57 protein-coding genes and 1 tRNA gene (2 of these 58 running past the window's edge) are annotated in these 55301 nt (G+C 68.7%); 42 read left to right on the plus strand and 16 right to left on the minus strand.

Annotated features, from left to right (window positions below; genetic code table 11):
* Positions 1-587, plus strand: the 3' portion of a protein-coding gene (locus ILP86_RS03895) for a UDP-N-acetylmuramate dehydrogenase (protein WP_061018533.1). The gene continues 547 nt to the left of window position 1, outside the view; 587 of the gene's 1134 nt are visible here — the last part of the coding sequence; its start codon lies off the left edge, out of view; the stop codon is at positions 585-587.
* Between the two features lie 47 nt (positions 588-634).
* Positions 635-1036: a VOC family protein gene (locus ILP86_RS03900; protein WP_193761398.1), complete on the plus strand. Its 402-nt coding sequence runs from the start codon at positions 635-637 to the stop codon at positions 1034-1036.
* On the opposite strand, the gene ILP86_RS03905 is transcribed toward ILP86_RS03900, so the two are convergent.
* The 3 genes from ILP86_RS03905 to ald form a co-directional block, all read right to left on the minus strand.
* On the minus strand, positions 994-1431 hold the full coding sequence (locus ILP86_RS03905) for a hypothetical protein (RefSeq protein WP_151485311.1): 438 nt from the start codon (positions 1429-1431) through the stop codon (positions 994-996). The genes ILP86_RS03900 and ILP86_RS03905 overlap by 43 nt on opposite strands.
* 173 nt (positions 1432-1604) lie before the next feature.
* Positions 1605-2804 (minus strand): pyridoxal phosphate-dependent aminotransferase, encoded by a 1200-nt coding sequence (locus ILP86_RS03910; protein ID WP_061018092.1) that lies wholly within the window; start codon positions 2802-2804, stop codon positions 1605-1607.
* Positions 2805-2885: 81 nt separating this feature from the next.
* Positions 2886-3980: an alanine dehydrogenase gene (gene ald / locus ILP86_RS03915; protein ID WP_193761399.1), complete on the minus strand. Its 1095-nt coding sequence runs from the start codon at positions 3978-3980 to the stop codon at positions 2886-2888.
* 104 nt (positions 3981-4084) lie between these two features.
* Here ald and ILP86_RS03920 point away from each other — a divergent pair, with 104 nt between their 5' ends.
* Complete coding sequence (locus ILP86_RS03920) at positions 4085-4603, plus strand: Lrp/AsnC family transcriptional regulator (protein ID WP_193761400.1); 519 nt, start codon at positions 4085-4087, stop codon at positions 4601-4603.
* Positions 4604-4621: 18 nt separating this feature from the next.
* Here ILP86_RS03920 and ILP86_RS03925 read toward each other — a convergent pair whose 3' ends face one another.
* The 3 genes from ILP86_RS03925 to aceA form a co-directional block, all read right to left on the minus strand.
* A complete protein-coding gene (locus ILP86_RS03925; protein WP_141368715.1) occupies positions 4622-5053 on the minus strand; it encodes a hypothetical protein in 432 nt (143 codons plus the stop codon).
* A 94-nt stretch (positions 5054-5147) separates the two neighbouring features.
* On the minus strand, positions 5148-6812 hold the full coding sequence (gene aceB, locus ILP86_RS03930) for a malate synthase A (protein WP_193761401.1): 1665 nt from the start codon (positions 6810-6812) through the stop codon (positions 5148-5150).
* Positions 6813-6946: 134 nt separating this feature from the next.
* The gene (aceA, locus tag ILP86_RS03935) at positions 6947-8272 is read right to left on the minus strand and encodes an isocitrate lyase (RefSeq protein ID WP_046747843.1); all 1326 of its coding nucleotides are present in this window, start codon (positions 8270-8272) and stop codon (positions 6947-6949) included.
* A 133-nt stretch (positions 8273-8405) separates the two neighbouring features.
* On the opposite strand from aceA, the gene ILP86_RS03940 reads away from it, so the two are divergent.
* The 7 genes from ILP86_RS03940 (at position 8406) to ILP86_RS03970 (ending at position 16261) form a co-directional block, all read left to right on the plus strand.
* A complete protein-coding gene (locus ILP86_RS03940; protein WP_046747844.1) occupies positions 8406-9857 on the plus strand; it encodes a helix-turn-helix domain-containing protein in 1452 nt (483 codons plus the stop codon).
* A 24-nt stretch (positions 9858-9881) separates the two neighbouring features.
* Positions 9882-11006, plus strand: a complete 1125-nt coding sequence (locus ILP86_RS03945; protein WP_193761402.1) for a DUF6226 family protein — start codon at positions 9882-9884, stop codon at positions 11004-11006.
* A gap of 145 nt (positions 11007-11151) precedes the next feature.
* Complete coding sequence (locus tag ILP86_RS03950) at positions 11152-12255, plus strand: ABC transporter substrate-binding protein (RefSeq protein ID WP_193761403.1); 1104 nt, start codon at positions 11152-11154, stop codon at positions 12253-12255.
* The gene (locus ILP86_RS03955; protein ID WP_017201539.1) at positions 12255-13052 is read left to right on the plus strand and encodes an ABC transporter ATP-binding protein; all 798 of its coding nucleotides are present in this window, start codon (positions 12255-12257) and stop codon (positions 13050-13052) included. Before ILP86_RS03950 ends, ILP86_RS03955 begins: the two co-directional genes overlap by 1 nt.
* Complete coding sequence (locus tag ILP86_RS03960) at positions 13045-13893, plus strand: ABC transporter permease (RefSeq protein WP_193761404.1); 849 nt, start codon at positions 13045-13047, stop codon at positions 13891-13893. The genes ILP86_RS03955 and ILP86_RS03960 overlap by 8 nt, the downstream gene beginning before the upstream one ends.
* Positions 13894-14004: 111 nt before the next feature.
* Positions 14005-15384, plus strand: a complete 1380-nt coding sequence (locus tag ILP86_RS03965; protein ID WP_058633055.1) for an NtaA/DmoA family FMN-dependent monooxygenase — start codon at positions 14005-14007, stop codon at positions 15382-15384.
* Positions 15377-16261 (plus strand): PfkB family carbohydrate kinase, encoded by an 885-nt coding sequence (locus tag ILP86_RS03970; protein ID WP_046747849.1) that lies wholly within the window; start codon positions 15377-15379, stop codon positions 16259-16261. The genes ILP86_RS03965 and ILP86_RS03970 overlap by 8 nt, the downstream gene beginning before the upstream one ends.
* 2 nt (positions 16262-16263) lie before the next feature.
* On the opposite strand, the gene ILP86_RS03975 is transcribed toward ILP86_RS03970, so the two are convergent.
* The gene (locus ILP86_RS03975) at positions 16264-16869 is read right to left on the minus strand and encodes a PadR family transcriptional regulator (protein ID WP_193761405.1); all 606 of its coding nucleotides are present in this window, start codon (positions 16867-16869) and stop codon (positions 16264-16266) included.
* Positions 16870-16972: 103 nt separating this feature from the next.
* Between ILP86_RS03975 and ILP86_RS03980 the strand changes: the two genes are divergently transcribed.
* Positions 16973-17482 (plus strand): flavin reductase family protein, encoded by a 510-nt coding sequence (locus ILP86_RS03980; RefSeq protein ID WP_058633058.1) that lies wholly within the window; start codon positions 16973-16975, stop codon positions 17480-17482.
* Positions 17479-17886 (plus strand): riboflavin kinase, encoded by a 408-nt coding sequence (locus ILP86_RS03985; RefSeq protein ID WP_113681307.1) that lies wholly within the window; start codon positions 17479-17481, stop codon positions 17884-17886. The genes ILP86_RS03980 and ILP86_RS03985 overlap by 4 nt, the downstream gene beginning before the upstream one ends.
* A gap of 84 nt (positions 17887-17970) precedes the next feature.
* Here ILP86_RS03985 and ILP86_RS03990 read toward each other — a convergent pair whose 3' ends face one another.
* Positions 17971-18624, minus strand: coding sequence for an amino acid deaminase (locus tag ILP86_RS03990; protein WP_227750905.1), 654 nt, complete (start codon positions 18622-18624; stop codon positions 17971-17973).
* Positions 18625-18742: 118 nt separating this feature from the next.
* Here ILP86_RS03990 and ILP86_RS03995 point away from each other — a divergent pair, with 118 nt between their 5' ends.
* The 6 genes from ILP86_RS03995 to ILP86_RS04020 are packed head-to-tail and all read left to right on the plus strand — an operon-like array spanning position 18743 to position 23715.
* Positions 18743-19381, plus strand: a complete 639-nt coding sequence (locus ILP86_RS03995) for an HAD family hydrolase (RefSeq protein ID WP_193761406.1) — start codon at positions 18743-18745, stop codon at positions 19379-19381.
* A 44-nt stretch (positions 19382-19425) separates the two neighbouring features.
* Positions 19426-20415 (plus strand): phosphate/phosphite/phosphonate ABC transporter substrate-binding protein, encoded by a 990-nt coding sequence (phnD, locus tag ILP86_RS04000; protein WP_058632141.1) that lies wholly within the window; start codon positions 19426-19428, stop codon positions 20413-20415.
* A 22-nt stretch (positions 20416-20437) separates the two neighbouring features.
* Complete coding sequence (gene phnC / locus ILP86_RS04005; RefSeq protein WP_058632142.1) at positions 20438-21241, plus strand: phosphonate ABC transporter ATP-binding protein; 804 nt, start codon at positions 20438-20440, stop codon at positions 21239-21241.
* Positions 21238-22050 (plus strand): phosphonate ABC transporter, permease protein PhnE, encoded by an 813-nt coding sequence (phnE, locus tag ILP86_RS04010; protein WP_193761407.1) that lies wholly within the window; start codon positions 21238-21240, stop codon positions 22048-22050. Before phnC ends, phnE (ILP86_RS04010) begins: the two co-directional genes overlap by 4 nt.
* Complete coding sequence (phnE, locus tag ILP86_RS04015; RefSeq protein WP_058632122.1) at positions 22047-22862, plus strand: phosphonate ABC transporter, permease protein PhnE; 816 nt, start codon at positions 22047-22049, stop codon at positions 22860-22862. The genes phnE (ILP86_RS04010) and phnE (ILP86_RS04015) overlap by 4 nt, the downstream gene beginning before the upstream one ends.
* Positions 22849-23715, plus strand: coding sequence for a MurR/RpiR family transcriptional regulator (locus tag ILP86_RS04020; RefSeq protein ID WP_058632123.1), 867 nt, complete (start codon positions 22849-22851; stop codon positions 23713-23715). Before phnE (ILP86_RS04015) ends, ILP86_RS04020 begins: the two co-directional genes overlap by 14 nt.
* A 7-nt stretch (positions 23716-23722) precedes the next feature.
* On the opposite strand, the gene ILP86_RS04025 is transcribed toward ILP86_RS04020, so the two are convergent.
* Positions 23723-25231 carry a PucR family transcriptional regulator gene (locus tag ILP86_RS04025; protein ID WP_193761408.1) on the minus strand — a complete coding sequence of 503 codons (1509 nt, stop codon included), beginning with the start codon at positions 25229-25231 and terminating at the stop codon, positions 23723-23725.
* A 98-nt stretch (positions 25232-25329) separates the two neighbouring features.
* Here ILP86_RS04025 and gabT point away from each other — a divergent pair, with 98 nt between their 5' ends.
* The 7 genes from gabT to ILP86_RS04060 all read left to right on the plus strand — a co-directional run bounded on the left by gabT (position 25330) and on the right by ILP86_RS04060 (position 34122).
* Positions 25330-26697 carry a 4-aminobutyrate--2-oxoglutarate transaminase gene (gabT, locus tag ILP86_RS04030; protein WP_193761409.1) on the plus strand — a complete coding sequence of 456 codons (1368 nt, stop codon included), beginning with the start codon at positions 25330-25332 and terminating at the stop codon, positions 26695-26697.
* 107 nt (positions 26698-26804) lie between these two features.
* Positions 26805-28187, plus strand: a complete 1383-nt coding sequence (locus ILP86_RS04035) for an NAD(P)/FAD-dependent oxidoreductase (protein WP_061015303.1) — start codon at positions 26805-26807, stop codon at positions 28185-28187.
* Complete coding sequence (locus ILP86_RS04040) at positions 28187-29071, plus strand: universal stress protein (protein ID WP_193761410.1); 885 nt, start codon at positions 28187-28189, stop codon at positions 29069-29071. Before ILP86_RS04035 ends, ILP86_RS04040 begins: the two co-directional genes overlap by 1 nt.
* Positions 29071-30618: an APC family permease gene (locus ILP86_RS04045; protein ID WP_046747856.1), complete on the plus strand. Its 1548-nt coding sequence runs from the start codon at positions 29071-29073 to the stop codon at positions 30616-30618. The genes ILP86_RS04040 and ILP86_RS04045 overlap by 1 nt, the downstream gene beginning before the upstream one ends.
* 22 nt (positions 30619-30640) lie before the next feature.
* Entirely contained in the window at positions 30641-32107 is a 1467-nt protein-coding gene (locus ILP86_RS04050; RefSeq protein ID WP_058632127.1) for an NAD-dependent succinate-semialdehyde dehydrogenase, read from the plus strand.
* Positions 32108-32207: 100 nt separating this feature from the next.
* Entirely contained in the window at positions 32208-33572 is a 1365-nt protein-coding gene (locus tag ILP86_RS04055) for an NAD-dependent succinate-semialdehyde dehydrogenase (RefSeq protein WP_058632128.1), read from the plus strand.
* 112 nt (positions 33573-33684) lie between these two features.
* Positions 33685-34122, plus strand: coding sequence for a pyridoxamine 5'-phosphate oxidase family protein (locus ILP86_RS04060; protein WP_058632129.1), 438 nt, complete (start codon positions 33685-33687; stop codon positions 34120-34122).
* 52 nt (positions 34123-34174) lie between these two features.
* Here the strand turns inward: ILP86_RS04060 and ILP86_RS04065 are convergent, their stop codons facing one another.
* On the minus strand, positions 34175-34345 hold the full coding sequence (locus tag ILP86_RS04065; RefSeq protein WP_164734110.1) for a hypothetical protein: 171 nt from the start codon (positions 34343-34345) through the stop codon (positions 34175-34177).
* A gap of 177 nt (positions 34346-34522) precedes the next feature.
* Between ILP86_RS04065 and poxB the strand changes: the two genes are divergently transcribed.
* On the plus strand, positions 34523-36247 hold the full coding sequence (poxB, locus tag ILP86_RS04070; protein WP_046747860.1) for a ubiquinone-dependent pyruvate dehydrogenase: 1725 nt from the start codon (positions 34523-34525) through the stop codon (positions 36245-36247).
* A 26-nt stretch (positions 36248-36273) separates the two neighbouring features.
* Here the strand turns inward: poxB and ILP86_RS04075 are convergent, their stop codons facing one another.
* Together ILP86_RS04075 and ILP86_RS04080 are read right to left on the minus strand one after the other, a co-directional pair.
* Complete coding sequence (locus ILP86_RS04075; protein WP_193761411.1) at positions 36274-39072, minus strand: hypothetical protein; 2799 nt, start codon at positions 39070-39072, stop codon at positions 36274-36276.
* Positions 39073-39093: 21 nt separating this feature from the next.
* The gene (locus ILP86_RS04080; protein ID WP_113681340.1) at positions 39094-40938 is read right to left on the minus strand and encodes an HSP90 family protein; all 1845 of its coding nucleotides are present in this window, start codon (positions 40936-40938) and stop codon (positions 39094-39096) included.
* A 174-nt stretch (positions 40939-41112) separates the two neighbouring features.
* Between ILP86_RS04080 and ILP86_RS04085 the strand changes: the two genes are divergently transcribed.
* The 9 genes from ILP86_RS04085 (at position 41113) to ILP86_RS04125 (ending at position 46925) form a co-directional block, all read left to right on the plus strand.
* A tRNA-Trp gene (locus ILP86_RS04085) sits at positions 41113-41185 on the plus strand.
* 40 nt (positions 41186-41225) lie between these two features.
* A complete protein-coding gene (gene secE, locus ILP86_RS04090) occupies positions 41226-41498 on the plus strand; it encodes a preprotein translocase subunit SecE (protein WP_017201518.1) in 273 nt (90 codons plus the stop codon).
* Between the two features lie 42 nt (positions 41499-41540).
* Positions 41541-42578: a transcription termination/antitermination protein NusG gene (gene nusG / locus ILP86_RS04095; protein ID WP_113681341.1), complete on the plus strand. Its 1038-nt coding sequence runs from the start codon at positions 41541-41543 to the stop codon at positions 42576-42578.
* Between the two features lie 247 nt (positions 42579-42825).
* Positions 42826-43257, plus strand: coding sequence for a 50S ribosomal protein L11 (rplK, locus tag ILP86_RS04100; protein ID WP_046747864.1), 432 nt, complete (start codon positions 42826-42828; stop codon positions 43255-43257).
* 11 nt (positions 43258-43268) lie between these two features.
* Positions 43269-43958, plus strand: a complete 690-nt coding sequence (rplA, locus tag ILP86_RS04105; RefSeq protein WP_046747865.1) for a 50S ribosomal protein L1 — start codon at positions 43269-43271, stop codon at positions 43956-43958.
* A 172-nt stretch (positions 43959-44130) separates the two neighbouring features.
* The gene (locus ILP86_RS04110; protein ID WP_061015299.1) at positions 44131-44952 is read left to right on the plus strand and encodes an amino acid ABC transporter substrate-binding protein; all 822 of its coding nucleotides are present in this window, start codon (positions 44131-44133) and stop codon (positions 44950-44952) included.
* A 3-nt stretch (positions 44953-44955) separates the two neighbouring features.
* A complete protein-coding gene (locus ILP86_RS04115) occupies positions 44956-45621 on the plus strand; it encodes an amino acid ABC transporter permease (protein ID WP_193761412.1) in 666 nt (221 codons plus the stop codon).
* On the plus strand, positions 45608-46411 hold the full coding sequence (locus ILP86_RS04120) for an amino acid ABC transporter ATP-binding protein (RefSeq protein WP_058632134.1): 804 nt from the start codon (positions 45608-45610) through the stop codon (positions 46409-46411). The genes ILP86_RS04115 and ILP86_RS04120 overlap by 14 nt, the downstream gene beginning before the upstream one ends.
* 157 nt (positions 46412-46568) lie before the next feature.
* The gene (locus ILP86_RS04125) at positions 46569-46925 is read left to right on the plus strand and encodes an iron chaperone (protein WP_061015297.1); all 357 of its coding nucleotides are present in this window, start codon (positions 46569-46571) and stop codon (positions 46923-46925) included.
* A 4-nt stretch (positions 46926-46929) separates the two neighbouring features.
* Here ILP86_RS04125 and lysE read toward each other — a convergent pair whose 3' ends face one another.
* Entirely contained in the window at positions 46930-47592 is a 663-nt protein-coding gene (gene lysE / locus ILP86_RS04130; protein ID WP_193761413.1) for an L-lysine exporter, read from the minus strand.
* 70 nt (positions 47593-47662) lie between these two features.
* Between lysE and ILP86_RS04135 the strand changes: the two genes are divergently transcribed.
* Entirely contained in the window at positions 47663-48607 is a 945-nt protein-coding gene (locus ILP86_RS04135) for a LysR family transcriptional regulator ArgP (protein ID WP_179515836.1), read from the plus strand.
* On the opposite strand, the gene ILP86_RS04140 is transcribed toward ILP86_RS04135, so the two are convergent.
* Complete coding sequence (locus ILP86_RS04140) at positions 48546-49061, minus strand: MarR family winged helix-turn-helix transcriptional regulator (protein ID WP_193761414.1); 516 nt, start codon at positions 49059-49061, stop codon at positions 48546-48548. The two genes, ILP86_RS04135 and ILP86_RS04140, sit on opposite strands and share 62 nt — an antisense overlap.
* Positions 49048-50763 (minus strand): MDR family MFS transporter, encoded by a 1716-nt coding sequence (locus ILP86_RS04145; RefSeq protein ID WP_058632137.1) that lies wholly within the window; start codon positions 50761-50763, stop codon positions 49048-49050. Before ILP86_RS04145 ends, ILP86_RS04140 begins: the two co-directional genes overlap by 14 nt.
* A 279-nt stretch (positions 50764-51042) precedes the next feature.
* Between ILP86_RS04145 and ILP86_RS04150 the strand changes: the two genes are divergently transcribed.
* From ILP86_RS04150 to ILP86_RS04170, 5 genes are read left to right on the plus strand one after another with little or no spacing between them, the layout of a single operon-like run.
* Positions 51043-51663 (plus strand): SipW-dependent-type signal peptide-containing protein, encoded by a 621-nt coding sequence (locus ILP86_RS04150; protein ID WP_193761415.1) that lies wholly within the window; start codon positions 51043-51045, stop codon positions 51661-51663.
* Positions 51664-51670: 7 nt separating this feature from the next.
* Positions 51671-52288 carry a SipW-dependent-type signal peptide-containing protein gene (locus ILP86_RS04155; RefSeq protein ID WP_193761416.1) on the plus strand — a complete coding sequence of 206 codons (618 nt, stop codon included), beginning with the start codon at positions 51671-51673 and terminating at the stop codon, positions 52286-52288.
* A 27-nt stretch (positions 52289-52315) separates the two neighbouring features.
* Positions 52316-52930, plus strand: coding sequence for a signal peptidase I (locus tag ILP86_RS04160; protein WP_061015380.1), 615 nt, complete (start codon positions 52316-52318; stop codon positions 52928-52930).
* Positions 52927-53571: an LPXTG cell wall anchor domain-containing protein gene (locus ILP86_RS04165; RefSeq protein WP_193761417.1), complete on the plus strand. Its 645-nt coding sequence runs from the start codon at positions 52927-52929 to the stop codon at positions 53569-53571. Before ILP86_RS04160 ends, ILP86_RS04165 begins: the two co-directional genes overlap by 4 nt.
* Positions 53558-54055 (plus strand): hypothetical protein, encoded by a 498-nt coding sequence (locus ILP86_RS04170; protein WP_061015378.1) that lies wholly within the window; start codon positions 53558-53560, stop codon positions 54053-54055. Before ILP86_RS04165 ends, ILP86_RS04170 begins: the two co-directional genes overlap by 14 nt.
* Before the next feature lie 94 nt (positions 54056-54149).
* Here the strand turns inward: ILP86_RS04170 and ILP86_RS04175 are convergent, their stop codons facing one another.
* The gene (locus tag ILP86_RS04175) at positions 54150-54830 is read right to left on the minus strand and encodes a YqaJ viral recombinase family protein (protein WP_046747878.1); all 681 of its coding nucleotides are present in this window, start codon (positions 54828-54830) and stop codon (positions 54150-54152) included.
* Positions 54831-55173: 343 nt separating this feature from the next.
* Between ILP86_RS04175 and ILP86_RS04180 the strand changes: the two genes are divergently transcribed.
* Positions 55174-55301 carry the beginning of a hypothetical protein gene (locus tag ILP86_RS04180; RefSeq protein ID WP_193761418.1) on the plus strand. Its footprint extends 850 nt past the window's final position, so only the first 128 of its 978 coding nucleotides appear in the window; its start codon is at positions 55174-55176; its stop codon lies beyond the right edge, outside the window.

Consider the following 55301-nt stretch of genomic DNA (forward strand, 5'->3'; position numbering starts at 1 on the left):
TGATCCTCTCGGTGACCGTCGACCTGCTGGTCGCCGGTGAGCGCGTGGTGCGCGGCGAGCAGCTGCGTCGGGCGCTCGGCCTCACGGACGACACCCCGGTTCCGCTGGGCTGGGTGCGGGAGCGCATCCTGGCGACTCGGGCATCGAAGGGCATGCTGCTCGATGCGGACGACCCGGACACCCACGGTGTCGGCTCGTTCTTCCAGAACGCGATCGTGACGGCGACCGTGGCCGCAGCGCTGCCGCCGGAATGCCCGCGCTGGCCGGTCGCCCCCGACCTCGATGCCGTGACGGTCATCCCGCTCGCGTCCTACGACGGGCAGGTGCCGCTGTCGAAGCCGGCCGCCGTCTCCGACGTCAAGGTGAGCGCGGCGTGGCTCATCGAGCAGGCAGGCATCCGCAAGGGGTTCAAGCTGCCGCACTCCCGCGCATCCGTGTCGACGAAGCACGCGCTCGCTCTGACCAACCGAGGTGGCGCGACCGCTGGTGAGGTCGCCGAGCTCGCGCGGTTCATCCAGAGCAGGGTGCACGCCGAGTTCGGTCTCGTGCTGCAGCCGGAGCCCGTTCTCGTCGGCGTCGAGCTCTAGAGCGTCGAGGGGTAGGGCACGTCGTCGGTCGCGGCTACACTCGCGGCATGAGCGGACTGATCCCGTACCTGTTGTTCCCCGGCAACGCCGCAGAGGCGCTCGGTCACTATCGATCGGTGTTCGGCGGTGAGCTCCAGCTGCTCAACTATGCCACGGCAGGACGCCACGACGGTCCGGGCGACGCGGTCGCGCACGGACAGCTGAGCGGGCCGGTCGAGGTCGCCGGGGCGGATGCGGGTGCGGATGACGACGCGGTGCAGATGAGCGGCATGTTCCTCTCGCTCCTCGGCACAGCGGATGCCCTGACCCTCACCGACTGGTACGACAAGCTGGCGGCAGACGGACGAGTCATCGACGCGCTGCAGAAGCGTCCGTGGGGAGACTTCGACGGCACGCTCGTCGACCGCTACGGCGTCCGCTGGCTGATCGGCTTCCACCCCGAGGACTGAGGTGTGTCCCTGCCGAAGTAGGGACGAGACGACGGCAGGAAGATCAACACGACCGCCGTGGTGGTGAGGACGAGGGCCGCGAGGCCGACCGGGAACTCCCAGGTCGTGCCCGTTGCCGCAGGGACGTAGAGCGCGAGCGGGAGCGGGAACAGCACGGTCGCGTATCGGGCCCACGACTTTCCTCTTGTGACGAGCACGGTGATGGTCGCGTAGACGACCACCGGTACGAAGGGGAGCACACTGAGCAACGCTCGCCACTCTCCTCCCCAGTACCAGAGGAAGGGGGCGACCAGGAGCGAGGCGAAGAAGATCAGCACGGTCACCGTGATCAGGATGGCGAAGGCCACCCGCAGACTCACAGGCATCCCCTCACCCTCCACTTCGTCCCTCTCCATCCCCACACCTCCAGTATCCCCCCTCACCCCTCACCCCTCACCCCTCACCCCTCACCCCTCACCCGCGTCGAGACCCATCGTCGACGCCGAGACCCACGCCCGCAAGCGACTGCAGGAGTGGGTCTCGGCGAGTGCAATGGGTCTCGACGGGGGTGCCGGGGGTATGACGCGACTCAGGCGAACAGACGCTGCAGGCGCTGGACGCCCTCGAGCAGCTGCTCGTCGCCCAGTGCGTACGACATGCGGATGTAACCGGAGGGGCCGAAGGCCTCACCGGGCACGACGGCCACCTCGGCCTGGTCGAGGATGAGGTCGGCGAGCTCGAGCGAGGTGGTCGGCGTCACACCGCCCCAGGTGCGACCGAGCAGACCCTGCACGTCGGGGTACACGTAGAACGCGCCCAGCGGGTTCGGCACCACGAGGCCGTCGATCTTCGACAGCTCGGAGACGATGACCTGGCGGCGGCGGTCGAAGGCCTGTCGCATCTGCTCGGCCTCGTCCTGCGGACCGGTGAGGGCGGCGATCGCAGCCTTCTGGGCGACGTTGTTCACGTTGCTGGTGAGGTGCGACTGCAGGTTGCCCGCGACCTTGATGGCATCGGCCGGACCGACCATCCAGCCCACGCGCCAGCCGGTCATGGCGTAGGTCTTCGCGACGCCGTTGACCAGGATCGTCTGGCCGGCGACCTCGGGGACGGCTTCGACGATCGAGGTGGCCTTGACTCCCTCGTAGGTGAGGTTCTGGTAGATCTCGTCGCTGATGATCCAGATGCCGTGCTCGAGCGCCCACTCGCCGATGGCTCTGGTCTCCTCGGCGGTGTAGACGGAGCCGGTGGGGTTCGACGGTGAGACGAACACGAGTGCGGTGGTGCGGGCGGTACGAGCGGCCTCGAGCTGCTCGACCGTGACCTTGTACTCCTGGTCGGCGCCGGCGAAGACCTCGACGGGGGTGCCGTCGGCGAGGCGGATCGCCTCGGGGTACGTGGTCCAGTACGGCGCGGGCAGCAGCACCTCGTCGCCCGGGTTCACCACGGCCTGGAAGGCCTGGTAGACCGACTGCTTGCCGCCGTTGGTGACGATGACCTGGCTCGGCGACACCTCGAGGCCCGAGTCGCGGAGGGTCTTCGCCGCGATCGCCTCGCGCAACGCCGGGAGGCCGGGAGCGGGCGTGTACCGGTAGCTGGCCGGGTCGGCCAGAGCTTCGGCCGCCGCATCGACGATGAACTGCGGCGTCGCGAAGTCGGGCTCGCCGGCAGCGTATGAGATGACGTCCTTGCCTTCGGCCTTGAGGGCCTTGGCCTTGGCGTCGACCTTGAGGGTCGCGGACTCGGCGATGGCGGACAGCTTGCGAGAGAGAGGAGCGCGTTCGGTCACGATTACGAGCGTACTCGGGTCGGTGCGGCAGGAGAGGTGTGGGATGCCGCCAAGATCCGGAGTTCTTTCGGGTTCGGAAGGTCAGTCGGTCGTGAGTCCGTGGGCCTGCGCGACGGCCGGGAGCGTGATGCGTCCGCCCTGCACGTTCAGCCCCTTCGCGAGCGCCGCGTCCTCAGCCGCCGCACGCTCCCAGCCCTTGCCTGCGATCGCCGAGACGTAGGGGAGGGTCGCGTTGGTCAGCGCACGGGTCGCCGTCTCCGGCACCGCGCCCGGCATGTTCGCGACGCAGTAGTAGATCGAGTCGTGCACGGCGAACGTGGGGTCGTCGTGGGTGGTCGGGCGCGACCCCTCGAAGCATCCGCCCTGGTCGATCGCGATGTCGACGAGCACCGAGCCCGGCTTCATCGCGGCGACCATGTCGTCGGTCACCAGCTTGGGAGCGGCGGCACCCGGGATCAGCACGGACCCGATCACGAGGTCGGCGCTCTTCAACTCCTCGGCGATGTCGTAGCGGCTCGATGCGCGGGTCTCGAGAGCGCCGCCGTAGCGGTGCTCGAGCTCACGCAGGCGCGGCAGGGAGACGTCGATCACGGTGACCTTCGAGCCGAGTCCGAGTGCGTTCGCCGCGGCGTGCTCGCCCGCGACGCCGCCACCGATGACGACGGTCTTGGCACGCGGCGTGCCGGCGATGCCACCGAGGAGCATCCCTCGTCCGCCCTGAGACCGCAGCAGCGAATACGAGCCCATGGTGACCGACAGGCGTCCGGCGATCTCGCTCATCGGCACGAGCAGGGGCAGGCTGCGGTCGGGAAGCTGCACGGTCTCATACGCCACGGCTGTGGTTCCCGCGTCGACGAGGGCGGTCGTCAGAGCGCGGTCGGCGGCGAGGTGAAGGTAGGTGAAGAGGGTGAGGTCATCGCGCAGGAAGCCGTACTCCTGAGTGATCGGCTCCTTCACCTTGATGACCAGATCGGCCTCGCCCCACGCGTCGGCTGCGGTCGCCACGATGTCGGCGCCGGCCGCGCGGTAGTCGTCGTCGGTGATGCGCGAGCCGAGCCCTGCGCCGGACTGCACGAGCACCTGGTGGCCCTCGCGCACCAGGCGGTCGGCGCCGGCGGGGGTGAGGGAGACGCGGTTCTCGTTGTTCTTGACCTCGGTGGGGACGCCGATCTTCATTGATCCTCCAGGGTTCGATGCGGTGCGGCACTCAGGATCGCAGAAACATCGACGGAACAACAGAATCCGTGAAGATGATTCGCTCTGCACGCGGATCCTGAATAATGCTTCGTATGGAGACGACATCGGAGGCCCCGGAGCCGAATACCGTTCGGGCGCCGGCGCTCGATGCGGTCGACGCGAAGATCGTGCAGCTGCTCACGGCGGACGGCCGCATGACCAACGCCGAACTCGCCGGACGACTCGGCGTCGCCCCTTCGACGGCGCACACCCGCCTGCGCGCCCTGGTGGACCGCGGTGTGATCACGGGGTTCCACGCGAGTGTGGACGAGCGGATGCTGGGTGCCGGGCTGCAGGCTGTGATCGGCGTGACCCTGCGGCCGAGCGGACGGAGGGAGAGCATCGTCGAGTTCGCGGACCGCGTGCGCGTGCTGCCGCCGGTGATCCAGCTCTTCTTCCTCGGTGGCGACGACGACTTCCTGCTGCACATCGCGGTCGCCGACTCGTCGGAGATGCGTGAGTTCGTGCTCGAGCATCTCTCGGCGCAGAGCAGTGTCGCCTCCACGCGCACGAGCATCGTGTTCGACTATCACCGCAACTCGGTGGCCGCGTCCTTCCGCTGAGGCGCCGGAGCGTTCTCGTCAGGCGCCGTAGGAGGCGGGCAGGGCGCAGTAGTCCGCGAACCGCCGCTTCGGATGTGCCGGGTCGGAGACGTCGACGATCGAACCCGCCACGGTGTGGGGCGGTTCGTCGCCCGCCAACTGCCACAGGGCGTAGTTCCACATTCCCCTGGTGCGCTCGCCGATCAGGGCGGCTGGGCCGGAGACGAGCAGGATGTCGTCGCTCTTCGGTCCCTCCCGGAACGCGGTGACCACGCTGCGGAGCTCGGTCTCGTCGCCCTCTGCGGAGTGTTCGCGCACGACCTGCTGTCCCGACGCCGTCAGAGCGGTGGCGAGTTCGTCGCCTGCCTGTCGTGAGCGCTCGGCGTCCGCGCCGGCCACCGCGAGCAGCCGCCGCCCGCGCGGGTAGAAGTGCAGGAACTCGGTGGCGATGTCCGCCCAGACGTCGGTCATGCCTCCAGGCTACGCCCGCGTGGCCGCCTCGGCTCCGGACGCGGGAGAGTCCCGGGCCGCAGCTGCCTGCCGCCCGGGACTCGTCCACTCGTGCTCAGTCCTCGTCGATCAGGTATCGGCTGTAGGCGCCCAGCGTGAGGAAGGTCGGGAACTCCTCCTGCAGGGCGACCTCGCGGAAGATCTCCGCTGCGTCGTCGTAGCGGTCGCCGTGGCTGCGGGTCGCCTGTGCGAGCACCTGGTCGATCAGCCCCTCGATGTACTCCGCCGTGATGGGGGTGCCGTCCTGCGTGGTGCGGTCCTGGTGGATCCACTGCCACACCTGTGAGCGGCTGATCTCCGCGGTCGCGGCATCCTCCATGAGGTTGTCGATCGCCACAGCGCCGAGCCCGCGCAGCCAGGCCTCCAGGTAGCGGATGGCGACCGACACGTTGTCCCGCACACCCTGGGCGGTGATCGGGCGGCCGATGTGCAGGTCGAGCAGGTCGCGCGCCTCCACGTGCACGTCGTCGCGCTGGCGGTCGACCTGGTTCGGGCGGTCGCCCAGCACGGCGTCGAACTCAGCCTGCGCCGTGGGGATCAGGTCGGGGTGCGCCACCCACGTGCCGTCGAAGCCGTCTCCGGCCTCGCGCTTCTTGTCGGCAGACACCTTCTCGACCGCACGCGCCGTCACCTCGGGGTCGCGGCGGTTCGGGATGAACGCACTCATGCCGCCGATCGCGAAGGCTCCGCGCTTGTGGCACGTCTGCACGAGCAGGTCGGTGTAGGCCCGCATGAACGGCACCGTCATCGTGACCTCGCTGCGGTCGGGGAGCACGAAGCGCGCCCCACGGCCACGGTAGTTCTTGATGATCGAGAAGATGTAGTCCCAGCGCCCGGCGTTCAGGCCCGCGCAGTGGTCGCGCAGCTCGTACAGGATCTCGTCCATCTCGAACGCGGCGGGCAGCGTCTCGATCAGCACGGTGGCGCGGATGGTGCCGTGCGGGATGCCGATGTACTCCTCGCTGAACGAGAAGACGTCGTCCCACAGCTTCGCCTCTTCGCTCGACTCCAGCTTCGCGATGTAGAAGTACGGGCCTCGCCCGGCCTCGATCAGCGCCTGTGCGTTGTGCAGGAAGTAGAGACCGAAGTCGACCAGCGACCCGGATGCCGAGGTGCGACGGCCGGCCCGGTCGATGAAGGCGACGTGCTTCTCGGGCAGGTGCCAGCCGCGGGGGCGCATCACGATCGTGGGCGTGCGCTCCGCGGTGACGCGGTACTCCTTGCCGGGTCCGGATTCGGAGGCGGGGGCGGTGAAGGAGAGTTCTCCTCGGATCGCGTCCTTGAGGGAGAGCTGACCCTCGATGACGTTCTTCCAGGTGGGGCTCGTGGCGTCCTCCTGGTCGGCGAGCCAGACGCGGGCGCCGGAGTTGAGCGCGTTGATGGTCATCTTCGGGTCGGTGGGTCCGGTGATCTCCACGCGGCGGTCCTCGAGGCCGGGCCCGGCACCGGCGACCCGCCAGTCCCGGTCCTCGCGGATGTGGGCCGTGTCGTCGCGGAACTTCGGGTCGTGCCCGTTGCCGATCTCGAAGCGTCGGCGCATCCGGTCGGCGAGCCGGTCGTGACGGCGGGACGCGAACCGATGGTGCAGCTCGGTGAGGAAGGCGATCGCCTCAGGCGTGAGGATCTCCTCGTAGCGGTCGCGGATGGGGCCGGTGACCTCGATCGCCGGACCCTGCTGGGTCGTCTGGATCGGTGCCGTGGTGGTCGTGGGAGCGGTCATGATGAGTCCTTGTACGTCGGTGTCCTCATCCGCCGAGACCCACGGTGGTCGCCGAGACCCAACGCTGCAGACGATCGCGGCGGTGGGTCTCGACGGCGGGGATGGGTGTCGGCGAGACGGGAACGAAGTGGGGATCAGTGGAACTGCGCGGCTTCGGTGGAGCCGGCGAGGGCGAGCGTCGCGCTGTCGGGGTTGAGCGCGGTGGAGATGACGTCGAAGTAGCCGGTGCCCGCCTCGCGCTGGTGCTTGGTGGCGGTGTAGCCGTCCGCCTCTGCGGCGAACTCGGCCTCCTGCAGCTCGACGTAGGCGCTCATGGCGCGATCCGCGTAGCCGCGGGCGAGGTCGAACATCGAGTAGTTCAGGGCGTGGAATCCGGCCAGCGTGATGAACTGGAACTTGTAGCCCAGGTCAGCCAGCTCCTGCTGGAACGTCGCGATCTCGGCGTCCGACAGGTGCTTCTTCCAGTTGAAGCTCGGCGAGCAGTTGTAAGCCAGGAGCTTGCCGGGGAACTGTGCATGGATCGCCGCGGCGAACGAGCGGGCGAGCTCGATGTCGGGCTCTCCCGTCTCGACCCACAACAGGTCGGCGTAGGGGGCGAAGGCGAGGCCGCGGCTGATGACAGACTCCAGACCGGGGCGGATCCGGTAGAACCCCTCGGTGGTGCGCTCGCCGGTGGTGAACTGCTGGTCGCGCTCGTCGACGTCGCTGGTGAGCAGGTCGGCGGCGAGGGCATCGGTGCGGGCGATGATGACGGTCGGGACGCCGGCGACGTCAGCGGCGAGACGGGCCGCGTTCAGGGTGCGGATGTGCTGCTGGGTGGGCACGAGCACCTTGCCACCGAGGTGGCCGCACTTCTTCTCGCTCGCCAGCTGATCCTCCCAGTGGATGCCGGCGGCACCGGACTGGATGAGCGACTGCGCGAGTTCGTAAGCGTTCAGCGGTCCGCCGAAGCCGGCCTCGGCGTCGGCGACGATCGGGGCCAGCCAATCCTGCGTGGTCTCACCCTCGGCGTGCTCCAGCTGATCCTGGCGGATGAGCGCGTTGTTGATGCGGCGCACGACCGCCGGCACCGAGTTCGCGGGGTACAGCGACTGGTCGGGGTAGGTCTGACCGGCGAGGTTGCCGTCGGCGGCGACCTGCCATCCGGAGAGATAGATGGCTTTGAGGCCGGCCCGCACCTGCTGCACGGCCTGACCTCCGGTGTAGGCGCCGAGCGCCCGGACGTAGTCCTCGGTGTGCAAGAGGTTCCAGAGGTTGTCGGCCCCGCGGTGAGCGAGCGTGGCCTCTTCGCGAACCGATCCACGGATGCGGATCACATCCTCGGCCGTGTAGGTGCGCTCGACACCGTCCCACCGGGGATCGGTATCCCAGATCTCCTGGAGCTCGGCTGCCGTCTGAACCTGGTCGCCGGCTCGCAGACCGGCGGGGCGGGGCGTCGGGGTGTTGGCGGTGTTCGTCATGGTGTCTCCTCGGTGGATCCGGCTGCGGTGCCGGAGTGGCGTGGTTCCACTGTGAGTGAAGTTCACGAGCTTGGCCGACCGATTCCGGGGAGAAGATCGGTCGAAATTCTGTTTCTGTGACAGAATCGCCCGCATGAGCACCATCGACGCTGCAGAAGAGACCGACGCCCTCACGATCGGCCGCCGCATCCGCCAGCTCCGTACGGCGAAGGGGATGACCCTCGACGACCTCGCCTCCGCCGTCGACCGGGCGCCGAGTCAGATGTCGATGATCGAGACCGGCAAGCGCGAGCCGAAGCTCACGCAGCTGCAGGCGATCGCCCGGGCTCTCGGGGTCACGATCGACGCGCTGCTGGAAGGCGAGCCGCTCGACGAACGCAGCGCGGTCGAGATCGCCCTGGAGCGGGCGATGAAGGGCCAGACGTTCCAGGCCCTGGGCATCGAGCCGTTCCGCATCGCGAAGAGTCTGCCCACGGATGCGCTGAAGGCGCTGCTCGCTCTGCACGGCGAGATCGACAGGCTCAAGGACGAGCGGGCCGCGACGCCCGAAGAAGCTCGCCGGGCGAACGTCGAGCTGCGGCACCTGATGCGGCGGCAGGACAACCACTTCGCCGACCTCGAGACGAAGGCCGCCGAGATCCTCGCCGCGGTCGGTCACCCCGGCGGCCCGCTGACGCAGCGCACCGCATCCGAGATCGCCGCCTACCTGGGCTTCACCCTGCACTACGCCCCCGACCTGCCGCAGACCACTCGCAGCGTCGCCGACCTCGCCAACGGCAGGCTCTACCTCTCCAGCAGTGTGCCGGCGAAGGGCGATGCCCGCACCGCGGTGCTGCAGGCGCTGTCGAGTCGCATCCTCGGGCACTCCGAACCACGCAGCTACGCCGAGTTCCTGCGTCAGCGCGTCGAGACGAACTACCTCACCGGCGCCCTGCTCATCCCGGAGGCGCACGTCGTCCCCGCCTTGAAGGACGCCAAGCAGCGGAGGGCGATCTCGATAGAAGACCTGCGCGACGGATACTCGGTGTCGTACGAGACGGCGGCGCACCGCTTCACGAACCTCGCGACCCGGCACCTCGACATCCCGGTGCACTTCCTCAAAGTGCACGAGTCGGGCACCATCACCAAGGCGTACGAGAACGACGACGTGAACTTCCCGACCGACCGGCTCGGGGCCATCGAGGGGCAGATGTGCTGCCGCCGGTGGACCTCGCGCGTGGTGTTCGACGAGGACGACCGCTTCAACCCCTACTACCAGTACACCGATACCGGCAACGGCACTTACTGGTGCACCGCGCGGGTGGAGTCGTCGAGCGAAGGGCTGCACTCGGTGAGCGTGGGCGTGCGCTTCGACGACACGAAGTGGTTCGTGGGTCGCGACACCTCGCACCGCGGCGTGTCGAAGCACTCGGTCGAGGTGTGCTGTCGTCGGGCTCCCGCGGACCTGGAGGACCGCTGGCGCGAGAACTCCTGGCCCAATGTGAAGACTCCTCGCACACTGCTGGCGACTCTGCCCACAGGAGCCTTCCCGGGCGTCGACACCACCGACGTGTACGAGTTCCTGGAGGCCCACGCACCGCGGTGAGACCCCGGTCGATACGCTCAGTCGATGAGCAGCGACGTCTTCCCCGGTCCGTTCGGCCCGATGCCCGAGGCAGGGTCCGCCGCGATCATGTGGATGCCGTCGCCGTCGGATGCGCGGAGATCGGTGCGGTTCGTCGACGGCTTCGAACTGTTCGCCGGGTTCGCCCGGAGTCAGGGCGCGGACCCGAATCTCCTGGCCGACGACCTCGCGGCGACGTGGGATTTCGTGGCCGCGCATCATGCGATCCTCGACAGCGCCGACCTGGCCGCTGCGGCGGCGCGTTTCGTGGGCAACGTCATCGCCATGGTGCATCCGGCAGCGACATGGCGGATGGCGGCCGAGCCCGAGATAGGGACGAACACCCTCTCCATCCCGGTCGAGGCGCTCGTGCAGGGGATGGTGCGGCAGCCCGACCAGCGCGAAGCCTTCCTGCGGATGATCGAGTCGTGGGATCAGGACGACCTCGACGACCAGGAGGTGAGGGCGCTGTCCGCCGAGGCGCCCGAGCGCACCGCCGTGCTCCCTGCGAGCGCCTACGTCCGTCCCGCTCTCCCGCTCCTGCTCTTCCGCGACGACCGGGGCGAGGTCATCCGCTACGGACGCCGCTGGTCCGAGGGTGCCCCGCCGGAGGAGGCCTACTCCCGGGAATCGCACCCGGAGCGCTTCGAACCGTTGCTTCTCGTGGTCGAAGCCCTCGTCGAACACCTTCGTGCCGGGTACGAAGTCGAGGTGCGGCGTGAGCGCGATGAGGGAGGTGCCGAATGCATCGTGCTCGACCCCGCGGTCGGAGCGGCGATCAGCATCGCTCCGATGCCTCCCGTCGTCCGCGTCGAAGCCGGGGCGCTCTTCCATGCGATCGTCCCGTTGTGCGTGTGCGACGCCTGCGACGAGACTGCCGAAAGCGCGGCGGACGAGATGGAGCGGATCGTGCTGTCCGTCGCCTCAGGCGGGTTCCGGGAGAAGTACCCCGTCGGGCGACGCGCCTGGCTGTACACGGAGGTGCGGTCCCCCGACGGGGAGCGTCGGGAGACCGCCGCGGGTCCGGCCCCGGAGCTGACCGCGGACGAGCGGGAGCGCGTGACGTCGCTGTTGAGCGGACTCGATGGCGGCTGGTGGCCGGCCTGGCCCCTCCGCTCGACCTCGGTCTGACCTCCGGTCTCCGCTGTCCTCATGGGCGGAGGCATGGTGCGCCCGTCATGCCGTTCGTCAAAACTTAGTTTGATCTTGCTTAGTCAAGATTGACTATGTTACTTTCATCGAGCCATCAACGACGAACGGCCGAGAAGGGACCCTCATGGCTACTTCCCCTGCGGAAACCCGATTCCGCATCACTGCCACCCTGACGTGCGTTCTCGCCGCCACGCTGACGCTCGGAGCATGCTCCGCGCAGACGCCAGGCGGCGATACCGCCCCCACGAGTGCGAACGACAGCGACGCCTGCAAGCGGAATCAGGATGCCGGCACCATCACCTACATCTCCGGTTACGGCTACTCCGCCAGCGCCGGTCAGCTCGATGTGTTCCTCGCCGAGGAGCTGGGCTACTTCGACGATCTGTGCCTCGATGTCGAGATCAACGCCTCAGGGGCGAACGGGCAGCAGCTCGTGGCTTCGGGGCAGGCGCAGTTCACCGCGCTCGGCTCCGCGTCCGATGTGATGCTGGCGGCCGCCAACAGCAAGAACCTCACGGCGGTCGCCACCTACGGCACCACCCCGCCGTTCTCCATCTTCGGCAACGAGAAGCTCGAGAGCCTCAAGGACCTCGAGGGCGGATCGCTCGGGTACTTCATCAACCTGACACCGATCGCCTCGGCCATGCTCGACGAAGCCGGGGTCGACGTCTCGAAGGTCGAGATGGTGAAGATGACCAACTACGACCCGACCGTCGTGGTGCGCGAGCAGGTCGACGCGATCGTCGGCTACGCCTCGAACCAGCCCCAGTCGCTCAAGGCACAGGGCATGCCGTTCAGCGAGTTCCTCCCCTCCGACCTCGGCGTCGAGGGCACGTACAACGTGATGGAGGTCAACTCCCGGTTCCTCGATGAGCACCGCGAGGTCGCCGCCGACTTCATGCGCGCGAGCCTCAAGGCGCTCCAGTACTGCCTCGACGAATCCGATGCGTGCATCGACAAGCTGGCGAAGCTGGCCGAGGACAACGGGCAGGGAGCCGCGTTCCCGCGCGAGCAGCTCGCCCGCACGTGGGAGGTGGAGTCCGCCTGGGTGCGCGAGAGTGCCGGCGGCAACCCCGGCGTGCAGAACGAGTCCATGTGGGAGCCCGAGTACGCCCTCGTGAAGAAGTACGGCGACGTCAAGGAGCTGCCCGCGATCGCCGACATGATGGACGCCGACCTGGTCGCCGACCTCTACGACGGTGACACCCTGATCTGGAAGGAGAAGTGATGACGGTCGCACACGGTGCCGGCGTCGAGGTCAGGAACGTCTCGAAGTCCTTCGGCGTCGACGGCGCGAAGGTCACCGTGCTCGATGACGTGAGTCTCACGATCGGGATGGGCGAGTTCGTCTCGGTGATCGGGCCCAGCGGTTGCGGGAAGTCCACGCTGCTCAAGGTGGTCGCCGGGCTCCTCGACGCCGACTCCGGCACCGTCACGATCGACGGCGAGAGCGTCAGGGCGGCCTCGCGTGACAAGAAGATCGGACTCGTGCCGCAGTCTCCGGCGCTGCTGCCGTGGAAGACGGTGCGCGAGAACGTCGAGCTCCCCGTGCGGATCAACCGCGGGGCCAACGGCGACCGTGCGCTCCGCGACCCGGCCGAGCTGCTGTCGACCTTCGGCCTCGGCCATGCGCTGAAGAAGTACCCGGGGCAGCTCTCCGGGGGTATGCAGCAGCGCGCCGCGATCGCCAGGGCGTTCGTGTTCGACCCGGCGATCATGCTGATGGACGAGCCGTTCTCCGCCCTCGACGAGATGAACCGGGACCTGCAGCGGATCGCTCTGCTGGACTTCTGGCAGTCGAACCGCAAGGCCGTGATGTTCGTCACGCACTCCGTGCCGGAGGCGATCATGCTCTCCGACCGCATCGTGGTCATGGCCGCGCACCCCGGACGCATCGCCCAGGTGATCGACGTGAACCTGCCGCGACCGCGTACCGAAGAGGCCTACGCGACGGACGAGTTCCGCGAACTGGAAGCAGTCGTGCGCGGTGCGCTGCGCGCGCAGACGGAGAAGGCCCATGTCTGAGCTGACGATGAGAGACACCACCGCGACGATCGCGACCGCCCGTCTGAAGGGCCAGCCCCGCAGCGGCGCTCCCTCCTGGCTGCGGTGGGGATCGTGGGGCCCCACCCTGATCACCTTCGTGATCGCCGCGCTGCTGTGGCAGCTGGTGGCCTGGACCAATCCGTATGTTCTCCCGACGCTGGAGGCGATCGGTACCAGCCTCGTCGACGACGCCGGCATGTACTGGTCGAACTTCCTCGTCACGCTGCTCGAGGTCGTGGTCGGTGCCTCCGCCGGCATCCTCGCCGGGTTCCTCCTGGCTGTGGTGATGGCGGAGTTCCAGATCATCGAGCGGGCGGTCATGCCGCTCGTGATCATCGTGATGGTGACCCCCATCGTCGCGATCGCCCCGGCGCTGGTCGTGGCGTTCGGCTTCGGCATGGTGCCGAAGTTCATCGTGACCGGCCTCGTGGTGTTCTTCCCGATGCTCGTGAACTCCCTCGCCGGGCTCCGCGACGTCGACCAGAAGGCCATGGACGTGTTCAAGACGCTGCATGCCTCGCGGTGGGAGATCTTCCGCGAACTGCGCTTCCCCGGCAGCATGCCGTACGTGTTCGCCGGCCTCCGCATCGCCCTGCCGCTCGCCGTGGTCGGCGCCGCGGTCGCCGAGTTCGTCGCGGCGGGGCAGCAGGCCGGCCTCGGCTCGCTCGTCACCACCTCGGCCGCCCAGGCGAACCTCCCCGTCACCTGGGCCAGCATCGCCCTGCTGTGCCTGCTCGGCGTGCTCCTCATCATCGTCCTCGCCCTGGTGCGCAAGCGCGTGCTCTGGTGGAGCGACGGCGAGGTCACGGCCAAGGGCTGACGCGGCGCCCGCCTCCCGGGACGGGATCCCCCACCCGTCCCGGGGTTCCTCCGGCGTGCCCGGAGAACAGCCCAGATCCACCCGAACCACCCACAAGGAAGGCACCCGCACATGACCGATCAGAACACCGTCAAACCGCTGCGTCTCGGCCTCTTCGAGAACGCGCAGGCGAACGACTCCGGCACCGCGACCTGGCGGCACCCCGACAACGGGCGCTACCTGTTCGACAAGCTCGAGTACTGGCGCGACACCGCGCGCATGGTCGAGGACGCCGGGTTCGACTTCCTTTTCCTCGCGGATGCCTGGGGCTGGGCCGACGTCGCGGGTGAACGCCCCGACATCTGCTCCGTCGAAGGCCTCGATCTGCCCCGGCTCGACCCGGCGATCATCCTTGCCGCACTCATCCCCGAGACCACGCGACTGGGGCTCGTCGCCACCGGATCCACGCTGCTCGAGCCGCCCTATTCCTTCGCCCGCCGCATGGCGACGCTCGACATCCTCTCGGGCGGACGCATCGGCTGGAACGTGGTCACCACGGGCACGGCCGACACCGCGGTGCAGGGCTTCGGTGTGCCGATGGTCGGCCACGACGAGCGCTACCTCATGGCCGACGACTTCATGCAGGTCGTCTACAAGCTGTGGGAGCAGGCCTGGGAGGAAGGCGCCCTGGAGCGCGACAAGGCCGGTCGCTTCGCCGACCCGTCCAAGGTGCACCGCATCGCGCACGACGGTCCCTATTTCCGCTCGCACGGCTACGGCAACACCTCGCGCTCGCCGCAGGGGACGCCGGTGCTGTTCCAGGCCGGGGCATCGCCCGCCGGTCGCGAGTTCGGCGGCAAGCACGGCGAGGCGATCTTCGTCGGCAGCGGTTCGGTCGAACAGCTCAGTGCGCACTCGAGTGCGATCCGCGAGGAGGCCGTCAAGAACGGTCGCGGGGCCGACGAGGTCAAGATCATGTCGGCGTTCGCCGCGGTCGTCGGCAGCACCGAGGAGGAGGCCCGGCGCAAGTATGCCGAGGTCGCCGACGCGCAGAACCCCGATGTCACGGTCGCCTCCTACGCATGGTTCACCGGTCTCGACCTCTCGGCGTACGCGCCGAACACGCCGATGTCGGAGCTCAGCACCGAACTCTCGCAGACGCAGGTCGCCCGCTTCGCGGACAAGACCGTCGGCGATGTGCTGGGGGATTGGCACGCGCACGGCGTCGGAGCCCGCCCCATCGTCGGCACCCCGGAGCAGGTCGCTGACCGGATGATCGAGCTCGCCGACGGCGCCGACCTCGACGGGTTCCTGTTCGCCCCCGTCATCCCGCCGGCCTCGACCGTCGACTTCATCGAGCACGTGCTGCCGATCCTCAAGGAGCGCGGCGCGATCGCGGAGCCCTCGTCCGAGCCGCAGTCGCTGCGCGAGCGCCTGATCGGCACGCCCACCCCGGCGCTCGCCGAGTCGCACACGGGCTCGCAGTACCGGCGGACGATGTCGCGTGTCTGACACCCTCGCCGGCGTCGCCGTGGTGGGGAGCGCGAACCTCGATCTCGTGGTCGAGGTCTCGCGCCCTCCGCTCGTCGGTGAGACGCTCCTTGGCCGTGCCGGTGGTCGCTTCTCGGGCGGCAAGGGCCTGAACCAGGCCGTCGCCTCCGCCCGCAGCGGGGCGTCCACGCGGTTCTGCGGGGTCGTCGGAACGGACGAGGCCGGCGACGTGCTGCAGCGGACGCTGGCGGATGCCGGAGTAGAGGCGGCCCTGCGCCGAAGCGCCGTCGCCCCGACCGGTGTCGCCCATGTGCTGGCCTTCGACGACGGGGACAACAGCATCATCGTGGCGGCCGGCGCGAACGGGGAGCTCGGCGCCGATGACGCGGTCGCCGGGGTCGAGGGCGCCGCGGTCGTCCTCGCTCAGCTGGAGATTCCTCTCGCGAGCGTGGCGGCGGCGCTGCGGGCCGGCCGCGCAGCGGGAGCGCTCACGATCCTGAACGCCGCACCCGCACACGCGGCGACGATCGGGATGCTCGCCGACGTCGATGTGCTGGTCGTGAACGAGACCGAGTGCGCCGAGCTCGGCGGCATCGACCGGCTGTACGCCGCCGGTGCCGGGCTGGTGGTCCTCACCCGAGGTGCCGGGGGAGTGACGCTGCACCGGGCCGGAGACGACCCGCTGCACGTCGACGCCTTCCGGATCGATCCGGTGGACACGACCGGCGCCGGTGACGCGTTCTGCGGGGCACTGGCAGCTGCGCTCGCTCAGGGGGCTGCCATCCAAGCGGCGCTGATCCGCGCCTGCGCTGCCGGCGCTGTCGTCGCCCAGCACCGCGGCGCGACGACGACTGCTCTCTCGCCCACCTCGATCGCGGCGCTCGTGGCGTCGCGCTGAGGTCAGTCCGAGGCGGCAGCGTCAGCCGTCGCCGCGCTCTCGGCCGTCTCGCCGGCGAAGGTGTACTCGCCGTCGCGCAGACGATCCAGCAGGTCGAGCAGCCACTGCTTCTCCGCAGTGAGACGCGCGGTGGAGAGGTCGAAGATCTCCCGCACGTACTTCGGGGTGGTCTCGGAGCGCAGGGTGTCCTGCACATCGAAGCCGTTCTGCGTGATGATCGCGTCGCTCTTGATGAGGCGGTGCTCGAGGCCGGCGATCACCTCCTGCCGGCTCAGCACGAACATGAACGAGGCCACGGTCATGATCGCCTGAGTGTCGAAGGCCGCCACGTTCCAGAGGTTCTCGCGCAGCATCCGCTGCAGCTCCACCTCGCCGGCCGGAGTGATGCGGTACGTCGTGCGGGCGGGGCGCTTGCCCTCGGCCTCGGTGCCGCTCTCGGCAATGTACCCGTCGACCTCGAGGGCACGCAGGGCGTTGTAGATCGATCCGGGCTGGATGTGCGCCCATTCGTCGACATGCCACGTCATGAGCTCGCGGCGGAGGAAGTATCCGTGCACGGGCTGGAACTGCTTCACGGCGCCGAGGACGACGAGGCGGGTGGTCGACATGACCCTCATGCTAACGGCTGGCCTCGCAGATTCCTGTTGTTTGCATGATCAAAGTTGCCTATTATCAATACTAGTCAAAGTTGACTAACGAAAGGAAGCCGAAATGACGACTGCCGTGACCGACGCCCTGCCGCGCGACCTCGCCCTCCGCCGGGCCTTCTCGGTGTATCCGACCGGTGTCGTGGCCCTCGCCGCGCACATCGACGATCGAGCCGTCGGGATGGCGGTCAACTCCTTCACCTCGATCTCGCTCGAACCTGCACTCGTCGCGATCAGCGCAGCCCGCACGTCGAAGACCTGGCCGGTGCTGCGCACGGTGCCCGAGCTCGGCATGAGCGTGCTCGCCGCGCACCATGAGCCACTCAGCCGCTCGCTCTCGGCGCGTGAGGGCGACCGGTTCGGCGGACACGAGTGGCAGCGCACCGACGGGGGAGCCGTGCTGATCGCGGATGCGGCGCTCTGGCTCACCTGCCGCCTGCACAGCACGTTCGACGGCGGGGATCACGAGATCGCCCTGTACGAGATCGCCGACGTCACGCTCTTCGACGATGTCGAGCCCCTGGTCTTCCACCAGAGCCGCTATCGGTCCATCGCCGCGCCCGAGAGCGCGTGAGCGCTCCGCCGCTCGGGGCGATCGTCGGAATGGTCGTCCCGGGTGACGGTCGGGGGCGTGAGCTCGGCTTCCCGACGGCGAACCTGGAAATGGACGAGGGAGACCTCCCTGAGGACGGGATCTACGCGGCCTGGGCGCGGATCGACGACGATCAGCCGCTCTGGGCGGCGAGCGTGAGCGTCGGTGCGAATCCGACGTTCGACGGCGACCGTGCGCGACGTGTCGAGGTGCACCTCCACGATGCGGATCTCGACCTGTACGGCCGGCGCTTGTTCGTGACCCTCGTTGCACTCGTGCGCCCGACCCTGCGCTTCGACGGCGTCGACGCGCTGATCGCGCAGACCGCCGAAGACGTCATCCGCTGCCGAGCGCTGCTGGCTGATCGCGCTCGGGTCCGCTCCTGACCCCCTGCTCCGGTCGCAGTTGCTGCCGTTCAGAAGCCGCGCGGGCGGTACGAAGCGCGACCGGAGGCGTCGGAGCCGGGGAGGCTAGACCGCGTTCCAGCGCAGGCGCGGATCCGCGAGGAACTCCGTGAGGGGGATGGTCGCATCGGCGACCGGGAACATCGTGACCAGCAGCGGGGTGGTGCCTGCGGTCGGCGCGACCGCGTAGGCGAGAGCGGTCGGGCCCTGCACTGCACCGAGGGCCAGCCTGGCCTCGCGGGCGTCGATCACCTGGGTCGCGCCGGCAGCGGGGGTGGCGAGGAGTGCGGATGCGGCGGCGGTCGCTCGCGCGAGCAGCGTCGGCCCCTCGCCCCAGGGGCGGAACGCGTCCGGAGGCAGGTGGCATGCCCGAGCCAGCGCGCCCTCGGTCCAGCGTTCGCGCTTGAGGCCGTAGGGCGTGGGCTCCAGCGACAGCAGGTAGCCGTAGCAGTGCAGCACTCCCGCGTTGCCGAGCGGCCAGTCTGCGGCGATGTCCGCGTGCCCGTGCAGTTCCTCGAACAGCGCGCGGGGGATGACCGCCGCACCCGTGTTCTCGTCGATCACCGACGACCGCCCCCACACGGCGAAGCGGCCGGCCGCGCGGTCGTCGCGGATCGCGGATGCCAGCCAGGGGAGCGCATGGAGGGCGGAGCGTGCACCGGCGTCGGATCCGTCGGCGGCGAGGTGCGCCGCATGCGTGAGCTGTTCGAGTTCGGACACGGCGCTCACCATACGCGAGTGGAGTGGACGGATTGTTCACACGGCGTTCACACGTTCGGGACTTTCTGTCCACAATCGTTCCTCATCATGGACGGAGCGTCCCCACAGAAAGAACTCCGTGAACTCCATCCTCATCTTCGATTTCGACGGCACGATCGCCCTCGGCGACGGTCCGGTCCTCGCCTACGCCCAGCAGGTCGCTGCCGGCCTCGGTGACGATGACACCTTCCTCGACGACGTCCGCGCGGTCCTCGCCGCAGCCGACGGGGATGCGCTCGACGGCTACGACGCGGTGCGCCGAGTCGCCGAAGCCAGGGGAGCGGATGCCCGTCTCCTGAGCAACGCCTATCTCGCCAGTCGTGCGCAGCTCGGCACTGCCGATGCCCCGATCACCGCACCGGACGGGCTCGCCGAGTTCCTCTCCTCGGTCGACGCCGAGCGGATCCTCGTCACGAACGCTCCGGCCATCCGCATCGTCGACGCGCTGGAGACCCTCGGGCTTCGCGGACTGTTCGACCGGATCGTCACCGGTGCCGGCAAGCCCCGGGGGCTCGAGGCCGTGCTCGCCGAGCTCCCCGCGGACGCCCGGGTTCTGAGCATCGGCGACATCTGGCACAACGACCTCGCCCCCGCGCACGCCCGCGGCCATGCGACCGCGCTGATCGGCGGATTCTCCGACCCTGACGCCACCCCGACCTTCCGCGCCGCCGAGTTCTCGACGCTGGTTCCCCAGCTCGAGGCCTGGCTGCGCGGCTGAGACCTCTCCCTCCCTCACACACCCACCCCCATCGAAGGATGAACATGCGTACCTCTCTCCTCCGCTCCTCCGCAGCGGGCGTCGTCGCGGTCGGCGCCCTGCTGACCGTGGTGCTCGCCGGCTGCTCCAGCAGCACCGCCGCGCCCGAGGATTCCGCAGCCCCCGCTGCCGACCCCGACTCGATCGTGCTCGCCCTCGTGCCCTCGCAGGACCAGGACGGACTCGTCGACACCGCCGCGCCCCTCACCGACTACCTCACCGAGGAGCTCGGCATCGAGGTCACAGGCGTCGTGTCGAAGGACTACCAGGCCGCCGTCGAGGCGATGGGCGCAGGCCAGGCGCAGATCGGCTTCCTGCCGTCGCTGCAGCTGTGGCAGGCGAACGACATGTACGACGCGAAGGTCGTGCTGCAGACCGAGCGCAACGGCAACATCACCTACCCCGCGCAGTTCATGACGAACAACCCCGACAAGTACTGCGACGACGAGCCGGTCGAGCGTGACGGGATGCTGTTCTGCAACGGCGCCGACGCCATGAAGGGCCCGGCCGGCCTCGACAGCATCGACAAGGTGAAGGGCGCGAAGGTCGCCGTGCTCGGCCCCGGTTCGCCCGCCGGCTACATCTACCCGATCGTCGCGCTGCAGGAGGCAGGTCTCGACACGGACACCGACATCCAGCAGATCCCGGTCACCGCGAACGACGCCTCGGTGCTCGCGGTCTACAACGGCGACGCCGAGGTGGGATTCAGCTTCTGGGACGCCCGCACGATCGTCGCGAAGGACACCCCCGACGTCGGCCAGAAGGTCGTTGTGTTCGCGATGACCGAGGAGATCCCGAACGACGGCGTCGCCCTCTCGTCCGACCTGTCACCCGAGCTGCAGGATCGCATCACGAAGGCGCTCGAGGACTTCTCGAACACTCCGGAGGGTTCCGAGATCCTCACCAGCATCTACTCGATCACCAAGCTCGCGCCGGCCGACCCCGACTCGCTCGACGTCGTGGCCCGTGCCGCACAGGCTCTGGGGCTCCAGTAAATTGTCCGATCAGATCCAGCACGTGGACGCCGCAGCTTCGGTTGCGGCGTCCACGCCGTGGTCCATCCGCCTCGACGAGGTCACGGTGCGCTATCCCAACGGGACGGTCGGTCTGAACCGGGTGTCGCTCGACATCGAGGCCGGCGAGATGGTCGCCGTCGTCGGGCTCTCCGGCTCGGGCAAGTCCACCCTCATCCGCACGATCAACGGCCTCGTGCCGGTGACGAGCGGCGCCCTCGACGTGGGGGAGCACCGGGTGAGCGGCGCCTCGTCGCGCACCCTCCGCCGCCTCCGCGGCGACATCGGCATGGTCTTCCAGGGCTTCAACCTCGCGGGCCGCGCGAGCGTGCTGCAGAACGTGCTCGTCGGGCGCCTCGCCCACACGCCGCTCTGGCGCACGCTCCTGGGCGTCTACCCCGAGGCGGACAAGCAGCTTGCGTATCACGCGCTCGATCGTGTCGGCATCCTGCCAAAGCTGCACTCCCGCGCTTCCGAGCTCTCGGGCGGCCAGCAGCAGCGGGTCGCGATCGCCCGTGCCCTCGCCCAGGAGCCGCGCATCGTCCTCGCCGACGAGCCGGTCGCGAGCCTCGATCCGCCCACCGCGCACGGGGTGATGAACGACCTGCGCCGCATCAACCGGGATCTCGGGATCACGGTGCTCGTCAACCTGCACCTCCTCGACCTCGCCCGCGAGTACGGGGCGCGGATGATCGGCATGCGCGCCGGGGAGATCGTCTACGACGGGCCCGCCACCAGTGCGACGGACGCCGATTTCGAGAGCATCTACGGCCGCTCGCTCACGCCCGACGACCGGCTGGACGCATGAGCGGCGCCCAGAACGCGACCGTCCTCGACATTCCCGCCCGCCAGCGAGGAGCGTGGAAGGGGCCTGTGATCCTGGCCGCCGTCGTGACCGTCACAGTGGTGATGTGCCTGCCGGTGATCGGCATCGGCGTCGACTTCTCGGCCATCGCGCGCAACTGGCAGAACGGCGCCGACAAGATCGTGAAGCTGCTCCTGCCCGACTGGAGCTTCTTCCCCCGCACCGTCGCGCCCCTCATCGAGACCCTGCAGATGGCGGTGATCGCGACCGCCATCGGAGCCGCCGTGTCGCTGCCGCTCAGCTTCTGGGCCGCGCGTGCCACCAACCCGAACACCACGGCGCGCGTCATCGTGCGCGGCATCCTCAACGTCGTCCGCAGCGTGCCCGACCTGCTGTATGCGGCGATCCTGGTCGCGATGGTCGGGGTCGGTGCGCTCCCCGGAATCCTGGCGCTGCTGCTGTTCAACGTCGGCATCATCGTCAAACTCGTCTCGGAGGCCATCGACACCAACGACCGCGGCCCCCTCGAGGCCGGACGCGCGGTGGGGGCGACGCAGGCGAAGATCAACCGCACGCTCGCGCTGCCCGACGCCTGGCCCGCCTTCGCGAATCAGGCCCTGTACGTGTTCGAGCTGAACGTGCGCGCCTCGACCGTGCTCGGTCTCGTCGGCGCCGGAGGCATGGGGCTGCTGATCGACGCGGTGCGCACGTTCTACCGCTACGACCAGCTCTCGCTCATCATCCTGGAGATCCTCATCGTCGTCATCGTGATCGACCTCGTCTCGGACGCCATCCGACGGAGGCTCGTATGAGTGCGGCGCTCACCGTCATCCCCGCCAAGCCTCGCCGGCCCTGGCTGATCGCCGGATGGGCGCTCGTCACCGGCATCGTGGTCCTGGCGTTCTGGTCGATCGACATCGACTGGTCCCGCCTCTCCGATCTGCCGTCCGAGATCATCCGGTACACGTTCCTGATGTTCGCCGATCCGAACTGGGAGAAGCTGCCGGAGGCGCTGTGGCAGACGTGGCGGAGCATCGAGATGGCCTGGGTCGGCACGATCCTCGGCATCCTGCTCGCCACCCCGCTGAGCCTGGTCGCCGCGCGCGGATTCGGGCCCGCGTGGCTGCGGGCGCTCCTGCGCGGACTCTTCTCGCTGATCAGGGCGGTCCCGGAGATCATCATCGCGATCGTGATCCTCTCGGTCACCGGCCTCACCCCGTTCACCGGCGCGCTCGCCCTCGCCATCAACGGCGTCGGCACGCTCGGCAAATGGGGGTATGAGGCGGTCGAGGCCGTGCCCCGAGGTCCGATCGAGGCGGCGCGCGCGGCCGGTGGCGGCACGCTGCAGGTGCTGCGCTGGGGTGTGTGGCCGCAGGCCGAACCGGCGTTCTGGTCGTTCTGGCTGTACCGCTTCGAGATCAACGTGCGCTCCTCCGCGGTGCTGGGGCTCATCGGCGTCGGCGGAATCGGCGACATGCTCACCTCCTACACCCAGTACCGTGAGTGGTCGACGGTGGGTGTCCTGCTCATCGTGGTGGTCGTGGTGACGATGCTGATCGATGCGGCGTCCGGTGCGATCCGTCGCCGCATCATGGAGGGAGCCCGAGCCCGTGTTCTCGCCTAGCGCCCCGCCCACCGCACGCATCGCGGCCGTGCTCAACACCCTGCAGCCGGCCGAGCGCCGCGTCGCCGAGCTGATCGTCGAATCGGCCGACGAGGTCGTGGAGTGGACGGCGCAGGAGCTCGCCGATCGGGCCGGCGTCGGCCGCGCCACCGTGGTCCGCACCTGCCAGGGCATCGGCTATCGCGGTTATCCGCAGCTGCGGGTCGCGCTCGCCGCCGAACTCGGCAGCACGCCCGGGGAGGCGGCCGTCGACCACGGTCCCGGCGTGCTCGGACGCATGCGGGGGGAGATCGATCGTCTGGCGGGCTCCCTGCCGGCGCTCGCCAGCCTGCTCGACCCGGATGCTGTCGCCGAGGCCGTGCGCCTCTCGGCATCCGCCCGTCGTCTGCTCGTGCTCGCCAACGGACTGTCGTCGCCGATCGCCAACGACCTCGCCATGCGGCTGACTGCCGCCGGGCGGTCGGCGGAATTCATCGCCGACGCCATCGCCCAGCAGATCGCGGCCCGCCACCTCACGGCCGAAGACGTCTGCCTCGTGGTGAGCGGTTCCGGTGCGAACGAGGCGAGTCTGCGCGTCGCGACGGCGGCCGCGCGGGGCGGTGCGACCGTGATCGCCCTGACGTCGTTCGCCTCGTCGGCCTTGACCGAGGCGGCGTCGCTGTCGCTCGTGATCGCGCCGACCGGGGTGAGCTTCCGCGACGAGCTCGAGCACACCTCCCGCGTGGCCTACCTCGTGTTCGCCGAGGTGTTCGCCGCCGCGGTCGCGACCGAGCGTGGCGTGGATGCGGTCCAGGCGCGCGCCCACGCCCTCGAGGTCGTCTCCGCGAACCTCGGCGAGGGATCCACCGACTGACCAGGCATCAATCCCGAGCGGTCTGCAGGATCGTCCAGAGCTCGGCGCGAGCCGGGAAGGTCGACAGGTCGATGTCGAGCAGCGCGCCCGCGTGGGCGATGCGGGAGCGCAGGGTGTGTCGGTGCACCCCGAGAGCGTTCGCGGCGGATTCGGCCTTCGCATCGTGCTCGAGCCAGGTGCGCAGCGAGCCCTCGAGGTCGGCGCCGGTGCGGGCATCGTGCTCGCGCACCGGGGCGAGTCGAGACTCGGCGACCAGGCGGGCCTCGTCGGTCGCGAGGGCGGTGAGGATGCTCGACCCCACGGTGTCGGCGTACCGGGCGACCCCGTGCGAGCCCTGCTGGCGCAGCGCGGTGAGTGCCTGCGCATGGGCACGGGCGAACGAATCGTAGCCCTCCGAATCGGAGACGCCGATGCGGATGCCGAACCGCGCGGCGACCTCATCGAGCAGCCCTTCGTCGGCGACCGACACGCACATCGTGACGCCGTCCTCCGACTCGGCCAGGAAGAAGGAGGTGCCGTGTTCGGACCGATGTCGCTCCCACCAGTCGGCCAGGGGTCCCGCAGGGGCGTCGGCCGCGACCGCGACCAGCACGGGCGCGGGTGGCAGGCTTCCCAGCACCCGCCTGGCGAGAGAGGGGTCGTCGGCGAGGAGAGAGCCGAGGAGCTGGGTGTGCAGGCGGCGTCGGCTGCGCGCCAGCTGCTCGCTCTGCTCCATCGCGAGTCCCGCCATGGCGATGACCGATGTCACGACCGAACGTGCTTCGGGGTCGAGCGTCTCGATGGCCAGGGCGATGACGCCGCGCAGGTGTCCGCCGCGGCCCACCGTGAACAGCATGAACGAGTGACCCTCGATGCTGAGCGACTGCCCGGCCTCGAGCCCCCGCGTGAGGATCTCGACCACGCGGGAGCCGAGTTCGTCGAGCACACGCGCCTCGATGGCGTCACGCGGGTGAGCGAACGTGAGGGCTCCGGCGGCGTCGAACATGCCAGACCAGACGTCGAGCCGACGCCCGAGCTCCGCGATCGTCGCGTCGAGGCCGTGCGGACGGAGGGCGGCGAGGGCCAGAGCGCGCTGCGTGTCGAGTGCCCATGACCGTCGTGCATAGGCCTGAGCCGCGATGGCCTCGGAGTGTGCACGTGCGACGGCGATGAACGGGGTGCGGTACGGTACGGCGAACAGGGGCATCCCGTGCACAGCGCAGGCCTCGACGAGCTCGTCGGGGATCCCTGAGCGATGCACCTCGGTACCGAACCCCAGGCCGATCACGCCGCGGTCTGCGAGTCGCCCGACATACGTGTCGATGCTCACGGCCTCGTCGAACTGCGTCCCCGTGGTCAGCAGTGCCAGGTCTTCCGAGAGGAACGGGGTCGGGTCGGCGAGGTCGGAGCTGTGCACCCAGCGCAGGGGGCGGTCGAGAGCGCCTTCCGGGATGTCGGCTTCGCGAGGCACCAGCGAGAGCCCGAGGTCACGACGCTGCAGCAGCGCACGCAAGGTCGGCTGAGCGGTGACGGCCATGACATTCTCCGGAACTTGTACACGCAGGCGAACTGACGCTACAGATTGTACAGATCGGTGAATGCAGCAGTCTCGGTCACCGCCGTACGCTCGCGAACATGGCACTCCTCGACACCGCAGCCCCCGCAGTCCCTCTCGGTGGACCCGACCTCCCGCAGGAGCGTCGCCTGGTCACGGACCTCCCCGGCCCCCGTTCGGCCGAGATCCTCGCGCGCAAGGCGGACGCCGTCGCCGCGGGTGTCGGACACACGGTTCCGATCGCGGCTGTCGCCGCGGGCGGCGGAGTGGTCGTCGACGCCGACGGCAACTCGCTCATCGACCTCGGTTCCGGCATCGCCGTGACCACGGTGGGCAACGCGCACCCCAAGGTCGCTGCGGCCGTCGCCGCTCAGGCCGCGCAGTTCACGCACACCTGCTTCATGATCTCGCCGTACGAGTCCTACGTGGGCGTGGCCGAAGCACTCAACCGCGTCACCCCCGGCGACTTCGCGAAGAAGAGCGCCCTGTTCAACTCGGGCGCCGAAGCGGTCGAGAACGCGATCAAGATCGCCCGCAAGCACACCGGTCGCCAGGCCGTCGTCGCATTCGACCACGGCTACCACGGCCGCACGAACCTGACCATGGCGCTCACCGCCAAGTCGATGCCCTACAAGAGTGGCTTCGGCCCGTTCGCCCCCGAGGTGTACCGCGCGCCGATGTCGTACCCCTTCCGCGACGGACTCGACGGGCGCGAGGCCGCGGCCCGCGTGATCCTCCAGCTCGAGAAGCAGATCGGTGCCGACAACCTGGCCGCGGTCATCATCGAGCCCATCCAGGGCGAGGGTGGCTTCATCGTCCCGGCCGACGGCTTCCTCCCCGCGATCGTCGACTGGTGCCGCGCGAACGGCGTCGTCTTCATCGCCGACGAGGTGCAGACCGGCTTCGCCCGCACCGGACACATGTTCGCGAGCGAGATCTTCGGCATCGAGCCCGACCTGATCACCACGGCCAAGGGCATCGCCGGCGGCCTTCCGCTCGCCGCCGTCACCGGCCGCGCCGAGATCATGGACGCCTCGCACTCGGGTGGCCTCGGCGGCACCTACGGCGGCAACCCGATCGCCTGCGCCGCAGCCCTCGCCTCGATCGACGTCTTCGAGAACGATGGCGTGATCGAGCGGGCACGCGAGATCGGCACCATCCTCATCGACCGTCTCACCGCGATCCAGCAGAACGACCCGCGCGTCGGCGATGTCCGCGGCCACGGTGCGATGATCGCCGCCGAGTTCGTCGACCCCGAGACCAAGGCGCCGAACGCCGCTCTCACGGCCGCGGTCGCCAAGGCGTGCATCGCGCAGGGCGTCATCGTCCTCACCTGCGGCACCTACGGCAACGTCATCCGCTTCCTTCCTCCGCTCTCGATCGGCGACGACCTGCTGAACGAAGGACTCGACATCGTGGCCGCAGCCCTGGCTGCAGCCGCCGAATAACATGCAGGCCGCGCTCCCGCGCGGCCTGACCCCCTGTCCGGTCGCGACCCCAATCGGGGGATTTCGGGTCGCGACCGGCACTACTTCCCCCAACGAAGGAGTTGCAGATGTCTGAGATCACCCGCGACGTACTCATCATCGGTGCTGGAGCCGCAGGGCTCACGGCCGCGAACGACCTGCGCAAGGCCGGCCTGTCGGTCGCCGTGCTGGAGGCCCGCGACCGCGTGGGCGGCCGCCTGTGGACCGATGTCATCGACGGTGCCATGCTCGAGATCGGCGGCCAGTGGGTCTCGCCCGACCAGGACGCGCTCAAGGACACGATCGAGGAGCTGGGCCTCGAGACCTACAGCCGTTACCGCGAGGGTGACAGCGTCTACGTCGGACCCGACGGGAAGACCCACCGCTTCACGGGGGAGATGTTCCCCGTCTCGCCGGAGACCGAGGCCGTGATCGCCCGCATCACCGGCATCCTCGACGCGCTGGTCGCGGAGATCGACCCCGATCAGCCGTGGGCGCACCCCAAGGCCGAGGAGTGGGACTCCATCACCTGGGATGCCTGGCTGCGTTCGCAGACCGACGACGACGAGGCCGTGCGCAACCTCGCCTTCGCCACGGGCTCCGCGATGCTCACCAAACCCACGCACTCGTTCTCGCTTTTGCAGTCGCTCCTGATGGCCGCGTCCGCCGGTTCTTACTCGAACCTGGTCGACGCCGACTTCATCCTCGACAAGCGCGTCGTGGGCGGTCTCCAGCAGGTGCCGCTCCGCCTCGCCGAGCGTCTGGGCGACGACGTGCTGCTGAACCAGCCCGTCCGCCGCCTCGAGTGGTCGGATGCCGGTGTGGTCGCCGTCACCGACGAGCTCACCGTGCGCGCCCGCCACGCGATCCTCGCGCACGCACCGGTTCTCTACAGCCGCATCTCGTTCGACCCGCCGCTGCCACGCCGCCAGCACCAGCTGCACCAGCACCTCTCGATGGGCTTCGTCATCAAGGTGCACGCCGTGTACGACCGGCCGTTCTGGCGCGAGCAGGGTCTCAGCGGCACCGCGTTCAGCCCGTACGAACTGTCGCACGAGGCCTACGACAACACCAACCACGGCGATGAGCGTGGCACCCTGGTCGGCTTCGTCTCCGACGCCAACGCCGACGGTGTCTTCGAGCTCTCGGCCGAGGAGCGCAAGGAGCGCATCCTCGAGTCGCTGTCGCACTACTACGGCCCCGAGGCCAAGAACCCGGTCGTCTACTACGAGAGCGACTGGGGCAGCGAGGAGTGGACGCGCGGCGCCTATGCCGCCAGCTTCGACATGGGCGGCCTGCACCGCTACGGCGCCGACCTGCGCACCGCGGTCGGACCGATCCACTTCGCGTGCAGCGACATGGCAGGCGCCGGGTATCAGCACGTGGACGGTGCGATCCGGATGGGACACCTGGTCGCCTCCAACATCGTCGATGCGAGTCGTGAGGCCGGCGCTGTCGAGAGCAGCAGCTGATGACCGGGTCGGTCGTCGTCGGATACACGGCGACGGACGCGGGAGCGGATGCCGCAGCGCTGGGTGCGCGCATCGCCCGCAGCCTGGGAGCGGCCCTGCACCTGGTGATCGTGCTGCCCAACGAGGGCACGCGCAGCGCCGCGGTGCCGCCGGAGCGCGCCTACGAGGAGCACATCCGCTCGCAGGCCAAGAAGTGGCTCGGCGACGCTGTCGTCCGGTTGCCGCAGGAGCTGATCCGCAGCGGACACGTCCGCTTCTCCGAGTCCTTCGCCGAGGGGCTCATCGCCGCCGGTGAGGAGTTCGGCGCACGTCTGATCGTGATCGGCGCGGCGGGCGGCGGCATCTTCGGGCGCCACCGTCTCGGCAGCGTGGCCTCCGAGCTGCTGCACTCGTCGACCATCCCGGTCGCCCTGGCGCCTGCCGGCACCGCGCAGCAGGACGACCACGTCATCCCGCGTGTCACGGTCGCGGTCGGCTCACGGCCGGGCGCGGACGCGCTGCTCGACGAAGCGGTGTCGCTCGCCGGAGACAGCGGTGTCGATCTGCGACTCGTCTCCCTCGTGCCGTTCGACGTGCCACCCGGCCTCGACACGGGAGCCATCCGCACCGTAGGGGACACGCACGGTCGAGAGGTTCTCGCGATGGCGACCGAGCTCCTTCCTGACGGGCGCACCGCCGCGGTCGAGAAGGCCCCAGGCGACACGGTCGAGGATGCGGTCGCGAACCTCTCCTGGCTTCCCGGTGAGGTCATCCTGGTCGGATCGAGCCGGCTGGCACAGCCGCGCCGACTGTTCCTGGGCTCCACGGCGGCGAAGATGCTGCACGTTCTGCCCGTCCCCATGATCGTCGTCCCGCGCACCCGCAACGAAGCAGGAGAACGCTGATGAGCAGCACCCACCGGGCGACGGAGCCCGAATCCGGCGTCACCACCGGGATCTCCACCAAGGGCCTGAGCGCCGGAACGGTCGGCCTGATCGGCGCGGTCGTGATCGGCATCTCGTGCATCGCGCCCGCCTACACGTTCACGGCGGCCGTCGGACCCGTGGCCTCCACCGTCGGGTCCCAGATCCCGGCGATCATCCTCGTCGGGTTCATCCCGATGCTCCTGGTCGCCTTCGGCTACCGCGAGCTCAACAACCGGATGCCCGACTCCGGCACGTCGTTCACCTGGGCGGCCCGTGCCTTCGGTCCCTGGGTGGGCTGGATGGCCGGCTGGGGCCTCGTCGTCGCCACGATCCTCGTGCTGTCCAACCTCGCGGGCATCGCCGTGGACTTCCTCTTCCTGCTGATCTCGCAGATCACGGGCAACCCCGACATCGCCTCCCTCGCGAGCGTCACCTGGATCAACATCGGCGTGTGCCTGCTGTTCATGCTCGGCGCGACGTGGATCTCGTACCGCGACATGCAGACGACGCAGAAGCTGCAGTACTGGCTCGTCAGCTTCCAGATCCTCGTGCTGCTGTTCTTCGCCGGGGCCGCGATCGTGCAGGCGGTGAACGGCAACGGCTTCGACTACCAGCCGTTCGACCTCGGCTGGTTCAACCCGTTCGCGATCTCGTCGTTCAGCGCCGTCGCCGCCGGCCTCTCCCTGTCGATCTTCATCTTCTGGGGCTGGGACGTCACCCTCACCATGAACGAGGAGACCAAGGATCCGGAGAAGACCCCGGGGCGTGCCGCCACCGTCACGGTGCTCATGATCGTCTCCCTGTACCTGCTGCTGGCGGTCGCGATGATCATGTTCGCCGGCGTCGGCACCGGAGCGTTGGGCCTCGGCAACGAGGACATCCAGGAGAACGTGTTCTTCCACCTCTCCGGCCCGATCCTCGGCCCGCTCGCGTTCCTCGTGTCGCTCGCGGTGCTGACCAGTTCGGCATCGTCGCTGCAGTCCACGTTCGTGGGTCCCGCGCGCACCCTGCTGGCGATGGGGCACTACGGCGCACTGCCCAAGTCGTTCGCGAAGGTCAGCCCGCGGTTCTTCACCCCGGGGTACGCGACCATCGCCTCCGCCATCGTGGCATCGGCCTTCTACGCCGTGATGCGCATCGTCAGCGAGGACACGCTGTGGGACACCATCCTGACACTCGGCATGATGATCTGCTTCTACTACGGGATCACCGCATTCGCCTGCGTCTGGTACTTCCGCAAGCAGTGGTTCGACTCGACGCGGAACTTCTTCTTCACGTTCCTGTTCCCGCTGGTCGGCGGCGCGATCCTCGCGGTGCTGTTCTTCACCACGCTGATCGACTCGATGGACCCGGCCTACGGCTCCGGCTCGCAGATCGGCGGGGTCGGCATCGTGTTCATCCTCGGCATGCTGATCATCGTCGTCGGCATCGTCGTCATGATCTGGAACGCGATCAGACGGCCCGCCTTCTTCCGCGGACAGACCCTGGGCATCGACGCACCGCCCAGTCGACGCAAGCGCTCCTAGCCCTCCTCACAGAAAGAGAATCATGAGCACTCAGACCGAACAGGCGCTCCTGGACAGCATCCCCACCGGACTCTTCATCGGGGGCCAGTGGATCGACGGCGAGACCGGAGGCACCTTCGACGTGAAGGACCCCGCGACCGGTTCCGTGATCCGCACCATCGCCGACGCGACGCCCGGCGACGGCATCCGCGCCCTCGACGCCGCAGTCGCCGCGCAGGACGCCTGGGCCGCGACGGCTCCGCGCGTGCGCAGCGAGATCCTCCGCAAGTCCTTCGACCTCGTTCAGGAGCACAAGGAGGATCTGGCCCTTCTCATGACGCTCGAGATGGGCAAGCCTCTCGCCGAAGCACGCGGCGAGGTCGGCTACGGCGGGGAGTTCCTGCGCTGGTTCAGCGAGGAGGCCGTGCGCATCAGCGGTCGCTACGGCATCAACCCCGAGGGCACCGGCCACATGGTCGTATCGCAGCGCCCGGTCGGACCGTCGTTCTTCGTGACGCCGTGGAACTTCCCGTTCGCCATGGCCACCCGCAAGATCGCCCCCGCACTCGCAGCGGGCTGCACCGTCGTGATCAAGCCCCCGGCACTCACGCCCCTGACGACCATGTACTTCGTCTCGCTGCTCGAGCAGGCAGGCCTTCCCGCCGGTGTCGTGAACGTCGTGCAGACGTCGAAGTCGAGTGCGCTGTCGGCGCCCATCATCGCCGACCCGCGCCTGCGCAAGCTCTCCTTCACCGGGTCGACCGAGGTGGGCCGCAAGCTCATCGCCCAGGCGGCCGAAGGCGTGCTGCGCGTGTCGATGGAACTGGGCGGCAACGCTCCGTTCGTGGTGTTCGACGACGCCGACCTCGACAAGGCCGTGGACGGTGCGCTGGCCGCGAAGTTCCGCAACATCGGCCAGGCCTGCACGGCCGCGAACCGCTTCATCGTGCACAAGGACGTCGCCGGGGAATTCGCCAAGCGCGTGACCGAGCGCGTCAACGGCATGAAGATCGGCCGCGGCACGGAAGAGGGCGTGGCGATCGGACCGCTCATCGACGAGGACGCCGTGGCCAAGGCCGGCGAGCTCGTGGACGATGCGGTCGAACGCGGTGCGACCCTGCTCGCCGGCGGCAAGGCCGTCGAGGGCACCGGCACGTTCTACGAGCCCACCGTGCTCACCGACGTGGTCGCCGGAAGCGCGATCCTCCGCGAGGAGATCTTCGGACCGGTGCTCGCGATCGCGACCTTCGAGACCGAGGAAGAGGCCGTGCGCCTGGCGAACGACACCGAGTACGGGCTCGTGTCGTACGTGTTCACCGAGAACCTGCAGCGCGGGCAGCGGATGATCGACGGGCTCGAGACCGGCATGATGGGTCTCAACGTGGGAGTGGTCTCGAATGCGGCCGCACCCTTCGGAGGCGTCAAGCAGTCCGGCGTCGGACGCGAGGGCGGCTTCGAGGGCATCCACGAGTACCTGTCCACCAAGTACACGCTGATCCCGGTCTCCTGACCTTCCGGGTGGGTCCCTGAGCTTGTCGAAGGGCCCACCCCACCCGAACGGCCTGGGTCCCTGAGCCTGTCGAAGGGACCCGCACACGAGAGGACAACCCATGACCGACTACGCCGTCATCAACCCCGCCACCGGAGAGACGCTGGCGTCCTTCGACACCTTCACCGACGCTCAGATCGAAGAGGCCGTGGCCGCGGCCGACGAAGCCCACCGCGGGTGGTCGCGTTCGTCGACGGTCGCAGAGCGCGCTGCCCTCGTCCGCCGTGCGGCCGAGCTGCACCGCGAGCGCCGCGAGGAGCTCGCGGACATCTTCGTGCGCGAGATGGGCAAGCCCCGCGAGGCCGCGCTCGGTGAGGTCGACTTCGCCGCGGACATCGCCGAGTACTACGCCGACCAGGCGGAGTCGATCATGGCCGACCAGCCGATCGCGATCCTGGGGGAGGGGTCGGCCATCATCCGCCGCTCCTCGCTCGGTCCGCTCGTCGGCATCATGCCGTGGAACTTCCCGGCGTACCAGATCGTGCGCTTCGCCGCGCCCAACCTCATCGTGGGCAACACGATCCTGCTCAAGCCCGCACCGCAGTGCCCGGAGTCGTCGACCGCGATCGAGAAGATCTACCACGACGCCGGCTTCCCGAAGGGCGCCTACCAGAACGTGCTCGCCACGAACGAGCAGATCGCGACCATGATCGCCGATCCGCGCGTGCAGGGCGTCTCGCTCACCGGTTCCGAGCGCGCAGGCGCCGCGGTCGCCGAGATCGCGGGCCGCAACCTCAAGAAGGTCGCGCTCGAGCTGGGCGGCTCCGACCCCTTCATCGTGCTGTCGACCGACGACCTCGACGCCACCGTCCAGGCCGGCGTCGATGCGCGTCTGGACAACAACGGCCAGGCCTGCAACGGCGCCAAGCGCTTCATCGTCGTCGACGGTCTCTACGACGCGTTCGTGGAGAAGTTCACGGCGGCGATGGCCGCGGTCGAGGCGACCGACCCCATGCGCGACGACACGGTGCTCGGTCCGGTGTCGTCCGAGACCGCGGCGGAGAACCTGCAGAAGCAGATCGATCAGGCCGTCGAGCAGGGAGCCACGCTGCTCACGGGTGGCACCCGCGACGGTGCGTTCTTCGCTCCGACCGTGCTGGCCGACGTGACGCCGGAGATGAACGTCTACCGTGAGGAGCTCTTCGGACCGGCAGCCGTCGTCTACCGCGTGGCGGATGAGGACGCAGCGGTCGAGCTCGCGAACGACACCACGTTCGGGCTCGGCTCGTACGTCTTCACGACGGATGCGGAGCAGGCCGAGCGCGTCGCCGACAAGATCGAGGCGGGCATGGTCTACGTCAACCTCGTGCTGGCGGACAGCCCCGAACTGCCCTTCGGCGGCGTCAAGCGCAGCGGCACCGCCCGTGAGCTGGGACACCTCGCCGCAGACGAGTTCGTCAACAAGAAGCTCATCCGCATCGGCTGAGCGTGCGACGGACGGCCCCTCGCAGAGCGCGAGGGGCCGTCCGCATGCCCGCCTCGTGTTGCGGGACGGGACGCCCTGTCGGCGGGGACACCGGGTGAGGGACAATGGCCGCATGAGCGCGCACACCGATCCCATCGAGACGCTGACCACCGAACAGAGCTGGGAGCGGCTCCGCACGCAGGAGCTCGGCCGGCTCGTCACCCACGTGGGGGAGACGATCGACATCTTCCCCGTGAACTTCGTGGTCGACGGGGACGGCATCCTGTTCCGCACCGCACCCGGCAGCAAGCTGTTCGAGCTCACGGTGAACACCGATGTGCTGTTCGAGGTCGATGACCACACCGACACGGACGCCTGGAGCGTGATCGTGCGGGGCCACGCGAGTGCGTTGGAGTCGGACGCCGACGTGCACAGGGCGGATGCGGCCGGCCTCCGCCCATGGATCCCCACCCTCAAACGGGTCTATGTGCGCATCGCCCCGACGTCGGTTTCGGGGCGGGCCTTCCGTCGCAGTGCCGAGCCGGAGCTCGACGGGCCCCAGGAGTACTGACTGACCCTCAGGCCGATAACCGTCAGGCCGATAACCGTCAGGCCGAGAACCGTCAGGCCGAGAAGAGCTTCAGGTCGGTCGGGGTGAAGTAGTTCTGGGTCACATCGGTGATCCGCACGAGGAACTTCCCCCGCTTCTCGTCGATCGAGACGACCGTCCCGACATTGCCTGTCATCGTCGGTCCAGTGATCTGCACGGTGTCCCCGATGGCGAATTCGTTCATGGGAGTTCCTCTCCTTGCCGTACTGCTCCGGATCGGTACAGCACTCCGGTTCTTCTGATGGTCCGAGGCTAGATCGAGTGCGGTTGTGGAGACAGTGCCAGACGTCGCCATTTCGGGTGACATCTGTCACGGGTCCGGACGAGCCTCGCGCCCGCCCCCGGGGCGTAGGGTCGAAGCATGGCAAACGTCGCTGAGAACATCGTCAAGACTCTGCACGCCAACGGGATCGACCGTGTCTACGGCATTCCCGGGGACTCGTTGAACGGCTTCACGGACGCGCTCCGCAAGGACGGCACGATCCGCTGGGTGCATGTGCGGCACGAGGAGTCCGCCGCCTTCGCCGCCGCCGCCGATGCCGCCACCACGGGCGAGCTCGCCGTGGTCGCAGGCTCCTGCGGGCCGGGCAACCTGCATCTCATCAACGGCCTGTACGACGCGAACCGCTCCCGCGTCCCCGTGCTCGCGATCGCCGCGCACATCCCCACGACCGAGATCGGCACCGGGTACTTCCAGGAGACGCACCCGCAGGAGCTCTTCCGCGAGTGCAGCGTGTACGTGGAGTATGTCGCCGACCCGAAGCAGATGCCGCGCCTGATGGAGATCGCCATGCGCGCAGCGATCGAGGAGCGCGGTGTCGCCGTCCTCGTGATCCCCGGTGACGTAGCCCTCGCCGACATCGCCGACGACCGCGCCGTCGTGATCGAGCGCGCCCGCCCCGTGGTGGTCCCCAACGGCGCAGAGCTCGAGAAGGCGGCGACGCTGCTGAACGCGGCGAAGAACGTCACGATCCTCGCCGGCGCCGGGGTCGAAGGCGCCCACGACGAGGTGATCGCGCTCGCCGACAAGCTGGGTGCTCCCATCGTCCACGCCCTTCGCGGCAAGGAGTTCATCGAGTACGACAACCCCTTCGACGTCGGGATGACGGGACTGCTCGGTTTCGCGTCCGGCTACCGCGCGATGGAGGCCGCCGACGCGCTGCTGGTGCTCGGCAGCGACTTCCCGTACGAGCAGTTCTACCCTGACGGTGCGAAGACGATCCAGGTCGACATTCGCGGCGCACAGCTCGGCAAACGGCATCCGCTCGATCTGGGACTGGTCGGCGACGTCCGGGCCACGGCCGAGGCGCTGCTGCCGAGGATCGCGCGCAAGGACGATCGCGGTCACCTCGACGACGCGATCGCGCACTACCGCAAGACCCGCAAGAAGCTCGACGAGCTGGCGGTGCCGGCGAAGGGGAAGCGCCCCATCCATCCGCAGTACCTCGCCAGGCTCCTGGACGAGTACGCGACCGATGATGCGATCTTCACCGCCGATGTCGGGTCACCGACCGTGTGGGCGGCGCGCTATCTCTCGATGACCGAGAACCGGCGCCTGATCGGCTCCTTCACCCACGGCTCGATGGCGAACGCGCTGATGCACGGCATCGGTGCGCAGGTCGCCCACCCCGACCGTCAGGTCGTCGCACTCGCGGGCGATGGCGGATTGGCGATGATGCTCGGCGAGCTGCTCACGCTGACGCAGAACAAGCTCCCGGTGAAGACGATCGTGGTCAACAACTCGTCGCTGAACTTCGTCGAGCTCGAGATGAAGGCCGCCGGCTTCGTCACCTACGGCACAGGACTGGACAACCCCAGCTTCGCCGCGATCGCCGAAGCCATGGGCATCTTCGCCCGTCGCGTGGAGCGCAGCGAAGACCTCCCTGATGCCGTGCGCGAGGTGCTGGCTCACGACGGTCCGGCCCTGCTCGACGTGGTCACAGAGCGGCAGGAGTTGTCCATGCCGCCGGCGATCGAGGCCGCGCAGGTCAAGGGCTTCGCGCTCTATGCGATCCGCACCGTGATGTCCGGACGCGGGGACGAGCTTCTCGACCTCGCGAAGGCGAACTGGCGCCAGCTCTTCTGAGCCGGCGCCACGCCGGGATCCGACGCTCAGCTCTCCAGGTGGGCGCGGATCTCGGCGGCCTCGCCGTGCCGCCCGAGCGCCTCGAACACGTTGCCGAGTTCGAGGGCCGCGACCTGCAGCAGCGGCGGGTGGCCGGCCGCGTGATCGATCGCGCTGCGGTACACCGGCACGGCGTCGGCTGAGCGGTCGTTGCCGGCGAGCACCCGCGCGGCGAACAGCTCGGAGCTTCCGGCCGCCCCCAGGTCTCCCAGTGCAGCGAAGCCGTCGGCCGCGGTGAGCGCGGCCGACACGGCCTCGTCGATGCGTCCGAGCTCAGCCAGAGCGCGTGCCCGTGAATCGGTGACATCGGCGAACAGCCACCCGGCGTCGTGCTGCTGTGCGAGGGCGGCGACCTCGTCGAAGAGAGCGAACGCCCGCTCGTCGCCGCGCCCGCCGTAGGCCTGCCCGAGGCTGTGCAGCACCTCGGTGAGCGCTCCGACGGCGTCCGGCGCGCGTCGGACGGTCTCGGCCGCGGATTCGAGCAGGGCGATCGCATCGTCGTGCTCGTCGAAACGCGCGAGGATCTTCGCCTGCTCGGTCATCGCCATCGCCTGGTCGGCGTGCTCCTCGGCCTGCCCGAACAGCTCGGAGGCGTAGCCGTGGGCGCCCACCGACTGGCCGAATTCCCCGGCCGCACTCAATGCGCGGGCGAGCATCGAAGCGGTCATCGCTCGAGAACCGGCGGGGACGTCGGCCTCCTCCTCGCGCTGCAGCACATCTCCGAAGAGCTCGGCGGCCTCCTCCGCATCACCGACCCGCAGCATGGCGCGGGCGAGTCGGAAGTCGAGTCCGGTCGTGTCGCCTCCCGCGTCGCCGCCGAGGCGAGCGGCGAGGCGATAGCGCGAGACGGCCTTCTCCGGCTCGTCGGCGTCCTCCCAGAGCGCGCCGGCGAGCAGATGGGCGTCGCCGAGTGCACGGGTCGCTCCCAGCTCGGCGAGCAGGCGGCAGGACTCGTCGGCGTCGACCGCCCCCTCGGCGTACGAGCTGGTGCCACCGCGCACGCGTGCGCGGGTCTGCAGGGCCTGCGCCCGGTGCCCCGTGCTGACGTCGTCCTGGGCGAGGAAGCGGTCCAGCAACGCGCTGCCGGCTTCGAGATCGCCCTTGCTCAGCACGGCCGAGATGGCCACCAGCGTCGTGGTGTTCGTCAGGCGGGTGTCGTCCGCTTCGGCGAATGACCGGGCGGCCACCTCCGCGTGGTCCAGCGCGGCGTCCGGCTCGCCGGACTGCAGGTGCAGGGCCGCGCGGCTGATCGCGAGGTCACCGCGCGTCCACGCGGGAAGCTCGTCCGATGCGCCGATCTCCTCTTCCAGAGCGGCGGTCGTCTCCGGCGTGTTCAGGCCGAATGTCGCGAGTCCGATGCGCTCCTCGAGGTCGGCCTGCACCTCGCGCCCAGCGGCGCGGAGTGCGGCGATGCGCTCCGGCAGCAGCTGCAGGGCCTCGTCCGCGCGCTCCAGTGCGACCAGGATCCCCAGCCGCATGGACAGCAGCTGGGCGCGCTTGGCGGGATCTTCGACTTCGAGGGCGCGGGGCAGGGCTTCGAGCGTCTCGTGCTCGGCGCCGAACTGCGCGAGCTGCATGGCGCGCTCGAACCAGCCCTCTGCGTCGACCGGGGCGGTGGTGGAAGCAGGGGTGATGAAGGCGTCGGACCGGATCGGCACGTCGTAGCTCTCCTTCGCGAGTCCACGCATCCGCTGCAGGCTGCGGGCGTGGCCCTCGGTACCGTCGCGTTCGTCGAAGCCTCGGCCGATCCGCTCGGCGGCGGCCCACGAGGCGGCAGCCAGGTCGGCCGCGCCCCAGGCGCCGTCGTGCTCGCCGAAGAACGGCACGAGCGCGGGGGAGTCGGCTCCGCGGACAGGGGTGTCGCCGTGCCCGGCTGCCGTGACCCGGTCGAGCGCCACGGCGAGGGCGGCGAGGGCGGCGAAGTGCGCGTCGACGTTCAGGCCGTCGTGCGCGAGCCAGGAGATGTGCTTCTCGACCAGGGCGAGAGCACGTGCCTCGTTCCCGGTGACGGCTGCGAACACGATGTTGTTGGCGACGATGCGCAGGTTGTCCGGGTTGTCCTTGGCGAGGCGGTAGCTGCGCAGGTGGGCTGTCTTCGCCTCCTCGAGACGTCCGGCGCGCAGATAGGGGAGCAGCACGCGGGACAGGGCGTGCTCCGGCTCTTCGCCGCAGGAGAAGCCGCCTTCGATCATCTCCTCTACCAACACGATCGCCTCGGCGTCGCGATCGGTGTCGGCGAAGAATCCGGCGAACTGGCTGCGTCCGCACGCGTCGCAGTGGCTGTGGTCGTCGCGCGGCGTGGCCTCGAGCTGCACGCGGAGCGCCTCGGCCTCGTCCATGCGTCCGGCATCCCAGGCGTCTTCGAAACGAGCCGTGAGCACCCCGCTGACGCCGAGGCCTGCGGCACGGTAGTGAGACTCCATGTCGTCGAGGACGGCGGCGATCTGCTCCTGGGAGAAGGCCGGAGAGGACCTCAGCGACGAGGCCATCCACTTGAACTGCCACATCAGATCGGCGCCGCCGTTGTCGAGGTCGGCGGGGAAGCGCTGCGGGTCCGCGTCGTGATGAGCGAGGCACCACGCGAACGAGTTCAGCATGACGTCGGTCGCACCGTTCATGTTCGCCGAGGCCGTCTGGCGCATCCTGGCCTCGTACTCGAGCCGCTCGTCGCCGATCTCCACCGCGAGGGCCACTGCCTCGGAGACCAGGGCCTGCTCTGCGGGACCCCAGGGAGTGCGATCGATCTCCTCGATCAGCTGCTGGAAGCGCTTCTTCGGACGTGCCATGGACAGAACCTTTCGGGAGGGTCAGCGGGCGTCGCCGAAGGGAAGGGTGTCTCCCTCCAGACCGGCCGAGAGCGAGACGAGGTCGGAGAGGGCGCTGGTCATCAGCGCCCGGTCGGCGTCGGCGAGCGGGTGATGCCCGGCCAGGAGAGCCTGGATGTAGAGCAGCTGCACGGTGCGAGCGAAGACCGCCTCATCCTGCACCCTCACCAGGGCGCGCACCACCCTGTTCGACCAGTTCAGGCACAGTCGGGCGCGCAGATCCTCCTCCCGGGCGGAGGACAGGGTCTGGTCGATGCGGTCGAGCACGCCACCCCAGAGCGATCCGGTGATGCCCTTGGTGCGGCCGCGGTCGATCGCCCTGAGCACCTCGGGGTCGGCCACGTAGAGGGCGGCGAGGTCGGGGCGATCGATGGATCGCACGACAACGGAGCAGTCGGACGCCGCGAGCACCGCACCGGCACGGGCTTCCAGCGCCACCGCGGAGTCGCGGTCGTCGAGGGGCGGCGGGTCGAGCCGGTCGAGTTCGCCCGTGACGTCCACCTGCTCGACGGTGACGTGGGGGTACAGGTCCGGCAGCATCCGGATGAGGTCGGAATCGTAGAGGTAGCCGCCGTTGACGAGCACCTCGTCTGCGGGAGAGATGCCTGCCACCTGCCGGAACTCGTCCACTGTCTGCGCGTACCTGATGTGCGGGTATCGCTCGACGAGGTCGCCGATGCGCATGGCGCCGTGCGTGGTCTCGACGGTCAGCCAGCGCGAGATGAAGTGGGAGAGCTCTTCGTCGTGGCGCACCAGCGACTTGAGCCCGACCTCGTGCACGGCGACGAACTGGGCGAGACGATGCGGTTCGCGCAGCCCCAGCTCCAGCACCCAGCGGCGGATCCCGGCGCCCAGCTGCTCGCGCACGCGCTCGAGGGCGGCGTCCTCGACGAGCGATTCCCTGCTCGCGGTCGGGGCGAGTCCGGTGGAGTCGACCACGGCCCGCACGAAGAAGGCCCAGTCGGGGAGCACGTCGTCGACGCGTTCGGAGAGCAGCATCCGGCCGAGGTACATGCGGGTCGCCTGGCGTGCGCCGGGCGGCGGGGCGAACGGCAGCACGTAGGCGAGGCCCCGGGTGCCCGTCGCCGGCTCGCTGAGCTCGATGACGTCGAGCGGACTCGCACCGAGAAGGTCGCGACCGAAGTCGACGGCGGCCTCGGGGTGCTGTGCGGCGTGCAGGAACGGGGCGTCCCTGGTGATGTCGACATCGCCGGCCGCGGTGTCGATCGTGACGCGCACGGGGAGGAACTCGCCGAACGTCGTGGCCAGCTCGCGCACGGCTGCGGGACGCAGCAGCTCGTCGGCGTCGAACCGCGGGACGAGATGCACGCTGGTCCCGATCGGCAGCTCCTCGTCGATCTCCGTCACCTGGAACGTGCCGTCCGCGCTCCCCGTCCACTCGACCGAAGCGCCGCCGCGGGCGCTGCGGGAGCGGATGACGATCGTGTCGGCGACCATGAAGCAGCTCAGCAGACCGATGCCGAATTGGCCGAGATAGTCGCTGCGCGGGAGGTCGAAGATGTCGCGCTTGGAGCTGCGTCCGACGGTCGCCAGCAGGTCGGCGACCTCGGCGGACGTCAACCCCACCCCGTCGTCGCGCAGCACGAACTCGCCGTTCTCCGCGGTCAGCGGAGTGATCCGGATGCGCCCGCCGCCGCCGTCGACCTCCCGGCGGGCGGTGATCGCATCGCGGGCGTTCTGCAACAGCTCCCGCAGGTACACGCGAGGACTGGAGTAGATGTGCCGGCTGAGCAGATCGACGACTCCGCGCAGATCCACCTGGAACTGCTGCACTTCAGCGCTCACCGGCGCTCCCTCCTCCTGCATACGCTCGCCGAGCCTAACAAGAACACGCCATCGTCATCCCGGTTCGGCGCCGCCGCATCGATACCGTATGCTTGTGGGGCAGTTGTTCTCTGCATTCTTTCGCCGTGCCTGGGGTCTCCGGGTCGCAGTCGCGGTGGCAGGGTGGGGAGAGCACCCCGAGACCTCCCGGTCTCTAGGGCGGTAGCTCAATTGGCAGAGCAGCGGTCTCCAAAACCGCAGGTTGCAGGTTCGATTCCTGTCCGCCCTGCGCGTCAGCGCAACGCTGACACACGAAAGGTACATTCAGGATGGATCAGGACGAACCGCGCGGCGAGGTCGTCGCGGCCGGCGCCACCCGCGAGAAGAAGGGCAACCCCTTCTCCCGGTTCTTCGGGAGCATCGCCCTGTTCATCCGCCAGGTCATCGCCGAGCTCCGCAAGGTCGTCACCCCGACTCGCAAGGAGCTGTTCAAGTTCACCGGGGTGGTGCTCGTCTTCGTGATCATCGTCATGGGCATCGTCTACGGCTTGGACACGCTGTTCGCGTTCGTGACGCACTGGGTGTTCGGAATCCCTGGCTGATGACCCCCGCGGCTCGCGCCGCAGCTATGGAGAAGAAGCAAAGTGTCTGAACGATATTCCGACGACGCCGACTGGGCGACCGCCGCTGAGCAGTCCAGCGAGGAAGACGAGGCCCAGGAGGGCAACGTCCTCGCTGAGGAAGAGCTCTCGGTCACCTCGGCTGAGCACGTCGCCGTCCACGTCGAAGACGAGGACGGCGAAGAGGATGACGTGGTTGACACCGACATCGACATCGACGACCCGGAGGCGGACGCCATCGTGAACGACGCTCTCAACCTGGACGAAGCGGCTGAGTCCGAGGCCGCCGCCGAGGTTCTCAACGAATCCGTGGCCGAAGAGGTCGCCGAGCAGGAGGCGGAGGCGGCCGACGAGGTCACCCCGTACGACGGCCCCGACGTGAACGGTGAAGACGACCGTCCAGCGGGCGAGGACGCCGAGTCCGAGGACGACGCGGAGGAGGACCCGTACGAGGCCTTCCGCATGGACCTCCGCATGCTCCCGGGCAAGTGGTACGTCATCCACTCCTACGCCGGTTTCGAGCGCAAGGTCAAGGCCAACATCGAGCAGCGCAAGTCGACGCTCGAGGTCGAGGACGAGATCTACCAGGTCGAGGTCCCGATGGAAGACGTGGTCGAGATCAAGAACGGCCAGCGCAAGATGGTCACCCGCGTGCGCATCCCCGGCTACGTGCTGGTGCGCATGGAGCTCACGGAGGACACCTGGTCCGTCGTCCGCCACACGCCCGGTGTGACCGGCTTCGTGGGCAACGCCCACAACCCGACGCCGCTGCGCTTCGAGGAGGCCTTCAACATGCTGAAGTCGCTCGTCGAGGTCAAGGACGTGCCGACCGCCAAGAACATCGCGTCGAAGGGCGGCGTCGCCGTCGCTCGTCCGCTGCCCGCAGAGGTCGACTTCGAGGTCGGCGAGACCATCACGATCAAGGAGGGCTCGTTCGCGGGTCTTCCCGGTTCGATCAGCGAGATCAAGCCCGAGAGCGGCAAGCTCACGGTGCTCGTCTCCCTCTTCGAGCGCGAGACCCCGGTCGAGCTGTCGTTCGACCAGGTCACCAAGATGATCTGACACCCGTCAGCGAGAACGGCCGTCCCATTCGGGGCGGCCGTTCTGCGTTGGTACATCCGACCGGGGCAGGGGGGATCCGGAGACGTCCGTCGCTGCGCTCCGGATCAGGTAGACTTGTGTGGTTTGTGCGACAGCCCGCATGGGTCCCTGAGCTTGTCGAAGGGCGCGCAGACGACCACGTTCCGGAAACGCCGGATCCGTGGGAGAAGCGGATGCTCCGGTATCCGATTCGATGAAAGGAAAGAGAATGGCACCGAAGAAGAAGGTGACCGGCCTGATCAAGCTTCAGATCAACGCCGGTGCAGCCAACCCGGCGCCGCCGATCGGCCCCGCGCTCGGTCAGCATGGCGTCAACATCATGGAGTTCTGCAAGGCGTACAACGCCGCGACCGAGTCGCAGCGCGGCAACGTCATCCCCGTCGAGATCACCGTCTACGAGGACCGCAGCTTCACCTTCGTCCTGAAGACCCCGCCCGCGGCGGAGCTCATCAAGAAGGCCGCAGGCGTCCCCAAGGGCTCTGCAACCCCGCACACCGTCAAGGTCGCGAAGATCACCAAGGACCAGGTCCGTCAGATCGCCGAGCAGAAGCAGGCCGACCTGAACGCGAACGACATCGAGGCCGCCTCGAAGATCATCGCCGGCACCGCCCGTTCCATGGGCATCACGGTCGAGGGCTGAGGAGAATAATCATGGCTACCAAGTCCAAGGCTTACAAGGCTGCCGCCGAGAAGATCGAGGCAGACCGTTTCTACACCCCGACCGAGGCCGTCGCCCTCGCGAAGGAGACCGGCTCGTCGAAGTTCGACTCGACCGTCGAGGTCGCGCTGAAGCTCGCCGTCGACCCCCGCAAGGCGGACCAGATGGTGCGCGGCACCGTCATCCTGCCCCACGGCACCGGTAAGACCGCCCGCGTCATCGTGTTCGCCACCGGCCCCGCAGCCGAGGCAGCGATCGCCGCAGGTGCAGATGAGGTCGGCGGCGCCGAGCTCATCCAGAAGGTCGCCGACGGTTGGACCAACTTCGACGCCGCCGTCTCCACCCCGGAGCTCATGGGCCAGGTCGGTCGTCTCGGAAAGGTGCTCGGACCCCGTGGTCTGATGCCGAACCCGAAGACCGGCACCGTGACCCCGAACCCGGCCAAGGCCGTCGAGGAGATCAAGGGCGGAAAGATCGAGTTCCGCGTCGACAAGCACGCCAACGTGCACTTCGTCGTCGGCAAGGCCTCCTTCACCGCCGAGCAGCTCGACGAGAACATCGGCGCAGCGCTCGAGGAGATCGTCCGCCTCAAGCCGTCGAGCTCGAAGGGCCGTTACATCCAGAAGGGTGCGGTGTCGACCACGTTCGGCCCCGGCATCCCGCTGGACGTCAACGCCATCTGAGTCTGACTCTCTGAAACGCCCCCGGGTCCGCCCGGGGGCGTTTCTGCGTCCCGTCGGAACCGCGAAACGCAACGTCATCGGATGCGGGGAACCGACATGCGCCACGTACTGTGGGGGAGTTCCCGTGACGGTCGCGTAAACTCGCACCGCGCTTCACACCCCAGGAGGGTTCATGTCCCGTCGTCTCATCGCCGTCACCGCACTCGTCGCCGCCGCCGCGGTCCTGACCGCCTGCAGCGGGTCCAGCACTCCCGCGAGCACCTCGGGCTCCGGTGAGAGCTCCGCGAGCTCGGAGTACGGCCTCGCGAAGGACGGCGTCCTCACCGTCGGCACGGAGGGCACGTATCGTCCCTTCAGCTTCCACGGCGACAACGGAGCGGGCGACCTGACCGGCTACGACGTGGAGATCATCGAGGCCGTCGCAGACAAGCTCGGCCTCGACGTGAAGTTCGAGGAGACCCAGTGGGATGCGATCTTCGCGGGTCTCGACGCCGGCCGATTCGACGTGATCGCCAACCAGGTCACGATCAACGACGAGCGTGAGGCCAAGTACCTCTTCAGCACCCCGTACACCGTCTCTCCGGGCGTGATCGTCGTGGCCGAGGACGACGACTCGATCTCGTCCTTCGCCGATCTCAAGGGCAAGACCACCGCGCAGTCCCTCACCAGCAACTGGAACGACCTCGCCACCGAGTCCGGCGCCAAGGTCGAGGGTGTCGAGGGGTGGGCCCAGGCGGTCGAGTTGCTCCGCCAGGGCCGCGTCGACGCGACCATCAACGACAAGCTCACCTTCCTCGACTACGAGACCACCAACAGCCCGACCGGACTGAAGATCGCGGCCGAGACCGATGAGGCGGGCAAGTCGGCGTTCGCGTTCACCAAGGACAAGGAAGCTCTCGTCACGGCCGTCGACGGAGCGCTCGACGAGCTCCGCGCTGACGGCACCCTGGCGGAGATCAGCAAGAAGTACTTCGGCGAAGACGTCTCCCAGTAATCGATGGAGAGTCCCTGGCAGCTGTTCCTCGACTCGCTCGGGCCGATCGCCTGGGCGGGTCTGACAGCGACGGTGCCGCTCGCGCTGGCGTCGTTCTCCCTGGGGCTGATCATCGCCATCGGCATCGCGCTGATGAGGATCTCGGTGAACCCGATCCTCTCGGGCATCGCGCGGTTCTACATCTCGGTGATCCGCGGGACGCCGCTGCTGGTGCAGCTTTTCGTGATCTTCTACGGCATGCCGTCGATCGGTGTCACGATCGATCCCTGGCCGAGCGCCATCATCGCGCTCTCGCTCAACGTCGGCGGCTACGGCGCCGAGGTGGTGCGTGCGGCCATCCTCTCGGTCCCGCAGGGGCAGTGGGAGGCGGCGTACACGGTGGGCATGAACCGCACCCGCACGCTCACCCGCATCATCCTGCCGCAGGCCGCGCGCGTGTCCGTCCCGCCGCTGTCGAACACCTTCATCTCGCTGGTCAAGGACACCTCGCTCGCGTCGCTGATCCTCGTCACCGAGCTGTTCAAGGTGGCGCAGCAGATCGCCTCGACGACGTACGAGTTCATGGTGCTGTACCTCGCTGCGGCGCTCGTCTACTGGGTGCTCTGCCTGGTGCTGTCGTTCGGCCAGAGCGCCCTCGAGAGGAGGCTCGACAGCCGTGTCGCGCACTGACAACACCGCAGAGGCTCTGCTCACCGCCCGCGGCCTGCGCAAGAGCTTCGGCGACAACGAGGTGCTCCGGGGGATCGACCTGACCCTGCACCGCGGAGAGGTCGTCGTGCTCATCGGGCCCAGCGGTTCCGGCAAGACCACGGTGCTGCGCGCCCTCAACGGTCTCGAGACGCCTGACGCCGGCACGATCGTGGTCGATGGCGGGCCCGAGATCGACTTCGCCCCCGCGGTGAAGCCCTCGCCCCGGGTGCAGAAGCAGAAGCGGCTCGCCCTGCGCGACCGGTCGGCGATGGTGTTCCAGCACCACAACCTGTTCCCGCACCTCACTGTCCTCGAGAACGTCATCGAGGGTCCGTGGCGCGTGCAGGGTCGACCGAAAGCCGAGGTCGTCGCCGAGGCGCTCATCCTCCTCGATCGCGTGGGTCTGGCCGACAAGTCTGACGCCCGGCCGCATCAGCTCTCCGGAGGACAGCAGCAGCGCGTCGGGATCGTGCGGGCGCTCGCGCTCAAGCCCGACCTGCTGCTGTTCGACGAGCCGACGAGCGCGCTGGATCCCGAGCTGGTGGGGGAGGTGCTGCTCGTCATCAAGGAGCTGGCGGACGAGAACTGGACCATGGCCGTGGTCACGCACGAGCTCAGCTTCGCGCGGGAAGCCGCGGATCACGTGCTGTTCATGGATGGCGGCGTCGTCGTCGAACAGGGCCCACCTGCCCAGCTCTTCAGTGCACCCACGCACGAGCGCACGCAGCGGTTCCTCACCCGCATCATGCGTCCTCTCGACGGTGCCTGAACTCCACGGTGCCTGAACTCCACGGTGCCTGAACTCCACGGTGCCTGAACTCCACGGTGCCTGAACTCCACGGTGCCTGAACTCCACGGTGCCTGAGCAGAGGCGCTGAGCCCGCGTGACCCTCGCCTCTGAGGTGGATCGGTGAGAGGATGCCCTCGTGGGCACCATCGACGACTATCTCGCGGACCTCGCACCGGCCGATCGGGCCGCGATCGATCGTGTCTACGCGGTCGCGCGCACGGAGGTGCCGGATGCGGAGCAGGGCAAGGGCTACGGGATGCCGGCGCTCGTGCACCACGGCAAGCCGCTGCTCTCCGTGATGCGGGCCAAGAAGCACATCGGCGTCTACCCGTTCAGTCCCGATGCTGTGGCGGCCGTCGCCGACGCGCTCGGGAACCACCCCGGAGCCAGCGTCGACAAGGGCACCATCCGGTTCCAGCCAGAGCATCCGATCCCGACCGAAGTGCTGGAGACTCTCGTCCGCGCGCGTCTCGCTCAGATCGACGCCTCCTGATCCGTCACGCTCCCAGCACGGGGAGGACGAGACTGATCGCGATCGAGATCATGACGACGGCGATCACGGCGTCGAGGATGCGCCACGACCGTGGGGTGCGCAGCCATCGTCCGAGATAGCGTGCCCCGAAGCCCAACGCGGTGAACCACAGCAGGCTCGCGGCCATCGCCCCGACGGCGAAGAGCCAGCGCTGATCACCGTGGGTGGCCGCGATCGAACCGAGCATCAGCACCGTGTCGAGGTACACGTGCGGATTGAGCCAGGTGAGCGCGAGGGTGGTCAGGATGACCGGTGCCAGCCGTGTGCGGGTCATCGTGGGCGTCGTGCCTCCCGCGGTCGGAGCGCGGAGTGACGCGGAGTCCGTCGCGTCGACGTCGAGCTCCTCGCCGCCCCGCCAGGCCCTCCGCGCGGCGAGTGCTCCGTAGGTGAGCAGGAACAGCGCTCCCGCCCATCGGGCGACCACGACCAGCCAGGGTGCGGCGGAGATCACGAAGCCGAGGCCGGCGACACCCGCGGCGATCAGCGCTGCATCGGAGAGCGCGCAGATGATCACCACGGCCAGGACGTGCTCGCGACGGATTCCCTGACGCAGCACGAACACGTTCTGCGCGCCGATGGCGACGATGAGGGAGAGGCCGAGTCCGAGGCCGGCGAGAATCGTGAGCATGTGTCCAGCGTAGAAACGGACACACATGAAGAGAAGCGAAGATTCCTACGGAACCATTAGCCTGGCTTATGTGCGTATCGACCCGGAACTCGCGAACACCCTCGCCGCGATCGTCGATGAGGGAACGCTGGACGCGGCTTCGAGGCGTCTGCAGATCACGCCGTCCGCGGTGAGCCAGCGTTTGAAGACCCTCGAGCAGCAGCTCGGCCGCATCCTGGTGGTGCGCACCAAACCCGCACGCCTGACCGAGGCGGGGGAGGCCGTCGTCCGTCTGGCCAGACAGATCTCCCTGCTGGAGCATGACGCGCTCGCGGGGGTGGGCATCGACGACCCGGACGGCTCTCCACGCATCACGGTGCCTCTCGCGGTGAACGCCGACTCGATGGCGACGTGGTTCCTGGCCCCGCTCGCGCGACTCTCCGCACGGCACGACATCGACTTCGACCTGCATCGCGACGATCAGAACTTCACGGCCCGCCTGCTCGAATCGGGCGCGGTGATGGCGGCCGTCACGAGCGAGGAGACCCCCGTCACCGGCTGCTCCGTGTCACCGCTCGGGGTGCTCGAGTATCGCGCGATGGCCGAGCGGGAGTTCGCCGCTCGCTGGTTCCCCGACGGGGCGACCTCGTCGGCGCTGGCCGGAGCGCCGTTCGTCGACTTCGACCGCAGGGACACCCTGCAACATGAATGGCTCAGGGCGATGTCGGTCGAGCAGGCGGGCGTCCCGCGTCATTACGTTCCGGCGTCACACGACTACGCGCTGGCGGTCGCTCTGGGGCTCGGGTGGGGCATGGTGCCGGTGCTGCAGGATTCGGGTGGACTCGTGCCCCTGGGCGGCCCCGTGCTTCGGGTGCAGCTCTACTGGCAGCAGTGGAACCTGCGATCGGAGCTGCTCGACACGATCGCCGCTGAGGTCGCGGACGAGGCTCGACGGGTGCTCGGGGCTCCTTCGCTCAGTCGGCCGCGCTCGTCCGCGGCGTCACCCCGGCCCCGAGGGCGTGCAGCAGCCGGGTGAGGTTCCCGATGTCCGCGAGGCTCCACTCCTGGAGCGTGCGCAGCAGGATGCCCTCCTGCGGAAGTCGGGCTGCGGACAGCCTCTCCGTGCCGAGCGGCGTGAGCTCGAGCAGGGAGGAGCGTCCGTCGGCGGGGTCGGCCGTGCGTTCGATGAGACCGAGGTCCTCCAGCTCACGCACCGTCCGACTCACCTGCCCCTTGTCCATGAGCATCCGCTCGGACAGTGCGGACACGGTCACCTGTTCGCACCGTGCGATCGTGGTGAAGATCTTGTAGGCGCCTGGCAGCAGCCCAGGACTCACACGGTTCGCGTTCTCGGTGATCACGCGGCGGAAGTGCGTGATCAGCTCACCGAACTCCGCCTCGAGGGCGCGGACCGCTTCGGCTCGCGCCTCCGGGGTGTCGGCGTCGTCCGCGGTGTGGGCGGTGCCGGGGGTGTCGTCAGCGTCGGACATCGGACGAGGTGTCTCCATGGTCGTCGGCGCGATGGATGACGCCCACCGCGCCGGTCGTCGGAGCGCCGGAGAGTGCCTCCGCGTCGGCGATCGCGACGTCGGATGCCTCTGCCGCACGGCCGTCGTCCTCCTTCGCGGCATCCGCGTGGGCGCGCTCGGTCGTCGTCATCGTGGTCAGCGGGCGGTTCGGCAGGAACAGGATCGCCACAAGGCTGATCACGGCGAGCGGGATGCCGATCAGGAACGCGTGCGAGATCGCCTGGGCGTAGAAATCCTCGATGATCGAGCGCACCGGTTCGGGGAGCAGGCGCACCTCCGGCAGTGTTCCGCTGGACAGCTGGGCTGCGACCTCCGCACCCTTGTCACCCAGTTGAGCGATCGCTGCTCCGATGCGCTCCTTGCCGTCGCTGAACAGACCGGTGAGGCTGTTCGCGAGCACGGCACCCATCACCGAGACGCCGATCGTGCCGCCGAGGCTGCGGAAGAAGGTCACACCGGAGCTCGCGACGCCCATCTCGCTGGGCTTGGCGACGTTCTGCACGATGAGCACGAGGTTCTGCATCGTCATGCCGACGCCGGCGCCCATCACGAACATGTAGATCGAGACGAGGACGAAGTTCGTGTCGTAGTGCAGGGTCGACAGCATCACCGATCCGGCGATCAGCAGCACGGAGCCCAGGATCAGGTAGCCCTTCCACCTGCCGAACCGCGTGACGAGCTGGCCGATGACCATCGACGCGATCAGGAGCCCTGCCATCATCGGGAGGGTCATGAGCCCGGCCTCCGTCGGCGTGGCGCCACGGGACAGCTGCATGTACTGCGCGAGGTACACCGAGGTGCCGAACATCGCGACGCCGATCGAGATCGACGCGAGCACCGAGAGGGTGAAGGTGCGACCGCGGAAGAGCGTGAGCGGGATCAGCGGTTCGCGCACCCGGAGTTCCACGATGATGAAGGCGATGGCCGAGACGATCGCTCCGCCGACCATGAGCACGGTCTCCGTGCTCCACCAGTCGAAGGTCGATCCCGCGTTGGTGATCCAGATGAGGATCAGTGAGACGGCCGCGGAGAGCAGCACGATGCCGACGTAGTCGATCGAGACCTTGCGGGTGCGTTCGGTGCTGATATGGAGCGTCTTCTGCAGGATGATGAGGGCGGCGACCGCGAAAGGCAGGGCGACGAAGAAGTTCCATCGCCAGTTCGCGACATCGGTGATCCATCCGCCGAGCAGCGGGCCGCCCACCGTCGCGACGGCCATCACGGCGCCGAACAGGCCCATGTACCGGCCGCGCTCGCGGGGGCTGATGATGTCGGCCATGATCACCTGGCTGAGGGCCGCGAGTCCGCCGCCGCCGATGCCCTGGATGGCACGGAACGCGATGAGCGTGTTGGTGTCCTGCGCGAAGCCGGCGGCAGCCGTCGCGCCGACGAAGACGACGATGGCGATCTGGATCAGCAGCTTGCGGTTGAAGAGATCCGCGAGCTTGCCCCAGATGGGCGTCGAGATGGCGGTGGTGAGCAGCGTCGCGGTGATGACCCATGTGTAGGCGGCCTGGTCGCCGCCGAGGTCGTGCACGATGACCGGCATGGAGGTGGAGACCACCGTGGTGGCGATCATCGAGACGAACATGCCGAGCAGGAGGCCGGTGAGGGCTTCGAGCACCTGGCGATGCGTCATCTTGACAGGAGAATCCGGGGTCATGCCTGACCTTTCGCAGAGAGAAGGAGGGGATGCTGCGACCGCTCTGGCGCGCGCGAGATGGTTGAACTGCGTCAACTATACGCTGGTCGTTGATATAGATCAACGATTACCGGAGGTCTCTCCACTCTGCGCGGGATGAGCGAATCTCCTGCGCGAAATCGCCTTGTTCTGCGGATGGGGCGGGGAGAGGATGGCGCAAACGCGCGGATGCGGGGTCGTTGAGGGGGACCGGAACAGAGGCATTCACGCGGTTCTCGAAGTTCCTGAGGGGGAAACGACATGGCAACCAAGGCAACCCAGCGCAAGATCCTCGCGGTACTGGCGGGAGGGCTCGTGCTCGGCATCGGCACAGCGGTGACGCTCGCGGTGTGGAACGACTCCGAGTTCGCGAACGGCACGTTCACCGCCGGCGCCTTCAACCTCCAAGGATCGACGGACGGCACCACATATGCCGACCATAACTCCGCAGGCAGTGCAGCCACGCTCGCGTTCACGCTCCCCGCCGGGCTGGTGGGGAACATGTCTCCGACGAGCTCGGTGTACGCCGGATTCTGGGTGCGTCTGGCCGGCGGGACGACGACGGCAGCCAATCTCGTCGCCGACGGCACGACCGCCGACCCCGCAGCGAGCTCCAACACCGGACACCTGTCCTATTCAATCTATCAGCTCGCACCCGGCGCGACCTGCAACGCGGCGAGTGCCACCGGAACGCCGATCGCGACCGGAGCGACGCTCGACGCGCAGACCGGTGCGACGCAGGTGCCGCTCGCCGTCGGCAGCCCCACGACAGCTCCCGGTACGGCCGTGCAACTCTGCTTCAAAGTGACGGCGGATGCGTCGCTGACGCCGAGCCTGGTGACCAACGCCACCTGGAAGTTCACGGCCACGTCGACGAGCTGAGTACGTGATGGTCACCCGCAGAGATGTGCGGGAGGGGCGGAGACTTCGATCGCGTCGACTGCGAGCCGTTCTCGCGGGAGGGCTCGTGCTCGGCATCGGCGCCGCCGCCACACTCGCCGCCTGGAACGACTCCGAGTACGGAACAGCGAACTTCACCGCGGGCCGGTTCGACATCGTCGGAGCCGTCGATGGAGCCACGTTCGCGAGCCACGCGACCACCGGCGCGGCCGCGACCCTGAACTTCCAGCTCGCTCCGACCGCCATGGCGCCGGGCAATTCCACCTATGCGTTGTTCAGCGTCAAGACAGCGAACCCGTCCGTTGCAGGAACCCTGCAGCTGTCGGCGGGGACTCCGGGGGGAACGGGACTCGCCGCCTATCTCACCTACGGAGTGCGAACGATCGCCGGTACCACCTGCAACGCGACCACGTACGCGGCCGGGACCGCGGTCGTGGCTGACGGATCGGCCCTCACCGCTGGCGGATCCGCGACGCAGGTCGTCACCGCGAACGGTTCCGCACAAGTGAACTACTGCTTCGCCGTCACGCTCCCGCTCACCGCTGCGAACGCGGCGCAGGGCCTGACGATGACGCAGACCTGGCAGTTCCTCGGGACGTCGTCGTAGCAGCGATGCCAGGGAGAGGACGAGCACATGACGACCCCCACACGGCGGAGCCTGAGGGAGGACAAGACGTCCCTCGCCGCGGTCGAACCCCACGCGACCGCGGCGAGGGTACATTCCCGGATACGACCGGGGCGCGTGATCGGCGACGTGCTGCTCTGGGCGGCGGCGATCGCCGGCGCCGTCTGCATCCTGCTCGTCGTGCTCGCCTTCACGGCGCAGATCACGCTCATCATGTTCCGCACCGGCTCCATGTCGCCCACGATCCCCGCCGGTTCCGTCGCGGTGGTGCAGCGCGTGCCCGCGAGCGAGGTGGTCGTCGGTGATGTGGTCACGGTCGACCGCGAGGGGGAGCTTCCCGTCACCCACCGCGTCACCTCCGTCGTCGCGGGTGCGAGTGCGCCGGAGCGGGTGATCACGATGCGAGGGGATGCGAACGCGGCGGAGGATCCCTTCCCGTACACGGTCTCCTCGGTCAGGAAGGTGGTCTTCGCGGTTCCGGGGGTCGCGTCGATCATCGCCGGGATGGGCAATCCGATGGTGCTGGGAGTCCTGACCGTCGCGGCGACGTCGCTCGTCGTATGGGCCTTCTGGCCGCGCGAGCAGCGCCGAGCCGCTCGCGATCCCGACGGGAACGGCCCATGAGGCGCGCGCTCGCCGCGGTCCTGCTCGCGGTCGCCGTGATCGTGACGCCGGGTGCGGCCTGGGCGGCGCCCACGACACAGGTCATCCAGGGATCCGTTCTCCGTCTGGTCTCCGTCGCGGACTGGGCAGCGGCCGGCAGCCTGTTGCCGGGGCAGCCGGTGCAGTGGGACATCGAGGTGAGTGCTGACGCGCCGGATCCGGGAGTCATCAGGATCGCGGTGAGCGCGACAGGTGAAGCACACCTGCTCCTGGACATCTCGACGTGCGCGGAGGCATGGACGGAGAGCGGATGCCCGGTGGGCGCGACGGCCCTGCGGACACGGTGGGACATCCCGCGCGACGGCGTCGAGGTTCCGCTTCTGCAGGTCGCCGACACCGAGACGACACACCTCCGCCTCGCCATCGTCCTCGATCCCGCGGGCGGTTCGGGCGCCGGCAGCACCGATGTCCGCGTGCATGCGCAGGGCGCGGGGGAGACGGTGGTCGCGGGGTCCGACGGTGCCCTGGCGACGACGGGACTTCCGTCCGCGGCGCCGTGGATCGTCGGAGCCGGTGCCGGCCTCATCGGGTCCGGTGCCGTGCTGGTGCTCCGCCGTCGACGCGCTGCTTCGTGGCAGGGGGTGCGAGATGAGGTCTCGTGAGCGTGCACGGATCCTCGCCGGAGTCGTCGGCCTCGCGGTGCTCCTCGGCGTCGCCTCGTCTCCTTCGGTGCAGATGACCGATGCCGCCTTCACCGACAGCGAGTACGCGGCACGATCGTTCACGGCATCGACGTTGGCGACTCCGGTGGTGACCTCGTGCACGGTCACGAGTTTTCTCGGCACGTTCACCGGCTTCACGATCACCTGGACCTCGCCGTACCTGACGGTGCAGCAGCGGCTGTCGATCAACAACGTCGTCGTCGACAACAGCAACGTCACGCAGAGCGGCTCCGGCCCGTACACCTACTCGTCGACGATCAGCTCCGGGCTTCTGAACACGCTGCTCGGAAGCCTGCTGGGGTCGACGAACACCGTCAAGGTCGAGAGCATCTACGCGGGAACGTCGTGGGTGTCACCGGCGGCGACGCGCACACTGTCGGTCGGCGGTCTGCTGGGCCTCGGTGGCAACAACACCTGCACCTGAGGACGGCGGACGCAGGGTGAGAGTCAGTCGTGCCGGGTCAGTCGTGCCGGTCGGTGAACTCGTCGGTCGGCGAACTCGTCAGTCGGTGAACTCGTCAGTCGGCGAGGGCCAGAGCACGGAAGGCGTCGCGCTCTCGAAGCTGCTCTCGGCGGCTGGCGGCGGCGTCCACGATCCGGTTCGGAACCTGCTGGCCTGTGGTGCGGCGGTAGAGCTCATCGATGAGGTCGGTGGCGAGTCCGACGAGCTTGGCGATCTCGCGGTCGTCGCGGTCGATCCACACACAGCGCGGCTCGTCGTGGATCGGCGCGAAGTCGACGTGCTCCTCCCACACGAACAGCGTGCGCTCGGCGCCGAGGACGTGCTGCTGCCACCAGATCTGACGGAGGTAGGTGCGCGGGATGCCGCGGAAAGGCTTGTTCGTGGTCTTGATCTCGGCGAGCTTCACGCGCCCGTCCGCGTCGACCGCGATGCCGTCGGGTGTGGCGAGATGACGATGCTCGACTTCGGCGCGGAACAGCGCGGACGAGGGGAGGATGCCGTGGGTGGCCGCCACCCAGGCCGCGATCTCGGGTTCGCGTCGGCGGCCGTGATCCGTGTACGCGTTGCCGCCGAAGCGGGGTCCGCCACCGAGTTTCGAGTCCGCCGCCCTGGCGATCGACTTCTCGGAGGTGAGTCCGGCCACGTCGGTCGCCGTGATGCCCCGGGATCGAGCTCTCAACCAGGCCACGCGGTCACGGGAATCCGCGACGATGCGTGCAGAGAGTTCCGGGGTCACCCTTCGACCCTAACCCCGCCCGCCGACCCTCCCCGCCCTCACACGCCGCCCCCGCCCTCCCCGCCCCGCCCCGCCCCGCCCCGCCCCTCCCCGCCCCGCCCCGCCCCCTCCCTCCCCCGCCCCGCCCGCGTCGAGACCCAAGGCTGTCGCCGAAACCCACGCCCGCAGTCGCTCGGGGGCATGGGTCTCGACGATAGGCATGGGTCCGGGGACTGCCAGGTAGGCAGGTGCACCGCCGACTGTTGTTCTGCACAGCGTGGATGTGAAGCGAGTTGTCCGCACTTCCGGCAAGCGCTGGTCATCGCAGTGTGGATGGGCTGCGGGAAGGGTGAGGATCGAGTGCATGCGCAGGACCATCACCATCGAGGAAGCGCGCCGGCTCCTTCTCGCCAGAAGCGATGTGCTCGCTCGAGGGGTGACGGAGCGCGAGCTCCGGGCCATGGTCGACGACGGCTCGATCGTGCGAGTGCG

Source organism: Microbacterium sp. R1 (genome assembly GCF_015159725.1).
In the GTDB taxonomy this organism is placed as follows: Bacteria; Actinomycetota; Actinomycetes; order Actinomycetales; family Microbacteriaceae; genus Microbacterium; species Microbacterium oxydans.

Excerpts from the sequence above, each read along its gene's own strand:
- ILP86_RS03900 (WP_193761398.1), top strand. The coding sequence starts at position 635 with ATGAGCGGACTGATCCCGTACCTGTTGTTCCCCGGCAACGCCGCAGAG.
- ILP86_RS03905 (WP_151485311.1), bottom strand. The coding sequence starts at position 1,431 with ATGGAGAGGGACGAAGTGGAGGGTGAGGGGATGCCTGTGAGTCTGCGG.
- ald (WP_193761399.1), bottom strand. The coding sequence starts at position 3,980 with ATGAAGATCGGCGTCCCCACCGAGGTCAAGAACAACGAGAACCGCGTC.
- ILP86_RS03920 (WP_193761400.1), top strand. The coding sequence starts at position 4,085 with ATGCTTCGTATGGAGACGACATCGGAGGCCCCGGAGCCGAATACCGTT.
- ILP86_RS03925 (WP_141368715.1), bottom strand. The coding sequence starts at position 5,053 with ATGACCGACGTCTGGGCGGACATCGCCACCGAGTTCCTGCACTTCTAC.
- aceB (WP_193761401.1), bottom strand. The coding sequence starts at position 6,812 with ATGACCGCTCCCACGACCACCACGGCACCGATCCAGACGACCCAGCAG.
- aceA (WP_046747843.1), bottom strand. The coding sequence starts at position 8,272 with ATGACGAACACCGCCAACACCCCGACGCCCCGCCCCGCCGGTCTGCGA.
- ILP86_RS03940 (WP_046747844.1), top strand. The coding sequence starts at position 8,406 with ATGAGCACCATCGACGCTGCAGAAGAGACCGACGCCCTCACGATCGGC.
- ILP86_RS03945 (WP_193761402.1), top strand. The coding sequence starts at position 9,882 with ATGAGCAGCGACGTCTTCCCCGGTCCGTTCGGCCCGATGCCCGAGGCA.
- ILP86_RS03950 (WP_193761403.1), top strand. The coding sequence starts at position 11,152 with ATGGCTACTTCCCCTGCGGAAACCCGATTCCGCATCACTGCCACCCTG.
- ILP86_RS03955 (WP_017201539.1), top strand. The coding sequence starts at position 12,255 with ATGACGGTCGCACACGGTGCCGGCGTCGAGGTCAGGAACGTCTCGAAG.
- ILP86_RS03960 (WP_193761404.1), top strand. The coding sequence starts at position 13,045 with ATGTCTGAGCTGACGATGAGAGACACCACCGCGACGATCGCGACCGCC.
- ILP86_RS03965 (WP_058633055.1), top strand. The coding sequence starts at position 14,005 with ATGACCGATCAGAACACCGTCAAACCGCTGCGTCTCGGCCTCTTCGAG.
- ILP86_RS03975 (WP_193761405.1), bottom strand. The coding sequence starts at position 16,869 with ATGTCGACCACCCGCCTCGTCGTCCTCGGCGCCGTGAAGCAGTTCCAG.
- ILP86_RS03980 (WP_058633058.1), top strand. The coding sequence starts at position 16,973 with ATGACGACTGCCGTGACCGACGCCCTGCCGCGCGACCTCGCCCTCCGC.
- phnD (WP_058632141.1), top strand. The coding sequence starts at position 19,426 with ATGCGTACCTCTCTCCTCCGCTCCTCCGCAGCGGGCGTCGTCGCGGTC.
- phnE (WP_193761407.1), top strand. The coding sequence starts at position 21,238 with ATGAGCGGCGCCCAGAACGCGACCGTCCTCGACATTCCCGCCCGCCAG.
- phnE (WP_058632122.1), top strand. The coding sequence starts at position 22,047 with ATGAGTGCGGCGCTCACCGTCATCCCCGCCAAGCCTCGCCGGCCCTGG.
- ILP86_RS04025 (WP_193761408.1), bottom strand. The coding sequence starts at position 25,231 with ATGGCCGTCACCGCTCAGCCGACCTTGCGTGCGCTGCTGCAGCGTCGT.
- gabT (WP_193761409.1), top strand. The coding sequence starts at position 25,330 with ATGGCACTCCTCGACACCGCAGCCCCCGCAGTCCCTCTCGGTGGACCC.
- ILP86_RS04035 (WP_061015303.1), top strand. The coding sequence starts at position 26,805 with ATGTCTGAGATCACCCGCGACGTACTCATCATCGGTGCTGGAGCCGCA.
- ILP86_RS04040 (WP_193761410.1), top strand. The coding sequence starts at position 28,187 with ATGACCGGGTCGGTCGTCGTCGGATACACGGCGACGGACGCGGGAGCG.
- ILP86_RS04045 (WP_046747856.1), top strand. The coding sequence starts at position 29,071 with ATGAGCAGCACCCACCGGGCGACGGAGCCCGAATCCGGCGTCACCACC.
- ILP86_RS04050 (WP_058632127.1), top strand. The coding sequence starts at position 30,641 with ATGAGCACTCAGACCGAACAGGCGCTCCTGGACAGCATCCCCACCGGA.
- ILP86_RS04055 (WP_058632128.1), top strand. The coding sequence starts at position 32,208 with ATGACCGACTACGCCGTCATCAACCCCGCCACCGGAGAGACGCTGGCG.
- ILP86_RS04060 (WP_058632129.1), top strand. The coding sequence starts at position 33,685 with ATGAGCGCGCACACCGATCCCATCGAGACGCTGACCACCGAACAGAGC.
- ILP86_RS04065 (WP_164734110.1), bottom strand. The coding sequence starts at position 34,345 with ATGAACGAATTCGCCATCGGGGACACCGTGCAGATCACTGGACCGACG.
- poxB (WP_046747860.1), top strand. The coding sequence starts at position 34,523 with ATGGCAAACGTCGCTGAGAACATCGTCAAGACTCTGCACGCCAACGGG.
- ILP86_RS04075 (WP_193761411.1), bottom strand. The coding sequence starts at position 39,072 with ATGGCACGTCCGAAGAAGCGCTTCCAGCAGCTGATCGAGGAGATCGAT.
- ILP86_RS04080 (WP_113681340.1), bottom strand. The coding sequence starts at position 40,938 with ATGCAGGAGGAGGGAGCGCCGGTGAGCGCTGAAGTGCAGCAGTTCCAG.
- secE (WP_017201518.1), top strand. The coding sequence starts at position 41,226 with ATGGATCAGGACGAACCGCGCGGCGAGGTCGTCGCGGCCGGCGCCACC.
- rplK (WP_046747864.1), top strand. The coding sequence starts at position 42,826 with ATGGCACCGAAGAAGAAGGTGACCGGCCTGATCAAGCTTCAGATCAAC.
- rplA (WP_046747865.1), top strand. The coding sequence starts at position 43,269 with ATGGCTACCAAGTCCAAGGCTTACAAGGCTGCCGCCGAGAAGATCGAG.
- ILP86_RS04110 (WP_061015299.1), top strand. The coding sequence starts at position 44,131 with ATGTCCCGTCGTCTCATCGCCGTCACCGCACTCGTCGCCGCCGCCGCG.
- ILP86_RS04115 (WP_193761412.1), top strand. The coding sequence starts at position 44,956 with ATGGAGAGTCCCTGGCAGCTGTTCCTCGACTCGCTCGGGCCGATCGCC.
- lysE (WP_193761413.1), bottom strand. The coding sequence starts at position 47,592 with ATGCTCACGATTCTCGCCGGCCTCGGACTCGGCCTCTCCCTCATCGTC.
- ILP86_RS04140 (WP_193761414.1), bottom strand. The coding sequence starts at position 49,061 with ATGTCCGACGCTGACGACACCCCCGGCACCGCCCACACCGCGGACGAC.
- ILP86_RS04145 (WP_058632137.1), bottom strand. The coding sequence starts at position 50,763 with ATGACCCCGGATTCTCCTGTCAAGATGACGCATCGCCAGGTGCTCGAA.
- ILP86_RS04150 (WP_193761415.1), top strand. The coding sequence starts at position 51,043 with ATGGCAACCAAGGCAACCCAGCGCAAGATCCTCGCGGTACTGGCGGGA.
- ILP86_RS04155 (WP_193761416.1), top strand. The coding sequence starts at position 51,671 with ATGGTCACCCGCAGAGATGTGCGGGAGGGGCGGAGACTTCGATCGCGT.
- ILP86_RS04160 (WP_061015380.1), top strand. The coding sequence starts at position 52,316 with ATGACGACCCCCACACGGCGGAGCCTGAGGGAGGACAAGACGTCCCTC.
- ILP86_RS04165 (WP_193761417.1), top strand. The coding sequence starts at position 52,927 with ATGAGGCGCGCGCTCGCCGCGGTCCTGCTCGCGGTCGCCGTGATCGTG.
- ILP86_RS04170 (WP_061015378.1), top strand. The coding sequence starts at position 53,558 with ATGAGGTCTCGTGAGCGTGCACGGATCCTCGCCGGAGTCGTCGGCCTC.